Origin of the sequence: Saccharothrix sp. HUAS TT1 (assembly GCF_040744945.1) — a bacterium.
Taxonomy (GTDB): domain Bacteria; phylum Actinomycetota; class Actinomycetes; order Mycobacteriales; family Pseudonocardiaceae; genus Actinosynnema.
This window is the reverse complement of the sequence record NZ_CP160453.1, coordinates 3856369-3911724: the sequence shown is the minus strand read 5'-3', so window position 1 is coordinate 3911724 and position 55356 is coordinate 3856369. Positions and strand designations below refer to the sequence as shown.

Below are 55356 nucleotides of genomic sequence, written 5' to 3'. Positions count from 1 at the left end.
CGCCGACCAGCGACTGCCACGCCAGCGCGTTGAGCGACGGCTCGTCGATCGGGTGCGCGGCGGTCCACCGGCGCACCAGCTCGGCGAACTCGTCGGGCACCTCGGCCAGCACCGCGAGCCGCGCCCGCACGTCCTCGGACCGCTTGGTGTCGTGCGTGGACAGGGTCGTCATCGACGCCGGGGAGGACGCCTCGCGCAGCGCCGACCTGGTGTGGAACTCGGCCACCGGCACGCCGAAGCGGTCCGGCGCGCCGCCGACCTCGTTGAGCGCCACGAACCGGGTGTACCGGTAGAACGCGGTGTCCTCGGTGCCCTTGGCGACGACCATGCCGGACGTCTGCTGGAGCCGGGTGGCCAGCTCGCCGTCCGGGTCGGCGCGCACCTGCCGGTCCAGCTCCGGCACCGCGGGCGACGTCGCCGCCCGCACCGCCGCCGTCCAGGCGTCGAGCCCTTCGGGCAGGTAGGAGCGGTAGACCGGGAAGTTGACCATGACCTCGGCGACGGCCCGCTCGGCGTCCTCGCGGTCGACGTCGCGGACCAGGGCGGCGATCCGGCGCACCTCGGCGCGCAGGATCGTCCTGGTCACCAGCTCGCGGCACTCGTGCTCGACGGCGGCGAAGTCGACCGGCACGCCGAGCTCGTCGGCCAGCGCGGTGAACGCCGCCTCGCCGGCCGGGTCGACGAACAGCCCGCACACCTCGCGCAGCGCGTCGTAGCCGGTGGTGCCGTCGGCCGGCCAGCTCGCCGGCAGCCGCTCGTCCGCGCCGAGGATCTTCTCGACCACCAGCCACGCGCCCGAGCGCTCCTTGAGCCGCCGCACGTACCCGCCGGGGTCGGCCAGGCCGTCCGGGTGGTCGACCCGCAGGCCGGTCACCTCGCCGGCGGCCACCCAGCGCAGCACCTCGTCGTGGGTGGCGTCGAAGACCTCGGGGTCCTCGACCCGCACCGCGGCCAGCGTGGTGATGTCGAAGAACCGCCGGTAGTTCAACTCGGTGTTGCCGCGCCGCCAGAACGCCAGCCGGTAGTGCTCGTGCTCCTCCTCGGACGCCTCGTCGCCCGCGAACGGCAGCAGCAGCGAGCCGGACGCCCAGTCGATGTCGAAGTACTCGGCGTACCGCGACTCGCGGCCGTGCCGCAGCACGTCCCACCACCACTGGTTGACGTCGTCGGGGCCGACGGCCATGTGGTTGGGCACGATGTCGAGCACGAACCCGAGGCCCGCCCTCCTCACCGCCTTGTGCAGCGCCAACCGGCCCGCTTCGCCGCCCAGCTCCTCCCGGGCCCGGGTGGGGTCGACCACGTCGTAGCCGTGCGTGGAGCCGGGGACGGCCTCCAGCACGGGCGAGGCGTAGAGGGCGCCGACGCCGAGCCTGTCCAGGTAGTCGACCACGGCTTCGGCGTGGGCGAAGGTGAAGTCGGGGGTGAACTGGAGGCGGTAGGTCGACGCGGGCGGCGCGCCCGCGCCGGTGCCCGAAGGGCTTCGCAGGCGTCCCCCCTCAGGGACCCCTGGTTTGATTTTACCGGCGGGGTCCGACAATTCCGTCATTCCTGCTCCAGCCGTTGCAGCACCACGAGCGACCTCGCCACCAGCGTCAGCGTCCCGCCGGCCGGCACCGGCTCGCCCGCCTCGGGCGGGGTGATCTCGCCGGTCGCGGTGTCGATCACGACCGTCCACTGCGGACCGTAGCCCTCCTCCGGCAGGGTCAGCTCGATGTCCTCGTGGTGCGCGTTGAACGCGACCAGGAACGAGTCGTCCAGCACCCGCATCCCCCGCTGGTCCAGGTCCGGGATGCCTTCGCCGTTGAGGAACACCACGACGCAGCGGCCGAAGTCGTCGCCCCAGTTCTGCTCCGTCATTTCTTCACCCGAAGGTGTGAACCAGGCGATGTCGCGCAGTTCGTCGCCCTTGCGGATCGGCTTGCCCTGGAAGAACCGGCGCCGGCGCAGCACGGGGTGCTGCTTGCGGAATGCGGTCAGCGCCGACGTGAACTCCACCAGGTCGCGGTTCTTCTCCGCCAGCGACCAGTCCACCCACGACAGCTCGTTGTCCTGGCAGTAGGCGTTGTTGTTGCCGTCCTGCGTGCGGCCCAGCTCGTCGCCGTGCAGCAGCATCGGCACGCCCTGCGACAGCAGCGTCGTGGCCAGCAGGTTGCGCCGCTGCCTGGCCCGCAGCTCGTTGACCTCGGGGTCGTCGGTCGGACCCTCGACGCCGCAGTTCCACGACCGGTTGTCGTCCGCGCCGTCGCGGCCGTCCTCGCCGTTGGCCGAGTTGTGCTTGTCGTTGTACGACACCAGGTCGTTGAGCGTGAACCCGTCGTGCGCGGTGACGAAGTTGATCGACGCGTACGGTCGCCGGCCGTCATCCTGGTAGAGGTCCGACGAACCGGTGATGCGGGACGCGAACTCACCCAGCGTGGCGGGCTCGCCGCGCCAGAAGTCGCGCACCGTGTCGCGGTACTTGCCGTTCCACTCGGTCCACAGGGGCGGGAAGTTGCCCACCTGGTAGCCGCCGGGCCCGACGTCCCACGGCTCGGCGATCAGCTTCACCTGCGAGACCACCGGGTCCTGCTGCACCAGGTCGAAGAACGTCGACAGCCGGTCGACGTCGTAGAACTCGCGGGCCAGGGTGGCGGCCAGGTCGAACCGGAACCCGTCGACCCGCATCTCGGTCACCCAGTACCGCAGCGAGTCCATGATGAGCTGCAGCGTGTGCGGGCTGCGCACGTTCAGCGAGTTCCCGGTGCCGGTGTAGTCCATGTAGAACTGCGGCTCGTCGTCGACCAGCCGGTAGTACGCCTGGTTGTCGATGCCGCGCATGGACAGCGTCGGGCCCAGGTGGTTGCCCTCGGCGGTGTGGTTGTAGACCACGTCGAGGATGACCTCGATGCCCGCCTCGTGCAGGGCCCGCACCATGCCCTTGAACTCCTGCACCTGGTTCGCCGTCTCCGGCATCGCCGTGTAGCCGGCGTGCGGCGCGAAGAACCCGATGGTGTTGTAGCCCCAGTAGTTGCGCAGGCCCTTCTCCTGGAGCCCGTGGTCGGTGATGAAGTGGTGCACCGGCATCAGCTCGACCGCCGTGACGCCGAGGCCCTTGAGGTGGTCGATCACCGCCGGGTGCGCCAGGCCCGCGTACGTGCCGCGCAGGCTCTCCGGCACCTCGGGGTGGTTCATGGTCAGGCCGCGCACGTGGGTCTCGTAGATGACCGACTCGTTGTACGGCGTGTTCGGCGGCCGGTCGTTGGACCAGTCGAAGAACGGGTTGACCACGATCGACAGCGGCACGTGACCGGCCGAGTCCTGGTCGTTGCGGGAGTCCGGGTCGCCGAACCGGTAGCCGAACAGCGACTCGTCCCAATCGACGTCGCCCGCGATCGCCTTGGCGTACGGGTCGATCAGCAGCTTGTTGGGGTTGCAGCGCAGACCGCGGTCCGGGTCGTGGGGACCGTGCACGCGGTAGCCGTACTGCTGGCCGGGGCCGACGCCGAGCAGGTAGCCGTGGTGGACGAAGCCGTCCACCTCGGGCAGCCGCACGCGCGTTTCGACGCCGTCGTCGTCGAACAGGCACAGCTCGACGTAGTCCGCGACCTCCGAGAAGAGGGTGAAGTTCGTGCCGACGCCGTCATAGGTGGCGCCGAGCGGGTAGGGAGTTCCGGGCCAGGGCCGCACAGGGTTTTCCTCCGGACGAGCTGGGACGATCCGACCCTCACCGATCTAGTTCACGCGCTGCCGGCGTGCGACCTGGCGAGCCGGCCGCGGGCAGCGACCAGCAGCAGCCGCGCCTCCTGCAGCTCGCCGTAGCGCAGGTGCTCGCAGGCTGCCTCGGCACAGGCGACCGCCTGGGCCAGTGCCGGGTCGGAACCGGCGTCGACGCGCCGCAGGGCGTCCCGCAGGGACTCCTCGGCGTGCCGGGTTCCGGCCAGTGGATCGGCGAGGTTCGACGGTCGGACGGCCACGAGGACCCTCTCGACGGTGGTTTCCAGGGCGTCCGCCGGACTGCTCTGGGGGATCATCTGCTCGGGCACCAGCCCGGTGCGGGACACCAAGTTCGTGTTCACGGGTGATTGCCACCTCCAACCATGGCGCGGGTGACTCGTTGACGGTGCTGCGCGGCGGCGCGTGCCGTGACGTGCGCGTTCGACCTCACGACGACCCGATCCCGCCCGCGGGCGGCACGCGCCCGCCGGTCAGCTCGGCCGCCACCCGGCGCACCCGGGGGTCGTCGAACAGGTCGGCGAGCGCGACGGGGAGCGGGATGCGCCAGTTCGGGTACTGGTCGGTGGTGCCGGGCAGGTTGGGTTGGCGCAGCTCGCCCAACGCGTCCTGGGGCGAGGTCAGCACGAGCGCCGAACCGGCCTTCGCGAGCAGGGCGTGGAACGCGGTAACCAGGTCATCGGCAGCCACACCCTCCTGCTTGAGGAGTTCCAGCAACTCCCCGCGCTCGCGCTCGGCTGCCTCGTATTCCCCGGCGACGGGTCCTTCAAACTGACCGAGTTCGGCTCGCACCCGAACGTGCTCGGCGGCGAGGAAGCCGGCCACCGTCGGCAGGTCGTGGGTGGAGATGCTGGCCATCGCCGACGAGCGCCACTTCTCCGGCGGGATCAGCGGGTGGTCGGGCAGGTCGTACTCGCGCTGGAACCACAGCACGGCCGAGCTGAGCACGCCGTGCTCGTGCAGCGCCTCGGTGACCTTCGTCTCGACGGTGCCCAGGTCCTCGCCGACGACGACCGCGCCCGCGCGGTGCGCCTCCAGGGTCAGCACGGCGAGCATGGCGTCCGGGTCGTAGTGCACGTAGGTGCCGCGCTTGGCCGGCTCGCCCGGCGGGATCCACCACAGCCGCCACAGGCCGGCCACGTGGTCGATGCGGATGCCGTCGGCGTGCCGCAGCACGCTGCGCACCACGGCCCGGAACGGCTCGTAGCCCTGCTCGGCGAGCCGGTCCGGCCGCCACGGCGGCAGGGCCCAGTCCTGGCCGAGGCGGCTGAACGCGTCCGGTGGCGCGCCGACCGTGACGTCCGCGGCGAACACGTCGCGCACCGCCCAGGTGTCCGCGCCGCCGGGGTGCACGCCGACCGGCAGGTCGTGCACGACGCCGACCGGCATGCCCGCGTCGCGCGCGGCGCGGCGCGCGGCGTCCAACTGCTCCTCGCACAGCTCCTGCAGCCACGCGTGGAACGCCACCCGTTCGGGGTCGGCGGTGGCGGTGGCCGGGTCGCGCTGGGCCGGTGGCCACTCGCGCCAGTCGGGGCCGTGCACCTCGGCGAGGGCGCAGAACCGGGCGAAGTCCAGCAGGTCGCCCTCGGGCGCGCGGTGCTCCACGTGCCGCCAGAGCAGTTCGAGCGCCTTGGCCTTGGCGGCCCACACGGCGTCGTAGTCGATCAGCTCGGTGTCGTTGGGCGGGCGCAGCGCGTCGACCTCCGCGCGGGCCGCGTCATCCAGCTCGCGGTACGCCGGGACGTCGGAGACGCGCAGGTAGAGGGGGTTGGCGAAGCGGCGGCTCGACGGCGAGTACGGCGAGCGCTCCACCGGCGAGGTCGGGCTGATCGCCTGCACGGGGTTGACCAGCAGCACGCCCGCGCCCAGCTCGACGGCGCTGCGCTCGGCCAGGGTGGCCAGGTCGCCGTAGTCGCCCATGCCCCACGACTCCGCCGAGCGCATCGCGTAGAGCTGGAGCATCCAGCCCCACGACCGGGTGACCTCGGCGAGCTTGCGCGGCGCGACGATCACGGTGCGCTCACCGAGCCGGTGGTAGCCGAGCGGCAGCGCGGCGGGCAGCTCGACCCGGCCGCCGCCCTCCAGCTCGACCGCGCCGACCTCTCCGGTCAGCACGTCGCCCTCGCGGACGACGATCGTCCTCGGGGGCGGCTTCGGCGCGGCGAGCGCGCGGCGGACCGCCTCCGGTGTCGAGGCGTCGATGTCCAGCTGCGCGAGCACCGCCACGACGACGTCGGGGTCGACGTCCGCCCGGCGTTGTGCGGCGTCTTCGTAGTGGGTGGCCACACCGTGGGCCTCGGCCAGTGCCGCCAGCTCGTCGTCCACGTCGGACAGCTTCGCCTTCCCCGTCGTTCCGAATCCAGGCCGGTGACACGTGGTCACCCAAAGGTTGCAGGAAGTTCCCCGTGGTTAATAACCCGGTTGAGTGAGTTCTAACCTGTGATCGACGTCGCAGCGCCGGCCCTGGTCAGGGCAGGTCCCGGTCAGGGCGGGTCCCGATCAGGGCAGGTCCCGGTCAGGGCTGCCCACCGGCCCGGTCGAGTCGCGCACCACCAGCTGCACCGACGGCGGGCCGGCCGCGGCCTCCTCGCCGCGCAGGCCGCCCAGCAGCACGTCCACCGCGTGCTCGCCGCGCTCCCGCCACGCGCCCTCGACCGCGGTCATGCCGACGGCGCGGGCCAGGTCGGCGCCCTCCAGGCTGACGATCGACACGTCGCCGGGCACGTCGCGGCCGTCGCGGCGCAGCCGCAGGAACACGCCCAGCGCCACCTCGCCGCTCGTGCTGACCACGGCGGACGGCAGGCGCTCGCCGTCCAGCAGCGCGTCCACCACCTGCTCGCCGCCCGCCACCGTCGAGGACGACCACAGCGTCCACTCGGGACGGACCGGCAGACCGGCCGCGACCAGCACCTCGTCGTAGGACTCGTCGATGTCGCCGGCCAGCACCAGGGCGACGTCGCGGTGGCCCAGGTCGGTCAGGTGCGCGACGGCCAGCCGCAGCGCTTCGCGCAGGTCGTCGTCCCACACCGAGACCACCGGGACGTCCAGGCCCCCGAGCGCGGCCTCCTCGGCGTCGGTGAGGTCGACCGAGAGCGCCAGCACGCCGTCCACCCGGCGGCCGAGCGGCAGCTCCTCGAAGAACCGCTTGCGCGCGTCGGCGTCCCGGAGCACGTACAGCAGCACGTCGTAGCCCGCCTGCCGCAGCGCCCCCTCCGCCCCCGCGAGCAGGTCGCCCCGGCCGACGTCGGCGGTGAGCACGGCGATCGCGTACCGGCGCCCGCCCGCCAGGCTGGACGCGTCCCGGGCGATCGCGTACCGCATCCGCTTGGCGACCTCGGTGACGTACCGGCGGGTCGCCTCGGACACGCCCGGCTCGCCGCGCAGCGCCCGCGACACGGTCGCCGCGGACACCCCGGCGGCCCGCGCCACGTCGGACATGCTCGTCAACTCACACCTCCCGGCCTGGTACGAGATTAGCGAGGTCCGTACGGTTGTCCCGGCACGAGCACCCTGCGAGACGTGATCGACACCCTGCGGAGGACACCTGTGCGGCAAGGCGACCGGGCGCCCGACTTCACCCTGCCCGACCAGGACGGCACGCCGCGGGCGTTGTCGGCGCTGCTCGCCGGCGGGCCGGTGGTGCTGTTCTTCTACCCCGCCGCGATGACCTCCGGCTGCACCGCCGAGAGCTGCCACTTCCGGGACCTCGCGGCGGAGTTCACCGAGGTCGGGGCGCAGCGGGTCGGGGTGAGCCGGGACTCGGTGGACCGGCAGCGCGAGTTCGCGACCGCGCACGGCTTCGACTACCCGCTGCTGTCCGACGACGACGGCGCGGTGGCCGAGGCGTTCGGCGTGAAGCGGCGCTTCGGGCCGCTGCCGGTCAAGCGGCACACGTTCGTCATCGACACCGACCGGACCGTGATCGACGTCATCAGGTCCGAGTTCGCCATGAACGCGCACGCGGACAAGGCGCTGGCCGTCCTGCGCGCCCGGACGGCCTGAGGTCCGGGCCGCCTAGGGCCGGAGCCCGGCCAGGACGAAGTCGGCGATCTCGCCGCCGAGCTGCGCCGGCGACTTCGGACCGCCCGGCCGGTACCAGGTGGGCAGCTGGTTGACCACGCCGAGCGCGATCAGCACCGCCGTGTCGGCGGGCACGGCGTCGCCGAACTCGCCGGTCCGCTGCGCCTGCTCGACCACCGACCGGAACGTCTCGTGGTAGCGCCGCCGCTCGGACCGGAACGCCGCCATCCGCTCCGCGCCGAGCCGGTGCATCTCGCGCACGAACACGGCCGTCTCGTCCACGCTCCCGGCCGTCGTCGCGACCAGGCTGACCAGGATGCGGCGGACGGTGGTGGCCGCGTCCAGGCCCGCCGCCACGATCTCGTCCAGGTCGGCCATCTGCCGCCCGATCAGGGAGCGGTAGATCTCGTAGAGCAGGTCGTCCTTCGACCCGAAGTAGTGGTAGAGCGCGCCCTTGGTGACCGAGGCGGCGTCCACCACCTCCTGCACCGTCGTCGCGTCGAAGCCCTTCGCGGCGAACAACCGCACGGCCGCGCCCACGATCCGCTCGGGCGTCGCCCCGGCCCGCCGCGCCACGGTCAGGCCCCCGGCGCCAGCGCGCGGACCAGGTCCGACTGGTCGGCGCCGGTGGGCAGCAGGGCGATGACCGGGGTGTCCACGCCGTTGGCGGCGTACTCGGCGACGTGCGCGCGGCACGCGTCCGCGCTGCCGTGCACGATCAGCGCGTCCACCACCTCGTCCGGGATCAGCGCGCCCGCGCCGCGCCGGTCGCCGGCGGCCCAGGCGTCGTGCATCGGGCGCAGGGCGTCACCGCGCCCCAGCCAGTCGTGGAAGGCGGCGTAGGCCGGGACGGTCAGGTAGGTGCTGATCAGCACCCGGCCCAGCGCGCGGGCCGCGTCGGCGTCCTCGGTCGGGCAGACGAAGATCCGGGCGGCCAGCTCGCCGCCCGCCATCTCGGCGCGGACCTTGGGCACGTCGTCGGCGCCGAGCCAGTTGGTGATCGCGCCGTCCGCCTCGCGCCCGGCGAGCCGGAGCATGCCGGGGCGCAGGGCGGCGAGCATGATCGGCACCGGGTGCTCGGGCGCGCGCTCCAGCCGGAAGCCGCGCACCGAGAACGTCTCGTACTCCTCGGTCACCTTGTCGCCCGCGAGCGCCGCCTTGAGGAACCGCAGCGTGTCCCGCGTGCGCTTGAACGGCTCGGTGAACGGCACCCCGTTCCACCGCTGCACGATCGCGGGCGACGACGACCCGATGCCCAGCACGAACCGCCCGCCGGACACCTCGGCCAGGGTGGCGGCCGTCATGGCCAGCGTGGCCGGGCCGCGGGTGTAGACGGGCGCGATGGCCGTGCCGAGGCGCAGGCGGTCGGACCACTGCGCGGCCAGGGCCAGCGGCGTGAAGGCGTCGGCGCCCGAGGTCTCGGCCGACCACACGTCGGTGTAGCCGAGGTCGGCCAGCTCGGCCACCAGGGAGCGGTGGTCGAGCACCGGCACGCCGGTCAGCGGCAACGTGATACCCCAACGACCCACAACAGCCTCCCATGCCGTCCGACCCCGTCACCGTACCGCAGAAACCGACCAGTCGGTATGCGTCCCGGCACTCCGGGAACGGGCAACGGGTTTGGGGTGGGACCGGGCGGGTAACCCGGGTCAGAGGCCGATGCCCCGCTCGCCCAGCCAGCCGATCGGGTCGACCTTCTGCGAGCCGTTCAGCCACACCTCGAAGTGCAGGTGGGGGCCGGTGGACTGGCCGCGGTTGCCCATGGTGGCGATCTGCTGGCCGGCGAGGACCTGCTGGCCGGCGGCGACGAGGGTTTCGTTGACGTGGCCGTAGATGGTGATCGTGCCGTCCGCGTGCTGGACGCGCACCCACAGGCCGAAGCCGGAGGCCGGTCCCGCCTCGACCACGACGCCGTCCATCGCGGACAGGATCGGGGTGCCGATGGAGTTGGCGATGTCCACGCCGTAGTGGGTCGTGCCCCAGCGGGCGCCGAAGCCGGACGTGAACGAGCCCTCGGCGGGCTTGACGGCCTTCGGGCGCCTCGCGGCCTCCTCCGCCGCCTTCTGGGCGGCGACGCGGGCCTCCTCCTCGGCGATTCGCGCCTTCTCCGCGTCCTCGGCGTCCTTGAGGCGCTTCAGCTCGGCCTGCCGCGCGGTGTAGCCGTTGGCAGCGTGCCTGATCGCGTTGTCGACGTTCTGGCGGACCAGCAGGCCCTCCGAGCGCATCAGCTTCGCCGCTTCGAGACCGGGCTCGACCGCGTGCACCGTGCGGACCTCGGTCGCCCGGGGGGCGGCGCTGTGGGCCACCGCGACGGCCAGGTCGGCGCCGGCGCCGACCGGGAGGAACTGGGTCTCGCCGCTGTCCAGGCCGCTCGCCGCGCCGGCGCCGGTGACGAGCGTGCCCGCCGCGACGACGACGGCCGCGACCCGGCCGCTCACGGGCTTCCGGTCGCACACCACGCGGTGGGAGCCACCGTTGCCGGTGGTGGAGGGTGGCGCGGTGAACGCGCGTCGACCACTGGCTTTCGAGTGCCGTGCCAAGGTAGTGCCTTCCTGCATCGGGGAGCACGGCCCGGCCGAGGGGACGCCCGGCGGGGGATCCGGGGTGGCGGCGCTTTCGGGGAGCGCCGCCGTGTCCCTTTGGTGACCGAACCGTGACATGCGGCGGGGACCGTAACCCGATGTAACAAGAAAGGGCAAGCCTCTGCGCAACTGCTGCGCCTTTTTGGTGACATAAACCACTGATCGTCACTCAGCGTATTGACGTACTGATGAGTTCCGTATCAGGTCGTTATATAAGCGCAGGTCAGCAGCGTTCTGCGGGGTGGCGCGAGACCGACGGATCGCGGTTACCGGAACCGCGGGTCGACCGGCGGCAGGCCCTCCGGCGGCAGCCCCTCGTGGATCACCTTCATGGTGTTGAACCACGTCGGAGCGGCCACCTGACCACCGAAGACACCGCCGGCGTCGTTGTTGCCGCACAGCCTGGGCGGGGTGCCGCTGCAGATCACCTGGGGCGCCGACCCGTCGGTGAACGTCATGACCGCGCCGGCGAACTGCGGGGTGGCCCCGATGAACGCGACGGAGTGGTGGTTCTCGGTGGTGCCGGTCTTGCCGATCGTCGGCCGGGTCCAGCCCGCCGAGCCCGCCGCGCCGGCGGCCGTGCCACCCGGCTTGGTGTCCGCGCTCATGCCGGTGGCCAGCGCGGCGGCGACCTCGGGCGCGACGGCCTGGTCGCACGGCGCCTCGGTCAGCGGCACGGGCTTGCCGTTGCGGTCGACCACGCTCTCCACCGGCGTCGGCGGGCACCACTTGCCGCCGCCCACGATCGTCGCCGACACGTTCGCCAGCTCCAGGACGCTGGTCGGGCCCGCGCCGAGGGTGAACGAACCGCTGTTGTCCCGCTTGTACACGTCGCCCTGGGACGGGCCGTTGGAGCCGTCGGCCTTGAGCGGGTCGCCGGACGAGTCGACGCCCTGCATCGACTCGCGCAGGCCCAGCCGGTAGGCCATGTCCACCACGTTGTTCAGCCCGGCCTTCTCCTCCAGGATGATGAACGCGGTGTTCGGCGACTGCGCCAGCGCGTCGGTCAGCGTCATCTTCTCCGGGTACGGGCCCGCGTTCTTGACCGTGTACGGCTTGTTGCCGTTCTTGTACACCCTGGAGGTGTACTCCTTCGGCACGTCGATCTGCTTGTCGATGCCGGTGACACCGCGCTCCAGCGCCGACGCGGCGGTGAACACCTTGTAGATCGAGCCCGCGCCGAACTTGGTCACCTCGGCCGGGATGGAGTAGGCGCTCTGCCCGGCGTCGGCGTTGTTGCCGAAGTCGCGGTTGGCGGCCAGCGCCCGCACCCGGTGCTTGTCCGCGCCCGGCTGCACCACGGCCATCGCGTTGGCCACGCCCGGCTGGGTCTTCGGCACCTGGCCCTCGGCCGCCGCCTTGGCCGCCCGGGTGGCGACCGGGTCCATCGTGGTGGTGATCGTGTACCCGCCGCGCTTCAGCTCGTCCACCGACAGGCCGGCCTTGTCCAGGTAGTCGATCAGGTAGCGGCAGAAGAAGCCGTAGACCGGGCCGTCGCCCGCGCCGACGCAGCCGTTGGGCAGCAGCTTCAGGTCGGGCACGACGCCGATGTCGGCGGCCTTGTACTCGGCGGCCTTCTCCTCGGCGACCCGCGTGTCCGGCCCGAACGCGCCGTTGTCGCGCATCCGCTCGATCACGGTGTTGCGGCGGTTGATCGCGGCGTCCACGTCGGAGCCCGGGTTGAGCCTGCTCGGCTCGTTGACCAGGCCGGCCAGCATCGCGGCCTGCGGCACGGTCAGCTTGTCCGGGGTGGTGTCGAAGTAGGTGCGGGCCGCCGCGCCGACGCCGAACGCGCCGTTGCCGAACGGGACGACGTTCAGGTAGGCGGTGAGGATCTCGTCCTTGCTCATCTTCTGCTCTAGCTGGGTCGCGATCCGGGCCTCGCTGATCTTGCGGCCCAGCGTCACCTCGGTCGCCTTCTCGTACGCCTCCTCGGAACCCTTGCCGACCACGAAGGCGAGGTAGTTCTTGACGTACTGCTGGGTGAGCGTCGAGGCGCCCTGGCTCGCGCCGCCGTCGACGCCCGCCTTGGCCGCGGCGCGGGCGATGCCCTGCCAGTCGACGCCCTTGTGCTCGAAGAACCGCTTGTCCTCGATCGCGATGATCGCGGCCTTCATGGTGTCCGAGATGCCCTCGGACGGCACCGGGATGCGGTACTGGTCATAGAGGTAGGCGATCGGCTGGCCGTGCATGTCCAGCACGGTCGTCACGAGCGGCAGCTCGGCCTTGGTCAGCTCACCGGAGGTCTGGTCCACCGTGTCCGCGGCCCGGTTGGACGCCAGCCCGAGGCCGCCCACCACCGGGAACAGCACCGCCGCGACGAGCACACCCGCCATCAGGCACAACCCCACCAACTTGACCAGACCTGTCGCGCGCGCGGCGAACACTGAGCCAACAACCCCTTCCGGACCAACCCCGCTGGAACCCCCACTGACTAAGTCGCGCGAGGACCGCCGCGGGTTGCTCGGCGAGGAGCAGGAGTTCGCACCGCGATCTTCGACGACGGCTGTCGAAGTTACTCCTGCCCGCCGGAGCCGCTGGTCAAACCCCACTGGGCCGGACGGCGGAGCCCGCCAGGCACGAAAAGGTGATCAGCCTCACCCCTGCCGGGAGGGTTCGGGAGTGGTTGTGGCGAGTGCCGAGCGGGGCGGGGCGGGGCTGGGCGGGCGTGATCGCGGCGAGCGGCGGGCGGGGTGGGGCGGGGCGGGGTTCAGTCGTGGGCGCGCAGCCGGATGGTGGCGCTGGCCCGCCGCACCTCGGCCCCGGTCCGCGTCGGCAGCACGTCCTCCAGGAACCCGTACTCCCGCAGCTCCTCGTCCGGCCGCCGCGACACCGTCCGCCACCACGTCGCGATGTCCACCCACCCCGGCGCCGACAGCGACCCGCCGAAGTGCTGCACCGACAGCGCGGCGCACAGGTTCGCGAACCGCACCCGGTGCGCCAACGGCCACCCGGCCAGCGTCCCCAGCACGAACCCCGCCCCGAACACGTCGCCGGCGCCGGTCGAGTCCAGCGGCGCGACGTGCAGGCCCGGCACGTCCACCACCTCGCCGGTGGTCGAGTCGACCGCCACCGCTCCCCCACCGCCGCGCGTCACCACCACCACGGGCACGTGCTCGGCCAACGCCACCGCGGCGCGCTCCGGCGTGTCGCACCGCGTGTACCGCTGCGCTTCGGCGTCGTTGGGCAGGAACACGTCGTACTGCTCCAACCGGCGCAGCAGCTCGGGCGCCCACAGCTCGGTCCGGTCCCACCCGACGTCGGCGAACAGCAGCGCGCCCTGCGCCTTCGCCTGCGTCACCCACCGCTCGTCCTCCGGCCCGACGTGCACGAAGCACGCGCGCGTGCGCGGCGGCGGGTCCAGCATCTCGTCGGCCGACACCGGCGGCCGGTGGCCGTGCGTCACCATCGAGCGGTCGCGGTCCATCGCCATCGACACCGTCACCGGCGAGTGCCAGCCGTAGAACCGGCGGCAGTGGGTGAGGTCGACGCCCTCCTGCTCGGCCAGCACCTCCCAGCAGAAGTCGCCGTAGACGTCCTCGCCGAACGCGGCGGACAGCGCGGTCCGCAGCTGCAGCCTGGTCAGTGCCACGGCCAGGTTCGCGATGCCGCCCGGGCACGACCCCAGCCCCTCGGCCCACACCTCCGTGCCCGGCGCGGGCGACCGGGGCAGGCCGGTGAAGATGATGTCCAGGAACACCGTCCCGGACAGCAGCACGTCGAAGGCCGGCGACCCGGCGGGCGGTGACGGATCGAGCGGTGACGTGGCGGCCATGGCCACACGATGCCAGGCGGGATCAGCCGTCGACAGCCGCGAAGAGCTCGCGCATTCGGGCCAGCGCACGGTGCTGCGCGACGCGCACCGCGCCGGGGGTCGAGCCGACGGCCGCGGCCGTCTCCTCCGCCGACAGCCCCACCGCGACCCTGAGCACCAGGATCTCCCGCTGCCGGTCGGGGAGCTTGCGCAGCAGCTGGGTGACGTGCCCGATCATCTCGCCGGTCATCGCCCGCTGCTCCGGGCCGTCCTCCAGGGCGGGGGTGTCGGGCAGTTCGGGCACGACCTCGGCGCGGCTGCGCACGGCCCGTCTTCGCGCGTCGGCGACCTTGTGCGCGGCGATGCCGTAGACGAAGGCCAGGAACGAGCCGGGTTCGTACTGGTACTTGCCGAGCGCCGAGACCACGGCCAGGCAGACCTCCTGCGCGATGTCCTCGGCCGAGACGAGCGTGCGCTCGCGCGAGCCGACCCTGGCCCGGCAGTAGCGCAGCACCAGCGGCTGGATGCGGGCCAGCAGCGGGCCGACCGCGCGCGCGTCGCCCCGCAGCGCCTGGTCGACCAGTTCGGACAGCTCGGCCTCGGCCAGCCACCGGGAGGTCACCCGGTCCGGGCCGTCGCCGACGACCAACCTGACTTCGGGGCGTCCGGGCACGTCCTCGTCGTCGCGGGCCGCGCCGACCCCCACCTCGACGTCGGCTCGCACGGATGCGTGCTGCACCATCCGGCGACCTCCTCACGACTCGTCAACCTCCGGCCCACCCCGGCTCACTGATGAGGAGCGAGCAGTGGCGCTCCTGATACCGGCGGGGCCAAAGCTGACCACGTTCGGCGTCCGCATGGTGGGAACAGCACCCGACCGCGACTCCGGATGAGCCGTTCGGCCGAGTGCGGCGCCACCGCTGCCTCACCCCGGCGAACGGCGGGACACCCGGGTGGCCCATCCGGGGGACCGCTTCGGAGCAACCGGGCGCGGAACCCGGCCGGCAGCGCGCGAGAATGCGCACCGGACGCGTGGACCGGTCGAGGGATGGGACTGACGAGCACCGTGATCGAACAGCTGAGCGTGCGGACCGACGAGGGCGACTTCGACGCGATCGCGGCGGGGCCCGAGGACGGCAGGCCGGTGCTGCTGCTGCACGGCTTCCCGGAGGCCGCCGTCGAGTGGGAGCACCAGGTGGCGGTGCTCGGCCGGGAGGGCTTCCGAGCGGTGGCGTTCGACCAGCGCGGCTACTCCCCCGGCGTGCGGCCGGAGCGCGCCGCCGACTACGGGGTGGACGCGCTGGTCGGCGACGTGCTCGCGGTGGCGGACTCGTTCGGCTGGTCGGTGTTCGACCTGGTCGGCCACGACTGGGGCGGCGCGGTGGCCTGGTGGACGGCGTGCGACCACCCGGAGCGGCTGCGCAAGCTGGCCGTGGTGTCCACGCCGCACCCCGGCGCGTTCGGCGAGGCGCTGCGCACCGACGAGGACCAGCACCTGCGGTCCGGGTACATGACGGACTGGCGCAACAGCAACACCGAGCAGCGGATGCTCGCCGACGACGCGGCGGCGTTGCGGCAGATGTTCGAGTGGCGGGTGCCGCCGAGCCGGGTCGAGGAGTACGTGCGGCGGCTGACCGAGCCGGGCGCGCTGACCGCCGCGCTGAACTGGTACCGCGCCGGGCGGCCGGGCGGGAAGGCCGGGAAGGTGTCGGTGCCCACCCTGTACGTGTGGAGCACCGAGGACGTGGCGTTCGGCTCGACGGCGGCGTTGAGCACCGGCGACTGGGTCACCGGCCCGTACCGGTTCGAGATGCTGGAGGACGTGTCGCACTGGGTGCCGGAGGAGGCGCCGGAGGTGCTGGCGGCGCTGCTCCTGGAGCACCTCTCGCCGTGATTGAACCGTTGCCGCGGTGCGGCACGTGTTCTCGCTCATGACGGAGTTGACCTACTCGGAGCGCCGGGTCGCGACCCTCGCCGCGTGCGGCCACAGCAACCGGACGATCGCGCTGCGGCTGCACATCACCGTGAGCACGGTCGAGCAACACCTGACCAGGGTCTACCGGAAGCTGGCGGTGGCCGGCCGGGCGGAGCTGGAGGGGCACGAAGCCCTAGTGTGAGGGCGTGCGGGTCGCGGGGTTGCTGCTGGCGGCGGGCGCCGGGCGGCGGTTCGGCGGCCCCAAGGCGCTGGTGGCGCACGGCGGCGTGCCGTGGGTCGACCGGGCCGCCGCGGTGCTGCGCGACGGCGGCTGCTCGCCGGTCGTCGTGGTGCTCGGCGCGTCGGCGGCGGTGGTGCGCGCGCGGGCGTCGTTGACCGGCTGCGCCGTGGTGGACAACGCCGACTGGGCCACCGGCATGGGCTCGTCGCTGCGCGCCGGGCTGGCCGCGCTGGCCGGCGCGGACGTCGACGCGGTGGTCGTCCTGCCCGTGGACACGCCGGGCGTCACGGCGGCGGCGGTCGAGCGGTTCCGGGCGCTGGCCTCGCCCTCGGCGCTGGCGCGCGCCTCGTACCGCGGCGCGCCCGGCCACCCCGTGCTGATCGGCTCCGGGCACTGGGCGGACGTGTCGGCGGCGGCGGTCGGCGACGCCGGCGCGCGCGGCTACCTGCGCGAGCACGGCGCGCTCGACGTCCCGTGCGAGGACGTGGCCGACGGCGCCGACGTCGACCGCCCGGAGGACCTGGCGCCCTGACCCGGGCTCCGCGACGCCGACGGCTCCGGGCCGACCGCGGCGCCGCCGTCCCGACCCGCTCGCCGTCACGCCCGGCGGTCACGCCGTTGTCGGGCGCTGCTCCTCGGCCTCCGCCTGCACCACCGGCAGCGGGCCGGAGATGATCCGCTGGCCCGGCAGGTCCAGTCGCGGCTCGGGCTCGGGGGGCCGGCGGTCCGGGGCGTCGTCCTGGCCGGCCGTCAGGGCGCGCGCCTGCGCGGTCGCCACCCGCACGATCTCGCGGGCCCGCTGCTCGGCCTCGGCGAGCCGGCGCTGCGTCTCCTGCTCGGTCTCGTCCAGCAGCACGGCCTGCTGCCGCGCCACCTCCTCGGCCCGCTTGAGCATCTGCTCGCTGCGCTCGCGGGCGTCGGTCTCGAACGCGTCGGCCTTCTGCCTGGCCACGTGCATCAGGTAGCGGATGCACCCGGAGACGGCGTTGTCCTTGGCGTAGCCGGCGTGCAGCACCCGGTACTCCCCCAGCTCGCTGCGCGCCTCCTCCAGCTCGCGCATCAGGTCGTCGGCGGTGGCCACCGCGGCGTCCCGGTCCAGCCGGAGCACGTCCAGCTCCTCCCCCAGCCGGGTCGCCTCGTCGTGCAGCCGGGTGACCTCGCGCCACGCGCGGGCCAGCTCCGCGTCCACCTCTCGCCGGTCGTAGCCGCGCCACCGCACGGGGAAGGGGTTGCCCTGGGACTTGTCGTTGTGCATGGCTGCCGCCGTTCCGGACGACTCAGCCCCGGGCCAGCGCCACGAGGTCGTCCACAGTGCCGTTGAAGAGGTTCTGGTCGATCGGGGTGGACGAGTGCTGCCAGATCGCGTGGCCCGCCCACGGGTGCGGCAACTGGCCGATGCTCTCGGCGTACCGGGCCACCCACACCGGGTTCGTCGCGGTGAAGTCGCCGAGGCCGCCGGTGCACATGTCCCACCACGACGTCGACGTGTAGATCACCGGCCAGCGCCCGGTGCGGGCCTGGTAGGTCTCGCTGAACTGGCGGATCCAGGTCACCATCGCCTCGGGCGCGAGCCCGTAGCACTTGTCCTCGCCGTACGGGTTGTACTCGACGTCGAGGGCGCCGGGCAGCGTCGCGCCGTCCGCGGACCACGCGCCGCCGTGGTCCACGAAGTAGTTGGCCTGCGTCGCGCCGTCCGACACGTCGGGCAGCGCGAAGTGGTACGCGCCGCGGACCATGCCGACCTGGTAGGAGCCGTCGTACTGCTGGTCGTAGTAGGGGTTGACGTAGCCGGTGCCCTCGGTGGCCTTGACGTAGGAGAACCTCATGCCCTGGCCCCACCAGTGCGCCCAGTCCACGTCGCCCTGGTGGCTGCTGACGTCCATGCCGGGCACGGTGGGCCCGTCGACCTGGAGGTCCGCCGCGTCGACCGGCGTCACGCCCTCGTGCTTGGCGATCTGCGAACCGGCGGCGTGGTCGACGTGCTCCACGCGCGGCACGCCGGCGTCGGGCGGGGATGCGGTGGCGCCGACGTGCGGCGCGGCCAGGCAGGCCAGCGCCACCGCGGCCGCGGTCGTGCGGGTCAGCCACCTCTGGGATCGCGCCGACATCGGACTTCCTCCCCTCTCCGCCCGCGTCGGCGGAGCCGTGCCCTGGCTGCGACTGCCGGCCGCGGTCGGCGGCCGGGACTTGCGCTGATCGGCTACCACCACGGCGGCCGGGACAACCTGGAGAAGCTTTTTCCACCTGATCGAATGACAGAACACTTCTTTTCAGGCACGACACGTGACCAGCCGGCGCGCGTCCGTGACGATCAATTCGACGTCACCTGGTAAAGCCGGCATGAAGTGACACTGACGAGGGCATTCACCGGATGAGCGTGAACCACGGAAGGTGAGAATCATGATCTCGACGCCAGTGGATTGGGAGCCGTTCATCGAATCACTGCACGAGGCGGCCGGGCTGTGGGACCGCGGCCTGGCCTGCCGGGCCAGTCGGCAGGACCTGGACGAGGAGGTCGACACCGACCCGCCGCGGGTCGTGCCGATCACCGAGGCCGAGGCCGAGCGCCTGATGAGGGCGGTCGCGTTCCTCGCCAGGCGGCTGAGCGTGGCCGCCGAGTGCGTCGTCTACGTGACCGCCGAGTCGCGGCTGGAGTCGACCGGGGGCGACCCGGCGGCCCAGGCGGACGCGCTGTCGCTGACCGCGCTGCACGCCGCCGCGATGCGGCACGCAGCCGATCTCGCCAGCGCCGCCTTCAACCGGTCGGAAGCCGCCTGAAAACGTTCACGAAAGGGTGAACAACAGCGCGTCAAACGCCGAGGTGCGATTATCCCGACGTTGCAGTGAACCCCGATCACCCCGCGTTTCCCACTTCGGCACGAGCGGAACTCAACGACCATGCGCACCGCAGTCCTCGTCAAACTCATGGGCCTCTGCCTCGTCGCCGGGTTGCTGCTCGCCGGGGTCGCGCTGCCGGTGGTGGCCGCGGCCGGCCTGGTGTCCAACCGGGTGAGCGACCAGGTCGCCGCGACGTCGGTCAGCATGATGGAGACGCCGCCGCCGCTGATGACGACCATCACCGACAAGGACGGCGTCCCGTTCGCCTACCTCTACGACCAGTACCGCGTGCTCACGCCGCCGGACAAGCTGCCGCAGGTGATGAAGGACGCGCTGATCTCGGCCGAGGACCGCCGGTTCTACGAGCACGAGGGCGTCGACTGGCTGGCGACCGTGCGGGCGGCGCTGCGCAACCAGTCCGAGGGCAGCACCACCCAGGGCGCGTCCACGCTCACGCAGCAGTACGTGAAGAACCACCTCGTGCACGTGCTGGAGCGGGAGGACATCGGCGGGCAGAAGGAGGCCCAGGAGCAGACGATCGCCCGCAAGCTGCGCGAGGCGCGGATCGCCATGCACGTCGAGGCGCAGCTGGACAAGGACGAGATCCTGTCGCGCTACCTGGACGTGGTGCCGTTCGGCGGCACGATCTACGGCATCACGGCGGCGTCGCAGGCGTACTTCGCCACCACGCCGGACCAGCTGACCGTGCCGCAGGCCGCGATGCTCGCCGGCATGGTCAACAGCCCGACGTTCCTGGACCCGGAGTCCCGGCCGGACAAGGCGGTCGAGCGGCGCAACATGGTCATCGACCTGATGGCGGAGAACGACCGGCTCTCGCGCGAGCAGGCCGAGGCGCACAAGCGCGCGCCGCTGGGGCTGGCCTCGCCGGTGCGCCCGCTGCCCACCGGGTGCGTCGGCTCGGGCGTGGAGTTCGGGTTCTTCTGCTCGTACGTGATCAACCACCTGACCGCCAACGGCTACTCGCTCAACGAGCTGAAGATCGGCGGCTACACCATCCAGACGACCCTGGACCGGACGATCACGCAGCAGGCCAAGCAGGCCGCCGAGGCGCAGGTGCCGAAGACGACGGAGGGCATCGCGAACACGGCGGCGGTCGTGCGGCCGGGCAAGGAGCGGCACGAGGTCGCGGCGCTGGTGGCCAACCGCGACTACGGGCTGAAGAAGGAGGAGTTCCAGACGCAGTTCGACCTGCCGAGCGCGGTGGAGAACAAGTTCGGCGCGGGGTCGGTGTACAAGGTGTTCACCGCCGCGGCGGCGCTGGAGAAGGGGTACGGGATCGAGACCGTCATCGACTCGCCGACCTCGTACAGCTCGCGCGTGTTCCTCGGCGGCGCGCCGAGCTGTCCCGGCGCCGGCGAGCCGAACACGTACTGGTACTGCCTGAGCAACCACGACGGCAGCTACCCGCCCAGGATGACGATGACCGAGGCGCTGGCGACCTCGCCGAACACCGCGTTCGTGATCCTGGAGGAGAAGGTCGGGCTGGACGCGGTGGTCGACATGGCGTCCCGGCTGGGGATGCGCGAGACGATGACGACGAACATCGCGGGCATCGCGCCGGACCCGAAGTCGAAGCAGAAGGAACTGCGGGTGTCGCAGGCGGAGTTCTACAAGTCGGCGGGCAACGCGTCGTTCACCCTGGGCCCCGCGCCGACCAGCACGCTGGAGCTGGCGAACGTGGCCGCGACGCTGGCGTCGGGTGGCACGTGGTGCCGCCCGACGCCGATCGTGAAGGTCACCGACCGGCACGGCAAGGACGTCGGGTTCACCGAGCCGCCGTGCGAGCAGGTGGTCGAGGAGCCGCTGGCGAACGCGCTGGCGGTCGGCCTGAGCCACGACGACCAGGAGCGGGGCACGGCCGCCGCGGCGGCCAAGGAGTTCGGCTGGACGCGGCCGGCGCTGGGCAAGACCGGCACGACGGAGGAGTACAAGTCGGCGGCGTTCATCGGCGCGACGCCGGACCTCGCGGGCGCCGTGCAGGTGTTCAACGACGGCACGTCGCCGCGCGGCATCTGCGTGAACGCCGGGCCGCCGCGGCTGTGCGCGGAAGGCGACATCTACGGCGGCACCCTGCCCGCGAAGACGTGGTTCGACTTCATGTCGAAGGCGCACGCGAACCTGCCGGAGAAGCCACTGCCCGCCGTGGAGCCGCGCTACCGCAGGCCCTGACAACCCCCGGTGTTCGCCCGAACACAGCAATTTCCAGTGGTCGACTCCCTGGCGGCCGGTGGGACGATCCGGTAGGACTGTGGGTCACCCGCACCGTTTGGTATAGACCACTGGAGGATCGCATGACGACCGAGCCCGACTCCGACTACGGCGACGTCGTGCGCAACCACCTGGCCAGGGTGGAGCAGCAGAACGAGGCCGCGCTGGACGACGTGGCCGAGCTGGTGCTGGCGACCGTCCGCGCGGACGGCATGGTGCTCGCGGCGGGCGCGGGCCACTCCCTGGCCGCGGTGGCCGAGACGTTCTACCGGGCGGGCGGCCTGGCCTGCGTGCGCCCGGTCTACCACCCGGAGCTGCTGCCGATGCACGGCGCGGTGAGCAGCACGGCCGCCGAGCGCCGCTCCGGCCTGGCCGCCGAGGTGCTGCGCGAGGCGGGCCCGGCCGCGCACGACGTGCTGTTCGTCTTCTCCACCTCGGGCGTGAACCCGTACCCGGTGGAGCTGGCGATGCTCGCCGCGAACGCCGGGTGCCCCGTGGTCGCCGTGACGTCGGTGGCGGCGAGCGCGCTCGCGCCGCGCCGGGCGGGCACGACCCTCGCCGAGAACGCCACCGTGGTGCTGGACAACCTGGTCCCGCTCGGCGACGCGACCTACCCGGCGGAGAGCCCGGTCACCGCCGCGGTGTCCACGATCGCGACCGCGTTCCTGTGGAACCTGCTGATGGTCCGGCTGTTCGACAAGGCCGCCGAGGCTGGCGTGGCGCTGCCGCTGTGGCGCAGCGCGAACGTCGAGGGCGGCGACACGGCCAACGCCGACCTGCTGCGCAAGTACCAGACCAGGGTGCCCCAGCTCGGGTGAACCGTTTTCACAGATTCTCCACGCGGTCGGGTTAGCCTCCGGTCGCGAGGGGGTTTTCGTGAATCGGAGAACGAAGCGCTGGGTGCTGACCGGCGGTGGTGTGGTGGCGGTCGCGGTGGTCGTCGCGGGGGTGCTCGTGCTGTGGCCGGCCGACGACCCGGCCCGGAGCTCGCCCCAGCGGGACGCTCCGGGCGTCGTCGCGCAGCGGTTCGTCACCGCGATGACGTCCGGCCTGGCGGGACAGGCCGCCGCCACCACCGACGCGGCGGACGCCGCGGGCGCCGCCATCACCCGTGTCCGGCAGGGCCTGCCGGGGGCGGCGTTCAAGGCGCAGCTCGGCCGGCTGCCGCAGGTCGGCGAGGGTGTCACCACGGCGTCGGTGGACGCCGACGTGACCTGGACGCTGCCCGGCGGCGCGCCGGTCGGGTACCCGGTCGAGATCGAACTGCGGCTGGTGGACGACCAGTGGCGGGTGCGCTGGACGCCCGCCCTGCTCCACCCGCGACTGACTGAGGGCCAGAGCCTGGCCTACACGACGACGTCCGGCGACGGCGCGCTGCTCGACCGCGGCGGTCAGCCGGTGCCAGAGGGCTTCGCGCCGGTGGTGATGGACTCCGTGCGGCAGGCCGTCGGCACGGTGAGCGGCACGCCGGGGTGGCGGTTCTCGATCGTGGACGCCGCCGGCGCGCCGGTCACCGTGCTCCAGGAGCAGCAGGCGGAGGCCGCGCCGACGATGACGGTCACGCTCGACCCGGCGACGCAGGCCGCCGCGCAGGCCGCGGTCGACCAGGTCGGCCAGGCGGCCGTGCTGGTGGCGATCCAGCCCTCCAGCGGCGACATCCTCGCGGTGGCGCAGAACGCGACCGCCGGGCGCGACCCGCTCGCGCTCTACGGCCACTACGAGCCGGGGTCGACGTTCAAGGTCGTCACCGCCACGGCGGCGCTGACCAACGGCCTGGCGACCGCCGACACCCCGGTGGAGTGCCCGGGCAAGGCGACCATCGGCACCCGGCAGATCACCAACGAGGACTCGTTCGAGCTGGGCACGGTGCCGCTGCACCGGGCGTTCGCGGCGTCCTGCAACACCAGCTTCAGCCGGTTGGCGGCGTCGATGCCGGCGACCGCGCTGCCCGACGCCGCCTCGTACTTCGGGCTGACGTCGGACTTCACCGTCGCGGGCATCACCACGAACACCGGCAAGGTCCCGCCGGCCGACTCGGTGCCGGCCAGGGTGGAGGCGGGCATCGGCCAGGGCCGGGTGCAGGCGACGCCGTTCGGCATGGCGCTGGTGGCGGCCACCGTCGCCAACGGCCGCACGCCGGTGCCGCGGCTGATCCGGGAGGTCGAGACCGGGGGCGAGCAGCCGCCGCCGCTGCCCGGCGGGGTGGCGGGCGCGCTGCGCTCGATGATGGGCGAGGTCGTCACCGGCGGCACGGCGCGCGAACTCGCCCGCTACGGCGCGGTGCGCGGCAAGACCGGCACCGCGCAGTTCGGCGACGGCTCCCGGTCGCACGGGTGGTTCATCGGCTACCGGGGCGACCTGGCGTTCTCCGTGCTGGTGGTGGACGGCGGCTCGTCCAAGGTCGCGGTGGCCGCCACCGGCGCGTTCCTGGGCGGGCTCTAGGCGGCGGTCCCGGCGGGCGCGTCGTCGAACTGGGTCCGGTACAGCTCGGCGTAGCGCCCGTCGGCCGCCAGCAGCCCGGTGTGCGTGCCGCGCTCGACCACCCGCCCGTCCTCCACGACCAGGATCTGGTCGGCCGCCCGGATGGTGGACAGCCGGTGCGCGATCACCAGCGCGGTCCGGCCGCGCAACGCCTCGGTCAGCGCGACCTGCACCGCCGCCTCCGACTCGGAGTCCAGGTGGGCGGTCGCCTCGTCCAGGATCACCACCCGCGGCCGGGCCAGCAGCAGGCGGGCGATGGTGAGCCGCTGCCGCTCACCGCCGGACAGCCGGTAGCCGCGCTCGCCCACCACCGTGTCGAGGCCGTCGGGCAGCGCGGCGATCAGCTGGTCCAGGCGGGCGCGGCGCAGCGAGTCCCACAGGTCGTCCTCGGTGGCGTCGGGCCGCGGGTAGGTCAGGTTGGCGCGGATCGTGTCGTGGAACAGGTGGTCGTTACAGGTGGTTTTACAACACTGCTGACCAGCGTAAACGTGCTCGGGCCGCAGTGATCTGAGTCCGGACGTGCGCCGGTACGTCACCCTCCGGGGTCAGCCAGCTCCAACCCCCGGCGCACCCCAAGCACAGGGCTAACCAGGCTTCGATGTACCGGGCCTCTGCGTACTCGATGACGTGCCGATGTTCGCCCGCGCTCACGCTTCCATCCAATCGCTTCGCTAGCGGGGCCTAGGCCATCGCCCGCCCCAGGTTCTTGATCTCATCGCAGAGGAGCGGCCAGTCGTCGGCATGGACGAAGTCCACGTCAAGACACACGTCGAAGCCCACGTCAAAGCCTTCATGGGCAGGAGGGGCTATTAGAGCCCCGATGAGTGGAACCGCTTCTGGCTCGATCTCGATCAATTGCAAGATCAAACCGAACGACCGGAGGATGCTCAGGTCGTCATCACCCAAGATCACCTCGCCCTTGATCACCTGCTGTGCCAGTGTGCACAGCTCGTCACGACTACGCCGCCTGATGCACTCCACCGTCACCCGCATGACTAGAAGATTAGATCCATTCGTCGTAAATTCAAGAGATGACCAGTGACGGAGCGTGCATCACCCACTTGCAGCAGTACGCCACACGAGCAGAGGCACTGGCCGCCAGGGCAGCCGCAGGGCTGCATCCACGCCAACCGGCCGACCCGAACAGGCCACGCGAAGACGGCGTGGCCTGGTGCGATCTGTGCGGCCACTACCACGCAGCGATACCGCAGCCCAGGAAAGACGATCACCCATCCGAGTGACCTACTAGCGGACTACGGTCTGTCAGTGACAGACTGCCCAACGTGGCCGAGACCAAATCCGGCGAAACCGCAGAGATCACCAAGGGCAGGGTATGAGCTGTACGGGCTCTGGAACGACCTTAATTGCGACTCCAGGACGGGAAGGGCACCTAAGCCCAACCACATGCGGCGGCTGTTCGAGCTGTCAGAGCGAACAGACCACGACCACGACCGAACCAGCAAGGTAGGCCCGACTTACCGACATGGCTACCTGTGGTTTTTGCTTCGGAGTGAAAGGCGGCTGCGACAGGTGTGATCACACTGGCGAAGCCCCGAACATCGTGAACCCCGAGACGTTCAAACACAAGACGAACGGAACCCCTCCGCGACACACAGGCGACAACGACGAGAAGCTCAACGCCAAGCCAATCGATCCCCCGAAGGAAACATGAGCACCATCTACTGAGATGGCCTGCGACGGAATCGGTAAGTCCTTCTACAACGACCACGTCAACAATCCGAGGAACAGGTTAGTGGGAGCAGACGAGAACTGGACGCCTCAAGAGGCTGCGGGCCACGACCGCATGAAGCACGTCCTGGAAGTCATAACGAGTGATCCACAAAGCGGCGTCAAGCCCGAAAGCATCGCTCGGGCGAAAGAGGCGGTGCAGTGGAGCGATGATCACGGTGTAGGCGAAGGCGGACCTCGAACCACGAGGTAGCCTTTAGGGCGTTTCGCGGTCAGGTTGAGCGGGTATGGTGGCTGGGGAGATCCCAGTCCGGGAGCGTCGGATTGCGCTCCCCATCCGGACCGCAGCCCTCCGCAACGGGCGCGACGGATGTATCATGAAACAAACCGCTCCCAGGTCGTGAAACGCAGAAAGCCCCCCTCCGACTGAGACCGGGTCTCGGTTAGAGGGGGGCCTTCCGTTTGTTCAGAACATGCGGTTCATCCCGCGATTGATGCACCACACGATGTAGCCGGGCAGCCATGCGCCGGCCGTGCAAAGGACCAGCAACAGGTGTTGCTTGTGTCCCCACTTCTTCTTGCTCGATCTGCGCTTCCGGCCCATGTCTACCTCCCGATGTGCATGGTACGTCAGCGCGGTCTTAATAACACCCTATGCGGGCCTCTCACCGGGGTGACCTCCCCTCAACGGAGGGAAGTATTCTTAGCCCCTTGGAATGAGAAGGTCAAGGGCTTTTTGCCCGCCGGCGGGACAGGTTCAAACGAGGTACGCAGAGTAAGTGATCCACTACATTGGCAGGGGTCACTCCTTCGGCTCATTATCGTTGCAGGAGGACTACCCACAGTCGTTCCAGTCCTCGGGATGCCCGTAGCGCTCCTCAAGCCGGGATGACGACTCGGGCAACCCCTGCGGCTTCGATGAGCTTCCAACAGCCTTCGCAGGGCTTCCGCGTGAGGTAGAGCGTAGAGCCTGGAAGGTCCGCACGATCGCAGTACAGCAATGCGTTAGCTTCCGCATGGACCGCAACACAGTTGGAATAATCCGATCCCGGAGTACATCCACTAGTGCGGCGAGGGCAGGCATCACAGCCTGGTTGACCCGCTGGCGCTCCATTGAATCCACTTGCTCTGATCCTCCGATCCTGTACGACGACAGCCCCAACCTTGTCCCGCTCGCAGTCGGAGCGGGCGGCTACGGCCTGAGCGATACCGAGGAAATAGCTGTCCCAGTCAGGTCGCATCGGCCACCAGGTCAAGCACGTTCAGCAGTACCGCCGATCCCCGAAGCCCATCGCGGAAGCGCTTGACTCGGAACTTCAGAAGCAAGCTGAAGTCCGTGCCACGCAGGTACGACACGAGTTCGTACTTGCGCGTGAACACCTCAATGGCTCCCTTGTCACCGTTCTCCACGACGTAGACATAGCCTGTGCTACTCATCGGTGTCCTTGTCCCAGTTCTGCGGCGTCGGCTTGGTCAGCGCCTCGTAAAGCTCTTCGGCCTTCTCCCAGCCGACCACCGCGACGAGCTTCTTCAGCTCCTCCGGATGGTCGGTCTCCAAGACGATCTGCCAGTCTCTCGTGTCGATTTCCTGGATCGACATCACTTCCTTGCCGGACGAGATTGCGCGGTCCCAATCGATCCGAACCGAATCCCATTCGACGTAGTCACACATGACCTCGGGAACCCGCGGCCTACTCAACGGCTCCCGGGGAACCAAGGAGATCCGTTTGACGTACTCGTACTTACTCGTCACCATCCTCCTTCCTCCACCAGAAGACGCCTAGCGTGCTGCCTTCCAGCGCTTCGCAGTGATCCATCAGTTCGAGCATGTCCTTGAACGACCACTGGTGTAGATGAGCCTCGTAGGGATTGCCGAACACGGTCCCCTGCGGCGAATGCACGATGGGCAGAGAAACGAGGATGTTGCTGAACCGCTCCTTCAGGTAAGCGATCAGCTCTCGCGCGTCATTCTCGGTCAGGTGCTCGACAACGTCACCGAGGATGACCAGGTCCCGTGACCCTACGGGATCAAAACTGAAGTCCATGACATCCGAGACGAAGACCTGGTGATACTTCGCGTCCAGGTCGTACGCCTCAATGTAGGGCTCCCAGATTTCGACCGCGTAGAACCACGTGAACGGAAGGTAGGGGCGCAGAAGAGTGGAGTAGGTACCGGCCCCCGGACCCACGTCCCACAGTCGGAACGGAGCCAGCGCAAGGACGCGCTCCTTACTCCACTCTTTCCCCTCTGCGTCGGAGAACGGCACTAGTCGTCCAGATCGGCAGACTGCTCGTAGAGCGCTCGAAGGTGGTCTTGGTGCTCGGGGATGACATTCACCCACACCAGGTACTCACCTCCGTTGACCACGGCCCAATCGCCGTGTACGGCAGTGACCTCGCCTCGATCGATCACATAGACAAGATCGCCGGGCTTCAGCGCTCGGAACTCAGACAAGGGTCACCACCTTCAGGGGCTTTTCCCACTTGTGAGCGTCGTCGTCTTCCAGCAGGATCTTGTACTTCTGCTGGGACTCCCGATGCCACACGATGATTCCCTCTGCCCGCTTCCTTCGATCGGGCCAGAGATCGGGCATCGCCTCTGCGGCCCCTTCGACTCGCGACCCGCTGACCCAGAGGTCATCGATCAGATCGGGAATCGTGTAGTAATGGGCAGGCCCGTCACGCTGCTCGTCGTAGAGCACGGGGACATGCCCAAGGCCGTCCACCTGCTCAAGCTTCTCGGAGTTCTCAGGGCGTGCCCAGTGCCAGGTGTTGAAGAGGGCAAAGCGCTTGCCTTCGATCCCGAGAGGGTTCTTCTGGATGCCCTCACCGAACCACTCGCCGTAGTGGTATCCCCACCCGAGTGCATCGGTCAAAGCACCAGCGTTGTCGTACACCCATCGGGCGAAGCCGAAGTTGTCATCGTCCGGGGTGATGAGCCGCTTGCGCGACTGCGCTCGAACCACTCCGTCATAGATGATGACGCACCCGTTCGTGCCGTCGATCTTCTCGGTGACGTGCAGGCCCTTGTGGAAGCGCGGGGTGGAACCCCACTTCACGAAGTGGCCCATCGTGTTTTCCTTCTCGGTCGTGGTCACTTGACCTTCCCCTCACGCCGAAGCGCCGCAAGGGTGGAGTACAGGTGAGCAACCTCTTCCTTGACCCGAGGAAGCTTCTCCTCGGCCCGGTAGCCGTCCAGGAATTCGGAGCCAACCCGTTCGTTGATGAACGAGCCGAGCTTGACGCGGTCTCCGGTCTCCAGACTTTCGAGCGATCGGTAATCCTCGAAGGGAGAGGGGCACGAGCAGCCGGAATCGGTGGCCCAATAGAGCTTGCCTTCAGCGTCGTACCACACAACCATGAAGTCGAACTGGTACGAGTCGTCATCCCAGTGCACTTCGGCCACCGAGGTCAGCCCGAACTTCTCGGGCTGGTTGTACGGGTCTGGGTCATACCAACCCATCGGAAATCCACCTTCCGTTGTCGTCAACCTCGTAGAAGTTGTGGGGAGGCCCGCAGCATTCGCAGCCATCGGCGTAGGCCGATTCCCCGGTGATTGCCTCGAACTCAGCGATTGCCACGCCCACTGACGGGACGCCCCGCCGGGTTGCCCGATGGGCAAGTCCGCCAAGGAAGCGCTCGCCATCGGAATCGGAGTCCGTCCACCAGCCCTTCGGGCGGTCCTTTTCCCATTCCACTTCCCAGCCAGCGGCTTCAAGCGCCTTCCAGTTCTCATCGGTGAGCCACCAGTACCCACCGGAATTGTTCGAGCTGTAGTGCACATTGACCATTGGTTCCCCTTCTTTACGCGGCTGCTCCGTACAGGGAGCCCCATGACCGCATTCCAACTTCCGCGTCCGTGTCGATCAGGACCGGACCCATTTGTTCGCGCATGATTCGCGCGATGTTCCGTGCACCCCTCGCCGCGTGCTTCTCAGGAAGAGAGACAACGACTTCGTCATGAACCGGCAGGCGGATGTACGGCGTGTATCCGGCCTCGTGCAATCGAATGAGGGCACGGCAGGTGACGTCCCTACTGGTGCTCTGCACCATGTAGTTCAGGGCGCTGTACGCCCTATCCGAGTCCACCGGCAACCGACGACCCGAAGGCGTCGTGATGAACCCATCCCGTTGAGCCTGCTTCGCCAGGAAGCGCGAGTAGGCCGTGACGTTCGGATACCTGTGGTCGAACGCGTCAACCACTCGCTTGGCAGTGAGGTAGTCCAGGCCCGTCTGTTTCGAGACGGTTCCAGCACCACCGCCGTAGACCCGGCCGAAGTTCACGGTCTTCGCGTACTTCCGCTCAGGGCTGTCCTTGGTGATGTGTGCTCCGAAGGCGGCTTGCGCCGTCATCAAGTGCAAATCGGCACCATCAAGGAAAGCCTGGATCATCGTTGTGTCCTTGGACAGGGCGGCAAGAACCCGGAGTTCCTGTGCCTGGTAGTCAACGGACCCGATGAGATGTCCAGGGTCAGCGATGAAGCAACGCCGGATGATCCAGTCGTTCGCGGGGAGGGTCTGTGCCGGAATCCCCGTGATACTCATGCGGCCTGTGCGGGCTTGCAGGGTGTTGATGCTCGGGTGACAGCGCCCGTGCTCGTCCACCGTGTCAAGGAAGGTTTCGACCCAAGTGGTTCTCCACTTGCCTGCACGCTTGGCGTCGATAACCGCCCGCGCGAACTCGTCTCCTTCGGTCGCCAGGGATTCGAGTAGGTCTTTATCTACCTTCCGCTTGCCTGTTGGAGTTCGGCCGCGGATGCGCCGACCTCGGAACTCCAACACATCGGCTACTTGTTCGGTGCTATTGACATTCTCACAACCGAACGACTTCGCAATCTCCTTTGCTGCTGCCTCTTCGCCTTGGAGCTTGGCCGAGAGGTCTAGGGCATAGTCGATGTCGAGCAGGAAGCCTGTTCGTTCCATGTAGGAACAGATTTCGGCAACCTTGTGCTCGAACGCGATCAACGGCTTGGCCGATGTAGGAACCAAGGGAAGTTCCGCTCGGAGCACCCGGGCGGCTTCGATCGGGTCCATTCCCGCGTACAGGTTGTACTCAGGGTGGTCCAGGTCGATCTTCTCGAAGATGCGGGACTTGGTTGTCTTGTGCTCTTTGGCGAGCTTGGTCATCAGACCCTTGACGCTGTCGGCTAGGTCAACGTCGATGTAGTGCCGAATGAGGTCTTCCAGGCTTGCCCCGATCCCGCCCCGCTCAAAGGGCCGCGGATCGATGAGCTTTGCGATTAGCTGAGTGTCCGTGACCTTGGGCCACAATTCCTCTAGCTTCACGTCGTAGTGGCGGTCAAACGCCAAGAGGTCGTGCATTCCGTTCTGGAAGATCAAACGCTCAGCACCTCTGAGCGCCTTCACGGCATCCTCTACGTACGCACTTCCCCGCTCGACAGGCAGCACCCATGATTCGTTCGGCGTGCCGAACTGCACCAGGCGCATTCTGTGTTTGCCTGAGTAGATGTCCAGGCCGGTAGATTCGGAGTCGCAGGCGAGAGCCTTGAGGTTCGCCCGAATGAAATCACGGAACGCTGGTAGGTCGTCTTCCGTTTCAACTCGATTGATGGTGACTTCGTCACCCGCGACCCTGTACTTCAGGGTGCGCAATCAGACTCCGATCAGACTTCGCTCAAGGTTCGCAGCGTGGCCTTCAGCTCTTGCAGCTCGACTTCTGCGTCTCGCCATAGTTCGCGGAAGCCCTCGGCGCGGAAGTCGGTGATCTGTGCCGACGTGAAGGCCACGCCCGCCATGATCCACCAGATTGAGGGCTTGTCTCCGATGTACTTCGGGAACTTCTTCGGCTTGTTCCCGTGCTCTCGCATCCAGGCTTCGAACATCTCCTGGGCGAGGATTCCTTGAGCCGAACTCCTGTCAACTCGTTCCACTAAGCGCCTCCATCAGGTACTTGCCGATGTAATGCGTGTACGCCCTCGGGATTGCCTGAACGACGACCTCCTTCGGAAGCTTTACGCCCATCACCCTTTGCGCGTCGGACAGGGGGAACTTGACGCCCCGGTTCTTGTCGGGCCTGCCGTACTCCCGGAAGGCGCTCCGCTCGGGCGGAAGGTTCCCGTAGACGCCCGCGACCTTCCGGCCTGCGCAGGTGCACTTGGGCTGAGGCACCGCGAACCCCTCCAGCTCGAAGAGTCGGTGGCGCTTGAGCAGGTAGCCGCTTGACACGAGGTCGAAGTGAGACCCGCACAGCTTGAGGTCTGGTCTTACGGGAGACCCAACTACGTTCTCCATCACCCACGGACGGCCGGCCAGGAACAATGCCTCACGCGTCGGGCCTACCAGGTCAGGGTGTCTGTCGTGGTCTGCCGTGATGGAGCTGTACGCCTGGCACGGGGGCGAAGCGTGGACGGCGTCGTACTCGTGCCCGTGCTCCTGGACGTACTCCAGGGCGTTCCCTTGGACGAAGTTCCCTGGGTAGTACGCCGAGTGGTCCTTGAGGTCCACACCGGTCACTTCGAACCCGGCATCGATGTAACCTGCGGCGGCACCGCCCCCGCCGCAGTAGAGATCGAGCAGCCTCACGAGTAGGGCTCCTCTGGGATGTCCTGGACAGAGTGCGGCGCGATCTCGCGAAGGTGGTTGAGCACTTCGCCCGCGAACTGACGAATCTCAGCATCCGCGGCGGCATGGAAACGCTTCTTGATGACCCACCGCCAGGCCCGGATGTTTCCGGTTACAACGATTCGGGTCTCTGTGGCGTTGGGCATTACCGATCGAGCCGCTTCGCGGGCCTTCTTTCGGGTCATTCCCTTGCCGTGCAGATAACTCACCAGATCCGCGTAGACGTACCTGACGAACTGGTACAGCTCTTCCGTAGCGCCTCGGACACCACTGGCGCGTGTCTTGTCCTCGGTGAGGAATTCGTCCCAGTGTTCGGCTAGTGCCGGGGCCGTGACGAACTGTGCCCCTTCGACATTCACGAACCTCTGACTCAATTCGCTGAACGATAGGTGTCTGTGCCGGATGAGTTCGTGCGTCAACGCGCGAGATACACCGGTGACGTAGAAGGTGACACTCGCGTGCTCAAGGACGGACTCATGCTCTTGGTTCAGGATGTTCGCGAGGTAATCGCGGTTGGCCTCGGTAGCGGGATTGGGCTTGTGGAAGGACTGGTAGCAGGAACGCCCTGCGAACTCGGCCAGAGCATCGGCTTCGGTCGAGTCAAGGTCGTACTCCATCCACTCTTCGATGTCATAGTGCGCGAGCCCTCCCACAAGGCTTGTGTAAGCGATGGGGGTTACCTTCATTGATCTCCTTCTAGGCAAACGGAAAGCCGGGGTTCTGAGGCCCCGGCTCTTCCCGTCTATCTGTATTCAGTTATTACGCGGTGGTCCACTCGCGGTCACACACGTTCTGAGGGCAGTCGAAGGCGTGCCAGAGGCCCGATCCGTTCTTCTTCTGGCCGCTCTTGTAGACCCGCTCACCGTGCTCGCACTGGCTCGTCTTGCCCTTGGGGTGCCTGGAAGCGCCGGCAGGCTTGCCGCCCCCACCGGAGCCGCCGCCCTGGCGGGCCTGCCCCTGCCCCGAACCGGGGTCCTTGCTCTTGAGGTAGGCGTCCACCGCCGTGGCGGCGTCAACCAACCGCTTGACCTCGTCTCGGTCCTCCAGGAGTTCTGCCAGCCTTCCCAGGCTCGGAGCCCGGACGACGAGCCAGGAGGAGTCGAACCCGCCCTTGCCCTTGAAGGTGTAGGTAGCCGAACCGTCCCAGGCCGGTACGGCGTCGGCCGCCGGGCCCGGCGCAATCGCGGTCTGTGCCTCGTCTGCGTCGCCGTCGCTGAAGGGGTCGTTCTCGAAGGGGTCGCTGCTCATATGATCCTTTCTCAGCGAACCGGGCAGGCCCCGGTTGCGCACTCGTCGTCAACGCCGTCAGCCACGTCGCGTACGGTGGCGGATTTGTAGGCGTCCTTGGTGATTCGCTCGTAGGGTGCTTGAGCGAACGACTTTTCTGGGAACACGGTGGTCCCCTTCAGCTCGGTCCCGTACCGCAGAAGCACGTTCGCCAACTCCGGCAGGGTGTACTTCGCCGGATCGATGTTGGCGGTGTAGCTCACCGCATTGTCCGCCCAATAGCGTTGATACATCTCCTGAACCGATAGCATCTGCTCAAGCGTCAAATCGGCCGCGGACTCAACGATCTCCTCCGCGCGGGCCTCCCCGTAAAGGGTGGCAACCTCTTCCAAGAGACTGTCCTTGGTGGGGATGGACACGACCACGGTGTTGGGTGCCGAGAGGTCAGGTTCGACTTCGTAGCCCTGCGCCGCGTACCTCGTCGCCGTCTCGAACTGGTCAGGGTCGATCGTGCTTAGCCTGACTCGGCGGATGAAGTACTTGCCGAAGATCGGGTGAATCCCTTCCGATACTCCAGGCATCTTCGCAATCGTGCCCGTGGGGGCGACGGTGCGAATCTTCACCGGGATTGGGATGCGGAGCTGATGCGCGTAGTCCCGTACTGCGTCGTCAACGTCCTGGGCGAGGTCTTCGAGGATTCGGGATACCTCGTAGTTGCGTGATGCTTCCGAGTACTTGATCCCCAACCTCGCCAGGAACGAAGCAAAACCCAAATGCCCCAAGCCGATACGCCGGTTCCGGCTGAGGACTTCTGCCTGCTTCGGATCGTTTACGTCGCCGTAGGTGGCCCGCATGAGGAAGCGAGCCATGAGGACATGTGCCTCGTACAGCCCCATCCAGTCGATATCGTCCGGGCCTCGGTTGGCGAACTTGGCTAGGTTGACGTGCCCCAGGTTGCAGTTCTCCCAGCTTTCCAGCGCGATTTCCCCGCACGGGTTCGTCGCTACCACGGTGTTGGGCTCGCCCCGGTTCGAGAGCTGAGAGTTCCAGATCCCGGGTTCTCCGTTGTCCAGCATCCCTCCCGCGATCATCGCCAGGACGTGTGATGCGTCGGGCCTTCCCGCGTTGGCGCGGGCGAAGAACTCGTCATCAACTTCGACAGAGATGTTCGTCGTCCAGTGCGACGACCCATCCTTCTTGGAGTTGATGAACGATTTGATCTCTGGGTCATCCCACCGCATGATCGACATTCGGGCCGACCTGCGATTGCCACCACTGACTACACATTTGGCAATAGCATGGTCGATCTCCATCGCGGCCATACCATGAAGCCGTCCGTATGGAGCCGCGTTGAGAACCGTCGAGACCTCATGGAGCATCACCGCAAGCGGCGTGGGTCCGGAGGCCCTACCCCCGAAGGTCTTGAGACGGGTTCCCTCGCCTCGTACTCGGGACACGTCGTAGACCCTGTCCGTGTACTTCGCCGGGCGATAGTACGTAGAAACCAGATCAACCAGCGCACCCGCCCAACCTTCTCGGCTATCCTCCACTTCATATGCTCCCGGCCAGTCGGCGTCAAAAGCGTCAGAAAGTACTCCAGCATTGCGCAACCTTTCGTAGTCGGGGTGCTCTGGGTCGCAGACGACGTGTACGTTGAGCTTCTGACACATCGGGCCGTACTGGTTGAGGTACCGGTTGCTGTAGTTGGCTCCCACTCCACCTCCCTCCATCAGCCGCAGGAAGGTGAACTGGAAATGCTCGGTAACATCGGGAGACCATCCCGATACATGGCAGTTGAACAAGTACTGCCTGCCTGCGACACCCGATGCCCAGAGGTGTCTTCCACCGGGGATGATTTTGAATGCCGTCATGTGCTCGATCAGGCGTTCGCGCTCATTGGGAAGGAGATGGTCGGGACGCAACGCTAGGTTGCCGTCCACGACCCGCTGAACCGTCTCGGGCCAGGTCTCCTTTGTGCCGTCAGGCTTGGTGCGTGAATAGGTTCGCTCGTAGACGAGCTGGCCCGTAGGCCCCCACGCAACAGTCATTTACCTCCGATCAGTAGCGGCCGTCATCGCCGTCTCCGTTGTAGGAACGGGACGTGCGTGCTTGGGCAGCGGCGTTGGACGTGGCGCGGCGTGCGCCTGGTCCCTGGTGATCCGTGTACCTGCTCGACAGGTGGATCTGGTTCATGCACTCGGTGAGCGCATCGACGGCCCTCGTGATCTTCATGCGGTGCTCGGGGGCAACCCCGTGCACGTAGTAGTCCCAGAGGACCGAGTGGTACTCCTCGTGCCGTTCGGCCATGAGTTCGAGTCCTCCGCTGAGGTCGAAGCGCTCGACCTGGGCTAGGCCCTGCCTGTCCGTCAACGCACCGGAATCCAGCAGGCCGCGAACCTCCCTGGTGCCGTAGCGGTACTGCCCCGTCGCGACCTCGTGAGCCGAGCGCAGCTCGGCGGCTACCTGGTGTCCGATGTGGACCAGGGCCGAGACGCGCTCCTCGGCCAGGGCCAGGCGGCGATGCGTGTCCGGGGACTCGACCAGGCGCAGCCAGATTTCCTGTCCGATGTCTGCGGCCTCAATGGACGCCGGCCATGAGCGGGCGACGATGCCCGCGGCCTTATTCACGTCCGCTTCGAGGTCAACCAACGAACACCTCCCCGTTGTACGTGAACTGGCGTCCCCGAATGGGGATCAGCTCCACCCGGACTTCCGTGTTGTTGGCGTGCGCGATGGCGAAGCCCTTCTGCCAGTTCCCCGTAGCACCCTTGAGGTACTGAGCCGATTTCTGGTCCATCAGGTTGCCGACTTCGACGCCGTAAACGGTCTTCTCGATGTCACCGCCGTAGCCGGTGGTGTGGGCACCCTGGCCGAGTCGGTGAGTGTGGCCCATGATGACCGACTTGCCGAACCGCTTCGCGGCGTTGAGCGCGGTGTTTCCCGCGATCCTTGACAGTGCGATTCCACCGACGTGGCCGTGAGTCATCGTCCACTGCGGCGCGAAATCGTAGAACTCGGGCAAGAGTTCAATCCCGAATCCCTCGAAATCGAGCAACTTGTCAAGGTTGAAGGCGTTGGACTCGGCCAACGCCGGCGCGTACTTCGCGAGATACGTCCGCGGCCTGAGGTCGTGGTTTCCTTCGACTACCTTGATCGGGCCGCCGTAAACCTTGCGAAGCTCTGCGAGTACGTTCTTCTTCGCGTACTCACAATCTGCGAACACTGATCCCTGGAACTCCATTGCGGTGTCCTTGCTCCACCGCGAGGGTTGGGGGAAGTCCATCAGATCACCGATCTGCACCACTTCGTCGGGCTGGTACGAGCCGATGAAACCGATGATGGACTTGAGCGCCCTACGGTCGTGGTAGGGAATCTGAGTGTCCGAGATGATGACGATTCGCGTCACTCAACCACCTCGAACGGGCCATCATTCCGGAAGGCGGGCCAGGGCGCGGGGAACATTTCCTCTTCCCCGTAAACCTCGTTGCTGATGACTCGCCAGTCCCAGCCTCCGTCAACGCGTTCCAGGATGTCTCCTTCGTCATCCCGGAGCTTGGTCACGTACTCGGGCGGCTCAGGGCCGTCACCTTGATAGACAGTGCTCACTCTTCTTCTCCTTCTGTTACTGCCAGGGCTTGCCTGACCCGCTCCGTGATGATGTGGAGCATTGCGCAGTAGTTGCTGATGTCCATTAGCTCTTCCTGGAGGTAGCCAATCAGCTCCTCAATGGACATGCCCTCGAACTTCTGGTGGGTCTCCTGGCTGTACTGAGCGTTTCCGACTCCGCGAATGCGACCGACGCACTCAACGATGTATCCCTCAACGAACTCGGCCAACTGCTCGGAACTCATGCCGAAGCTGAGGATCTTCGACGCGATCGGAGGCGGGCTCTCCTCCTCTTCCTCTTGGCGCTCTTCGATCTCGAAGAACTCGGCCGCCTGGCTGATCGTCACGAGGGGTTCAAGCTCGTCCCTGTGCTTGAGGTAGTAAATGCCATCGGCGGTCACCTCCAGGAGGCCAAGAGAGTCGCCTCTGACCAGACCAACTCGGCCTGTACCGTTTCCCCCCGTAATGAGTACGGGGGCTCCCTGAACCAAGCTCAACGGCCCATCCTTTCCAGCAAGACCGAGGGGCCTTGCACTTGAACAGTGCTGCTCACGTCCTCTCGGTCATCCATCGGCACAATCAGCGCGTTAGGAAGTGAGGACTCGACTTTCCGGGCGAATTCCATACCAGGCTTGTCTCCGTCCGCCAGTACGAAGACCTTGCGGAACCCCAGGAACAGGCGGCGGAAGTACGGCCGCCAGGTCTGGACACCAGGAACGCCTACGGCCGGAATGCCGCAAAGTTCGGCGGTGATGGTGTCGGGCTCTCCCTCGCAAATCGCGATCTCGTCGTGCTCGCCGAGCATCGAAATCGTATTGAAGAGCCGAACCCCGCCACCCGTGTGGCTCATGAATTTCCCGCCGTGCTCGTCGTGATCGTGGTCCCGAAGGCATCGGAACCGCATCGTCACGACACTCCACTTCTGCCCAGGGCTCCACCTCAGGTACGGGATAGCCAGCCATCCCGCGTACATCTGGTGGCCCGGAAGCGGATCACTTACGTAGCCAAGGCGGAACCGTTCGAGCTTTCCGCTTGCGTTCAGGCTGAGGAATCCCCGACTCGCCAAATACTCTTCGGCGGGGCTTCCGATCAGAGCGTTGTGGTAGCGACTGGTCGCTTCCATCAAGTATTTTCTCTGCTCGTTCGACTGCATCCCGGTAGCCGCAGCCCTCCTTCCTTTTGATTAGCGCGATGATGTCGCCACGCATGTCACACGCCTTGCATGAGAAGGCGTTGTTCTCGTAGCTCACCGATGCGGACTTGTGCTCTTCCCCGTGGAACGGGCAAAGGCATGGGTTCCATTCGGCCCGATCAGGTGGTGGCTCCCAGTCCGGGAACCAAGCCACCAGCAAACGGGCAATCGGAGCGTCCGTCATTCTCGTAGGCTCAACTCCCACTCGAAGGTCTCGGTGTCCTCCGATTCAGGATGGATGAGTGTCACGCGAAACACTCCAACGCCGTTGGAGACCTCGAAGCGCCAATTCGTTTCGAAGTCACCGGCGTCCCAGTACACCGGGAACGGTGGATGGAAGATGTCTTCAAGGATCTTGAGCAGATCCGACCTGTTCGTATCGAGCTGGATCATGGATCTCCCTCTAGCCGGTCAATCGCCAGGATCAATCGAGCAGGCGGGTTCTCCACGTAGTCGGCACAGCGACGCATAGCCGCCGGGTCGTCGCGGAGGTGACCCAGAACGCCCTTATTGCACGGGCCGCACAAGAGGCCGCGGACGCACTTGCCGCAGCTCGTCTTCCCCGGACAGCACTTGTGGTCGTGGTCCACGCATCGCGCCCGGAGGCGACGACACGTCATGCACTTGCCTCCGCAGGCTTCCCAGAGCGCCTGATATTGCTTGGGCGTCAGGTTGTACTGCTTCGCCACGTAGGCGAGTCTGCGAGCCTCTGAGACGTTCGTACGGCGTGCCCTCTGGCAGGTCGCACAACGAGGACCGGGAGAGGTGACTTTCCTCGTGGTCGAACCACAGTCCTTGCACGCCTTTCGGGTTGCTACCACTCGTCGCCCCCGTAATGGAAGGCGAAGTCCGTGATAGCCATGTGGTCACCCTCGAAGCGGAGTTCGGCATAGGTTTGGCCGGATGGGTCGGCCTTTCCGCCACGATGCTTCACGGGCGATACGCACAGGACGCCTTCGCGTGGCTTGTGCAAGGTGAGGATCATTTCGGGTACGCGCCCGATCTGTCCCTTGACCCCCGACAACGGGATGGGCTTGTCGGAGTTGTTGAACTCACCTGTCACGTGGTGCAGGCCGATGACACACGCACCTGTTGCACGAGCCATTCCGTGTAGGTAGTCCATGAGGATTTCGAGAGCTTCAGAGCCCTCGGCATCCTCGGTCCGCACGTTGGTGATGTTGTCTACCGTGATGATGGTGGGGTATTCGCCGTAGAGTTCCCAGTACGCCTCAACGATCTCCTCAATGTCGTCGGTGCTGGGACTGGCGTCATAGTCGATTCTCAGTGGGATGTTGCCCAGGGCCGCTCGGACCTCCCCAGGGAGTTCGGGTGCCCGTGCGATGTCGGCCGCGGTGGACAGCGGAACGCCCGTTTCAATTGAGATCGACCGCTGTAGTTGGGTGAAAGCGTCGCTGTCGGCCGAGAAAAGCAGGCTCGGGAGCCTGCTCTTAAGTGACAGCGTGAGGGCCAAGCCGGACTTACCGCAACCGGGGCCAGCGGCAATGAGAACCAACTGGCCCCGGAGGAAGCGCACGCCCATTCGTTCGAGCGCTTCCCACACGGTAGGGATGGGGTCGCCGGCCGTGCCCCTGATTCGTTGGCTCTGAACCAGGGAGTACATTGCCCCCCTAAAGAGCTACGGGCTTGAGGTCGTATGCTTCGGTCATCTGGTCGAGTGGACGACCACCGCCCGAACCGACCTCGCGTAGCTCGTCCAGGGACAGCAAGGTGTGAATGACCACCTTGCCGTTGCTCACCCACAGGTCGCCGTCTCGGTCCACGAGAAGTTCAAGCCCTTCGGGCCGACTCATTTCCCTCACTTCCCAACGATGATCGGGGAACCCTGCGGCACCGGGAGGACCTGAACCTTGCCCTGCTTGATCGCCTCGTTGATTGCTTGCTGCTGCTGGTAAGCCTGATACCCGGCGATGCCACCCGGGAAATCCGCAGCGGCTTTCTGGTCGATCGTGGCCGCCTCGTTCCGAAGGATTGCGGCCTGCTTCTCGGTCAGTCCCGCGACAAGCTGAGGCTGGATTCCCGGCTTCTGGAGGAGGACTGCCTTCACGTCGAATACCTTGACGCCCTGGGTCAGCGTGTTGACGATCTCCTGGATTTGCTGGAGAACGTCCCGTTCCCAGTTCGCCTTGGCTTCCGTGTCGGTGTAGAGCTGTTGCCAGTCGTAGGCAAGTGCCGCGTTGTCTGCTGCGCGGTCAATGGCCGCTCCCAGGTACGACGAGAGAACCTTTGACCACTCAGCGGGCATCGCGGTACCACCTTCGGTGGCGTAGGCGCTGCGCTGTGCGGTGATCGTCTCGTGCATCATCTGAAGGACACCACCGGGCCACTTCTTTCCGGAAGAGTCGGTGTACTCCTTGCACGAGGTGTCCAGCTCGAACTTCACGAGCCCTTGAACCTTGAGTTCCTGACCATCCTTGGTGGTCGAAGTCAAGGCCGCGGAGTCCTTGCCGTCCCCGTCGCCGAAATCGAAGTCACGCTGCCCCGAGGGGTAGTAAAAATGGTTGTCGCTGACATCGTCGTACCGCTTGGTGGTGTTACCGACACAGTCAACGAATTGCTTCGAGTCGAACGCACCCGCCTTGTAGTGGAGGGCAACGTCCGTTGCCGTGGTGTTCGCGACCGAGCACGCCGACAGAATCAGTACGGCCATGCCCATGAGCGCGATGACGAAGCGCTTCATGCTTTGTTCTCCTTCTTGCGAAACTCCAGGATCTTGGCCTTGATGTTGTTGAGGAACACGTCATCGCCGCCAAGCTCGCACTCGGCTTCGATGTCCAGGATCAGAAGGTTCCGATCCTTGATCGCCTTGTTGAGCACCTTGATGATGCCGACCTTCGCCACCGCGACGGCATACCACCAGAACGCGATGATTCCGATTACGGCGAGACTCCCGATGATCAGCAGGACCGCGACGAATGGGTTCACGACTGCCACGGCCTGAACATCAGGAGGGCGAACCAGATAGCCGCCGCGAAGACGTAGAGCCATCCGCTCACGACATCACCCGCAGCGAACTCCTCGGCGGCCCACCACGCATCCGCGACGAGTAGCACGAGACAGAGAAAGACCATCACCTAGAAGTTCCCTTCAGCGACTTGAAGAACGGTCAGGCCGATGGAGCGCCATGCGCGCACCACTCGGTTGCGGTCGTCCAGGACGAAGGCGACGTTGAACCTGTCCCGAACGTTTTTGTCGAACAGTTCGAGCTTCACTATGTCGTCGCGCCGGGTATCGCCCTCCGGGCGCATGTGGAGTTCGTCGGACAGATAACCGACGTTGTTCCTGATCCACTCGGCGGTGACATCGCGGTATCGCTCGTCACGACCGGAGCAGTAGACGATCTGGTAACCCGCGTGGAACAGCTCCACCACAAGATCGACCACCGCAGTGTTCGGCTTGTCCAGGTGGTACCTGCTGGTGTCGTACGGGTCGCGTACGCCCTCGCACAGGGCAACCGTCCCGTCCACGTCCACCAGGACCGCGTCAGGCAGCTCGTCATCCGGGTCGTACTGCGCAGAAACCGCCGGGGCCTGAACGGAGGGCACAGACGCGGACGAGCCCTTGAGGGGCCGGACGTACCGCTCCCACATGTCGTGGACGTAGACCCGCCCTACGGGCCTCTCCCGGCCCGCGTCGCGGTCCTGGCAGGTCTTCAGCGGTACGTCCGTGAAGTCCACCTGGTTGTAGGTCGCACCGAGATTCGCAGCCAGCTCCGCCCACGTGCGCCGGTACCGGGCGCGAAGGTTCATGTCGTGGACGATCACGAGCTTCCCGCGCCGTAGACCCATCTCGACCACGGCCCGCTGAACCTCGGTCACCTGATCCTCGGTGGCCTTCGAGTAGGTAGCCGACCGGTGGAGCATCCGCCGGATATCGTCCCGGCCCGCCAGGACCACTTCGCCCGGTTCCGCGACCGCAGCAACGTCTTCGGCGTAGCTCGTCTTACCCGATCCGGGAATACCGACCGTAACAATCAAGCTGCCCTGCAATGTGCTCACCCTCCTTCCGGAATTTGCCGACGCTTAAGCGTTTGCTTTTGCTACGGCTTGAGATTTGCCCAGATGATTCCCGCGTAGTTCTTGCCGTCTAGCGCAAGGAACAGACATGCCTTCAACCACGCCGGCTCGTCGGTGATCTCTACGGCGAAAGCCTTCCGGTCCTCAACGAGATGTGCCAGCCCCGCAAGGCGTGTTTCCACCTGCGTGTCCATGTCGAACCACTCGGCGAAGAGGCGATCCGCAACCTCGGTGACCCAGTCGCGGAACTCGTCAGGGATTCCCGCGTAGATAGCGGCGTCGGACGAGGCCGAACGCATTCTTTCCCAGATGACCCGCTCGTTCAGGCCGGTGACGACCTTGTGCAGTTCGACGTAATCGACCTGCTTCAACTTGACACGGTGGTCCGTGAGTGCGGCTCGCACCACTAGGCCCTCCGCGTTCGGCCTCGGGGGCGATGTGAGCACATCTCGGAAGGAACCGAACTCGAAGGTTTTGGCCCTCGGTCCCGGCCACGTCGGGGAACTGTTAAATCGATCGGCACACGAAAGGCCGCTGGAAATCGAAAGGATGTCCAGCAACACCAGGTCATCGTGATCACCATAATCCACGACGATTCTGTTCTCCGGGTATACGATCTCGAACAATGCCGTTGTGCCGGCGGGTGGTGCCCAGTCGTAGTAGCGTTGTCTGTAAACCTCGGTCGCGTGTAGTGCTTGCTCGCTTTCGAAGCTTCCCCGAGTCGCCACGGCGTAGCCGTCCGGGGTGGGGTAGAGGATGCCCAAACTTCCGTCGATCTTGTCGGTGACCTCTACCGGCTCCCACATGTCGATTTCGGCTGCGCCGGCCTCGCCATAGTTGAAGAACTTTTCGAACGGTCTTGCGAGGACTTCCGATGTGTTCTCATCTACAATGAGCCCGCGGCACCTCGCGGTGACATTGTTCCATTGCCGGCCGAACTGCGCCTTCTCCGTGTAGTTGAAGATGACGTAGTCGTATTTCGGGTGGTGACGCTGGCGGACATAGCCCTGGGCGATTTCCTCAGCCAGGTCTTCCGGCCGGAACAGATCGTCAAGGTAGGTAGTCACCGGATCGGCTCGTAGACTGTGACCACCTTCGCCTTTTGGGCACACTCCTGAAAGTCGCCGTCCCAGTCGGAGCCGTCGTATGAAGAGTAGTAGCCGTGCTTGCGGAAGAAACGGCTACGGCCTTCCTCGTCGGTGACCTTGAACGTGAGGTAGCGGGTACCACCGCCGTCCTCGTAGCCGCCGATGTCCTCCACGATCTCAACCGTTCCGAAGTCCGGAACGGCCACGGGGGTGGTGCCAACTTCGGCCCACTCGTGCCAACCCTGCTCCTCGTACTCCCCACTGTCGTTCCAGTAGGTGTGCACGAAAACGTGGTTCTCCAGGATCTCCTGAACCTGATTGACGCTCAGCGTCACTTTTCCTCCAACGGAATCAGCTTGTCGTGGTTCGCCAGGTGGCGGGCCACATAATCGACATCCGGTTTCCGGAACGTGTCGTAGTTCTCCACCAGGAATTGAGCCGACCAGCCTTTAGTCAAGCTCGTGATGGTGCGCCGCAGTGCCCAGTCATAGGCGGTCCGCAGCGAGTGCCTGTAATCGCTCGGGATCACAAGGCGCTCAAGCGCGGTCGCGTAGACTTCCTCTCGGAAGAGCTGCACCTTGTCCTCGAACGACAGGGCCTTAAGCTTGAGCATGTCCACCGCCACTGAATGACCCTCCTTGAGGATGCGGACATACATGGGCTCCTTTCCGTACGCCACACTCGCGTGGATGCTGTCGTGGTCGTACTTCCGGTTGACCGCGTCGGCAAAGAACTCGTCCGACTCCTGCGAGAGATCGACCTGTTTCTTCCCGTGCCGCTCCTCCCATACCGAGTACAGGAGATCGTGAAGTGGCTGGACCACGGCGGCCCCTGCCTTTTTGAGCTGTACGGCGTCGAAGACGTGTTTCGCCCACGAACCGTTTTTCAGCTCCCAATACGAGTGACTGACCTTGAGCGTGTAAAGCTCGTCCAGATCCGCCGCGCGGTCGGTCCCAGGCTCGATCCACTCCTCAAGCCGGGGATGCCAGTACGTATCCGCCCCCGCCTCCTGGCGGGGCGTGAGCACGTCCAGGTCCCGCGCCTGGCGGTGGGCCAGGCCGAGACCGTTCATCGCGGTACTGCCCACCACCAGGCGCTGTGCGGGCATTAGCACTCCGCGTACTGGTCGAAGACCTCCAGCGCCCGACCCCAGCTCTCCCCACGGTCTTGGGCGCGCTGGGACTCCTGGGCCGCTTCACGAAGTACGTCGTCGCCGCGCACCCCCAGCACGGACAGGAGGGTTCGAATGGGCGTGTACTCGTGGGTGCTGTCCAGCTCGTAGCCCAGGACCGCCAGGGCGAAGCCGTGCAGACACCCCGGCGTCGTCGTACCAAGCTCCTCGTCGTGGTGGACGTACAGGCACGTACCGTCGGGGGACTGGTAGGTGAAGTCAGCCCCACGGGCGTCCACGGCCGCCTGAAGCGCCGCCCGGTAGGTCTGCCTGGTGATCGTCACGGGGCTCACGCGAACACCAGCTCTCGGACCTCGGTGGAAACCGGGGCTTCGGCCGCGGCCTCTTCCTCGGGCTTGAGGTAGGTCGCCTCCAGGAGGTCAGCGATCATCGGGAACGAGTAGCCCCAGAGGTCGTTCAGGGTGGAGACCGGCACCGCGCCCCCCGTGTCGTTCACGACCACGAGCGGGTTGCCGGACTGCGGCATCTGGTCCAAGGGGATGCCGAAGTACTCGTTCATGAACTGGGCGGACGGGAGGAACGTCTTCCGATCGGGGCCGAACTCCGTGGCGTCGTTCCAGCGGTGCGGAGCGACCACGTCGCACGCCACACCGAGGCAGCAGTACGTCATCCCGGTGATGTTGTAGTCCAGGTCCAGGACAGGGATGCGGAGCTGCCCGCGCCCCTGGCTGTAGGTACCGCTGCGCAGGGCGGACATCCACTTGACGAAGTTCGCGCGCTGGGTCTTGTTCATTGCTTTGTCTCCTTCAGACTTCGAACCGAATTGTCGGGACGTTCCGGTACTCGGCATATTCCGCGCACTGGGAGGCACCCGAAGACTTGTTGACGATGAAAGCCAGGCACAGGTCAACGCCCGACTCGACCATGCGAATGTTGCGGACTACTCCGGCCTTCGGTCCCATGACTTTCCACTCAGGTACGTGGAACTCAACGACACCGCCGGCGTGCTGCCACATTGCGGCGCACAGGCAATCGGCTCCGTAAGCCTTTCCGTTCACCATCACGGCATCGGGGGAGTGGATGTGCACCGCCCTGAGGGCGTCCCGGATAGTTTGCCAATCCACCCAACCCCGCGACCCCGTGACAAGAAAACGGCTAAGCCTTCTCGGACCGATTATCTTGATCAAGGCTTGCAGTTCATTCATGTCTTCCTGTTGTGGGGAACTGTTAAATCGCTAGGCCGAAAAAAAGCGGCACGAGGCCGCAACCGAGCAGCGCCGACAAGTGTCCGGCGATGGGCGGGGTGGGAAGTCCCCCGCCTTGATCCGCTCATCTGCTTGCTGGAAGACCTGCCCAAGGCTTTCCAGTGTCCAATTGTGGAGCCTGTATGGCACGGTCGGTCGCCCAAGCCTTGCCATCCAGTAATCGCCAGTGGTCATGGGCACTCCGTACATCAGCAGGAGAGCAGCGGCATACACCGCCAACTGGAAATCATCACCGGGGTTCACGCCGGTCTTGATGTCTCTGGGTTTGCCATCGATAGCTTGATCGATGAACCCTTTTACCTGCACGCCACCGAGTTCGATGTTGAACTCCAACTCAATGACCTTGGCCCCGTCCGGGGCGGCCCAAATCTCTTCGTCGGGATGTTCCTCGGTGTAGTACCGAACGTACCCTTCGACCTGCTCCAGGCCGATCGAGAACCGTCGAGCAATATCCTCCGGACCTCGGTATCGGCCACTGCTGAACCAAAACTCAGCGTTTGGGGTGTCTTCGAGCTGGGCATCAGTATGCCGACGATAGCTTTCCGCGTAAACCGCTTGGGCCTCGTCCAGGCTCATGGCACGGTCGCTGCGCTCCCAGGCTTCTGCGGCCTCGTGCACGGCTAGCCCTTGTGGCAACCACGCCGCCGGCCTCTGCCATTTCTTCTCGACCCGCTTTAGGTAGTAGGAGTACGGACACCCGGTATCGGGATCGAGAATCCCCAGGTCTTTCACCTGGCTCACTGAACGGTAATCTGGCAAGCATCACCCTTCCGGCGATTCGGCTCACACCCCGTGTGCGCAATGGTGGCCCACCGCAGGGCATGAATCGTACACCTCGTAGATTGTTTCGGTGGCTCGGTACCCCATCATCAGGGAATCCTGAACCAATTCTTCCGCGACCACTCGGAAGCACGCTTCTCGCAACCTTTCCCACACGGGTTCAAGCCACGGGTCAGAAGCATCCAATCGCATACTCACGTACGTTCGGATGAACCATCCCTGGTAGCTCGCTCGAATGTGGGCCTCTACGAAACACGGCCGGTCGATCAGGACCGTATGCGGCGCTTTCATCAGCATTGAGGCCCCCGCCTTTTATCAGAAGGCGTACAGCCAGGCGGCACGCCTTCTGATCAATACTTCACCTTGGGAAGTTCCCCAGGCATACTGAAGATCCTTCGGCCCTCGTCGGTGATCTTCGAGATTTCGTTGACCCGCACAATAAGATCGCCGTCTTCCGGTCTGCGAGGCACCAGCCGGAAGCCCCCCATACCCGAGTCGGGGTTCGGTTCAACGTCGGGGCTATATTCCACCACGGCGTTTCGGGACTTCAACTTACCGTAGAATGAGAGCAGGCGCTTTAGCTTGTCCTCACTCATTCCCTCGCCATTGGTCGCGTAGTACTCGGCATGATCTGACAATCGCTTGTGTAGCGCCGAGGACTTGAACCTCTGGTCAATCTCCCAAGGGAACTCTTCCCGGACGACTTGCTTTGGGGGCTTTGGCAGGCCCGCTTCCGTCCACACCTGATTAATGCGCGCTCGGGTGTAGCCGAAAAGACGTGCAATCTGAGCCTGAGTCTTTCCCTTTCTGGCCCAGAAAGCGACACTTTCTTTCGAAAGCTTCAGCATCTCGGGATCGACTTTGTCGATCTCGTCCTCAGGCGCTTCGAACACGGTGAACCTCCTGCTTTGTAGCAGAAGGGTAAGGCTAGCCTCACCGAGTGGCAACGGAGGGCCTAAGAGCTGTCCAGCCACGTGAGGTACCCCCTCCCAGGTCGTCTATCCACAGTGGACAACCCCTCCCTCGTCACTGTGAGTCAAGTCTCACTAGGCTAATCGGGGCAGGGATGGTTCCGGTTTCACATAGTCCATGAATGTGACCTAGGTCACATATATCACTCAGAGCACCCGCCTGACCACTGAGATTTTGCCAGGTCAGGCGGGTTACCCGAAACCTACTCGCGAATCTAGTTCGCGTTCGACCTCTGCTTCGTGCTGCCCGGGGCCCGGCGTCCGCCCTTCGGAGCGGCGCTGCTCCGCGTGGTCGAACGCACGCGGGGCGTCTCCTCTGCGGTCGCCTCGGTGAACTCGGGCTGGGAGACCGGAACCCTCTTCGCCCGCGTGCGCCTGGCGGGCTTCTTCTCGCCCTCCGGGGCCTGCTCGGGCTGTGGGGCGTGGAACAGCTCCCCGGTAGCTCCCGGGCTCCCTTCCGGAACCTCGGGCGTTTCGGTCGAAACCTCGGGGGCCTGCGGCGTGGCCGGCTCCTCCTGCGCCACCCCGCCGGGGGCCTGGCCGTCGATCTCCTTCTGCTGCTGGTAGGCCACCATCACCGCGCCGGGGATACGGCCGCGGTCCTTGAGGTCCGGCCACCCGTGGCTACGAGCCCACTCCCGGATGTTCGCCAGCTCGTTCTTCCTCATGAACTCCGCGTGGCTCTTCTCTCCCGTGCGCACCACGGGAGCGCTCGGGGCCGTGTACTTGCGTCCGCCAGTCCTACGGCCCTTCGAGACGAACTCGGCCAGGGCATCCCGCAACTTGGTCTGGTTGGTCCCGGACAAGTCGATCTCGTACGTGACGCCGTCCAGGCCGAACTGAACCGTGCTCACGCCCTCCTCGGAACCGTCGATGTCGTCAACGAACTGAACGATCACCTTGCGAGCCATGACTTATTCAACCCTCGTTCGTGTCAAGTACTGCGGTTTCATGGTTGGGCAGGGTAGGGCACCGCGTGTTCTGTCGCCCCAGGACACGCGAGAGCCCCCGCCCGGCCTGTGCCGAACGGGGGCTCAAATCTGTTTGCGCCGTCAGTGGCGCTTGTACCACCAGTGGAAGAACCAGACGACCGGGGGCCTGTTGCTGATCTCGTCCCAAAAGAACGTGATCAGGAATCCGACCGCCAGGGCGATCATCGCGGCTGTCATTGCTCTATCTCTCGGGGCCTAGGCCCGGTGGGCAGATCCCGAAGAGCATCGCCCACCTCGGTCGTAGGCTCGTTCCTCGCCATGTCTTCGAAGGCGTCCGTCCGTCCCCTCTCGTACGAGGCCCGCTCAACCGGGTGCCCCTCTTGCACGAGCGCGTACGCCTTCGCCAAGGCTACCGGCGTGATGGACCGGAAGATCAGATCCGCAAGCTTGGTGAACTCCTCGGACCACTTCGTCGTGTACTCCGTGGAGGTGCCCATGCTGGGCACTGCCTCTGCGAGTTGCCGCCTTCTGAGAAGGGCCAGCTCGTCGGCGATCAATTGCACAGCGCCGAAAGCTTCGATCATCGGGCGGTCCATCACACGGCCTTCCGCTGGTACGGGGTAGAGCTGACGAGAACGGTGATTTCAACGAACTTGCATCCGCACTCGCACTGGCATTCCTTGTGATGAAGAGCGGCGTGTTTCACGCCCTCCACGTACGTTTCGAATTCCCAAAAGGCATGTTGGTGCCCCCGGCAGAAGTGGCAGCTCGAACCATCCTGAGCGACTTCCGGGCCTTCGGAAATTGCTCGGATGACCTGGGTGTCATCCGGGCCAACCCTCCGGGGGACCACAGGAGGTGGATTACGAAGAGCCGGCACATCAAGTACACCACCAGGCCGAGAATCAGAATCCAGTCCCATACCGTCATCCCTTCATGTCCAGACCAAAGCCCGGATAATCCGACGGGAGGGGCGCAGGAATGCCCTGTTTCCGATCCACTCGTTCCGACCCTCGCCGAAGATCGCAAACAGCGTGAGGTAGGCTGCCCACCTCAACACACCCGCGAACGTGGCAAGGAACGTCCACGCCCACGGATCGCTGAGCAGGACCCATGGCTTTGACAGCAAGAACGCGATCACAACGCGCACCTCCAAGTACGAGTCAAGCGAGCGGAGGGGGTTGTTGCCCTGGTAAGCATCGGGGCCTCACCAGGCCCGAACCTCCGCCCGCCGACAACCTGAGGCTAGCATCTGTCACTGACAGATGCAGGGCCAAATGGGTGATATCGTCCGCAGTACTGCGGACCTGCGCACTCGCTACGCTGTGCACATGTCTGAGGGCTACACCGCCGCGAAGGCCGAGCTGGGCGACTGGATCAGGTCCCGTATGACTGGACGCACGGTTGAAGACGTGGCGCAGGCGTGCGGTTGGTCCGTTCGATCGATGCACCGGGCACTGAACGGGCACGTGCGGCCTCAGGAACTTCGCATGAAGGCTCTCGTCCGTACGCTCACCTCCGACCCTGCTGAGCAGGCACGGGGCATGAGCTTGTGGAAGGCCGCGGAAGCAAGCGACATCGAAGAGGCAGCAGACCTCAGCGCGACCTACCGGCGGTTGCGCGAGTGCGAAGCCGTGGCCGTGCACACCTGCGTGGTTGAGACCAAGTACTTCCCCGGCCTGACGCAGCACCCCAAGTACACGCGCCTCCTGGCAGCGGGCACGCCGTTCGGCAAGGACCCCGGTTGGATCGCCCGTGCTGTCCGGGAACGAGAGGACAGGCGGAAGGTGTTCGACCGGCCTGGCTACCGCTACTCGGTCCTGTTGGATGAGTCGGTGGTGTGGCGAACCCTCGGGGATCTCGAAGTCTGGGGCGAACAGCTCAGCCAGGCTGAGACCATGTTCGCGGGCAATCCGCTCTTCACCCTTCGGATCATTCCTCGCACGGTCCCAGCGAGCGGGTTGCTTGGCGCGACCACAACCACGATTTTCCGGATGCCCAGGAACAAAGCGCCTCGGGTTTTCATGGACGGATATCCAGGAATCCAAGAGCTGACCAAGCCTCGGGATCTTGACTGGGTCACGCGTGAATGGGCGAACCTGACCGCCTTCGCGCTCACCGAGGAAGACTCGCTGAAGTACATCCGAAACGCATACGACGAGGTGAGTTGAAAGTGTGGCAGGCACAAAACGCAGGGGTGCCCGATGGCGTCGTGATGCGCGTCAGTTCGAGAACCCAGCCCAATCAATCATGCGTCGCGGCTGGTGTGACGCCAGAGACCACGTTCGTCCAAGACACCAAGGACCCGACTTACCAAACCTTGACGTTCTCGTCTCGAAGCTTCCGGGCCTTCCTGGACCAACTGAGGTAGCAGTACCCGAGGGCCGACCCTGCTGAGGGTCGGCTCCCAACCCTTAGGGTTTCCCGCGATACAGACTCGGCCTGTACCGCAGGAGACGCCAAGGCTTGCCTAGGGCGTCATCCCCGTGTTTCTGGGGATGATGGTCAGCCTGGGGACTCCGTCGAGCTTCGCAAGATCCTTGATGACCCCCTCAGCCTCCTCCCGCGCCGACTCCATGTCTTGACCCTTCACGTAGAACTCGGTGACTTCCGAGTCCGTCACGGGCACGAACACCCGCCACAGGAACAGCGGCCCATCGGTCATACGACCTCTACCCTTCTTCCGGAAGTCGGACACGTCCACGCCCAACGCGTCGAGCGCGTTAGACAGACTAGACAGGGCCTCGTCAAGGCTTCCGTAGTGCTCCTCCCGTGCGTCTCCGTTCTCGGCCTCCAGGAGGCTGTCAGCCTCCTTCTCCCCGTCGTCCGCCGCCTCGTCTGCGGCGTCCAGGAGCCCGCGAAGCTCTTCGAGCCACGTGCGCACCGGTTCCACCACGTCGTCCTTGGCGAACGTAGCCACGTCTTCGGCCTTCTGCCTCTTCTGTACGGCTTCCGGCTTGAACTTCCGCCCGCTGGAAGGGCTACGGCCGTGGACAAGGTCCACCAAGGCTTTAACGTCCAGGTCTTCCACTTGCTTCCAATCTGCCGATGGTTCAGGCATCAAGTGATTCGAGCCTAGTCGAATCACAAGAAACGCAAACCTTCGAGCAATGCGCCGCGGAGCGCCGTCAGCGCTCCTTGCAAGCGTCGCAGCAAGGCACTTCACCCAGGATTACGTGTGTGCGGGTACCTGTAGCGGGGTTGGCGCACAGGAGAAACCACTCGCAGCACCCCGAATCCTGCTCCCGTTCGGCCCGAAGCTGATCGAGCATCATTACCATTCTGCAATCACCATCTCTCAGCCGATCGTTTCGGCACCCCGAGATACGGGGGCCGGCTCGGAGGCCGGTCCCATACCTCAGAGAATCGAGACGATCAGGGGGTGTACTCCCCACAGCACAGGTACCGCTGCCCCGCAGCCCTGCCGGCCTTGCGACGCCAGCGGTGCTGCTTGATCTTCAAGCGGTCCGGATCGGGGTTCACCGCGTCCTCGTCCGTGCACCCCGCCGGGCACCGCTCCATGCCTTCGGGGGCCTCGTGCTGCCAGTGCAGGCACAGTTCCCCCGCGTCGTTGTGGTGGTAGTCCCACACGGGCAGTTGCCGGCCGAACATGCCATAGTCACCCGGCACGTACCGGTAGCCCTCGGGCTGCCACCACGAACGTCCCGTGTGGTCGCCGTGGTGCTCCCCGTCGCAGTCGCTCAGGATGCAGTACCCGTTCCAACAATCCTGCGTGCTCATGCCTTGCCTTCCGATGCCAGGTACATTGCTTCGATTCCGTCCAAGTACATGCGCATCTGAGAAATCTTGAGATCCAGAGATTCCAAATCTCCGGTCCCAATCCTCACGGCCACATGGGCGAGCTGCGAAGCCTCTCCCATGATCCGTTCCGCGAGTTCCTTCATGGCGCTCACGCTGCCTCCCGGTGCTTCGACAGCGCGGATGAAATCTCGTCCTTGCTCATCCTGAGAACCTTCGTCCACTGGTCAGCGACCAGAAGGTATTCGACCCCATCGCTTGCCGGGAGTTTCACTTCATCGATTGCGGCTCGACACCAATCACACCGGGCCTTGCCGCTCGATTCCTTGGCTTCCATCGTGGAGGTAAGGGGAGGCCACTTGGCCGTGTCATCACAACCCGGCGTGAAGCACACCCCGCCCCTCTCGCCCTTCCTCATGGCTTCCAGCTCGTTAGCCTGAGCAGCCAAACGAGCCGAAAGTTCTCGGGCCTCCGCCACGGTCAACGGCAAGAGCAAACGCCGATTGTCCACCGTACGAACTTCCAACTCGGCGAACCGGGGACCTTCGCCCCGTTCAACCCTCTTTGACTTGTCCCGAAGGTAGTGAGCCCACGAGACAAGAGGGTTCTTGATTAACCAGACGTGCTTTCGCCGTCCCATCGGCACCATTCCTTTCCGTGTACCGATGACCGGCACCCGGGGAACCCGGGCACGATCACCACCTACACGGCGGGGTGGTCGGGGAGCCAAGCCTTCGGCACCCCGGGCAAAACGTTGTGCTGGCAAGCCGGCCCGATGCTCGAAACGCAGCAGGCCCAGTACGTCAGGCCGTTCGCGTCCTTCATGGGGTAGTTCGGGTAACCAGGGTGCGAACGCGTCGCAGCCTGGTAAGCCAGCTCGCAGGCCACGTCAACACGGCGCACGCGGCCGGCCTCGCCGACGCGGTATGCGACGATCGGCCAAAACTCCTGCCAGTGATCCGCGCCAGCCCTCCAGCCCTCGGGGGTCAGCTCGTCCGCGTAGTCGTGCGGGACGAACTCCCGACGAACCAACGCCGCCCACGTCTGCGGCGCGATGCTCCACGCTTGCCCCCTGGCGATGCCCAACAAAGCATCCTGCATCGCTTCGGAAACTCTCAGCGTTGAACCCACTGTCAAACCTCCCACTAGTCCTGAGCGGACACCCCCGCAAAAGGCACTGAAGCCTTTCACGAGAGAACCAGCTCAGTCCTCACCCCACCAGATTCGACCTGATGCCTTCCCAATCGATTCGGGGGTAGTCGTTCGGGGCCAGCTCTTGAGCCGTCTGCCAGGCTGCGGAGAATCGCCTAGCATTCTTCATCACTCGAATCAGGTGGTCCCCCAACGACGACCAACTACCCTCGTGCGCCAATTTCACCGCGTCGGGGTTGTGGTCGCTGTCGTTCTCGATCCACACCGAAACGAGGTCCGTTACGAAGCGCGCTCTTTCGCTGTGCACTGCGCCCACTTGTTCAAACCTCCTGCGACTCTGAGCGGGGATGCCAAGAGACGGACCGCCGCGGCCCATCCCTCAGCAAGGACGTTCAGCGCCTACGCGCACTCGTCGGCCCGGCCGACGATGAAACCTCTCGAACCGTCCTCCGGGAAGCACAGGAGGACCCAGACGTTCACGTGCGGGATGTGCGCGCCGCACACGCGGTTGCCGTCCGTCCGGCAGTCGTTCAACCCTTCCGGATCGGTCACCGCCGGAGCCGGCGTGGTGGTGGTGGTGACTTCGGTCGGCGTGGTCGTGCTCGTTTCCTCCTGGGTCGCCTGGACCCCCGATGTGGTCGGAACCTCCGTAGTGGTCGAAACCTCCACGGCCGTGCTGGGAGTGCTCACCGCGTACGCGATGCGGGGGAACACGGGGGCCGGTGAGCCACCGGGGAGACCGATGATCACCAGGCCCAGCGCAGCCGCCACAGCGCACGCTAAAGACATCAACACTCTCATTGCTTCCCCTTTTGGGTGTGTTTCCGGGCGCGACAAAGACACCATGCCTTTGCGGCCTTAATCGGAAATGTCGCCTGAGCAGGCGCGGCAACGCACGGACGGACGCCCGTGCATCACCGGTGGTGCTCAGTGCCCCGGCGCGCGGAGGTCTTCCACGAGGGAAGCCCACTCCTCATCGGTGAAGCCTTCGACCCGATGGGCCGTCAGCTCCTCCGTGTGCCCCGTGTAGTTGCCATCCCAGGTGGGCCGGCTACCGTCCAAGAGGCTGAGCCACGTCGTTGGCCCGGCCCCCGGCGACTGCGAAGGTGAGTTCAACCCTTCGCCGTCCAGGTGCGCCCGGACTTCCTCCAAGGTGTCGAACTCGTGCGTCTCCTCATCGGGCTCCCCGATGCGGGGTGGTTCGTCGGCACCTTCCTCCCAGGGGCCGTACTCCGTGAGGAAGGTTCGGATCACGTACTTGCCCATTGCTCCCCTATCAGGTTGAGAACTCCCCGAACGGCACAGGGGACCTGTGCAGAACGGGCAACACTCAAGCCTCTAGCCGAATGGTGGCCGTATAGGGCAGTGGGCCGCACTCGTGATTCCGCCAGTGGCGGGCCGGCCAGTCCCGTTCGTACGCCTGTCCCAAGAGGAACAGGCAAGCGTCCCGGCGTGACTTGAAACCTCCGATGATGCGAATGCTGTCCGCATCCCCGGTTTCGGCAGTAGCCATCCACTCATCCGGGTACCCGTGCAACTTGAACACGTCCCCGATGTTCACGCCGTTGTACGCCATGTGGTAGCGCGTCCCGTTGTCGAACCTCGTGACCGAATCCACGGCGAAACCTCTGCCGATGACTCGACCCACGCGGTTCCACAGCTCAAACCTCATTTACCCATGCCTTTCCCTAGCTGAATGGGCATGGCGCATCACACCCCCAAGCCTTTCAGGAGTGTGATTCACCAAGCCTTCTCAGACAGGCTCAAGCCTTTTGAACCGAACAATCACCCCCCGTACACATACCAGGGAACTGTTAAATCGGTTCGCACAAAAAATGGCACACGTACCCGCACGGGTGGGAGCGGACCTAGGGTGAACTCACCTAGGGACCACACAGACATGATCGGGGGTGGCCGGATTCGGCCTAGAAACGGTCGGGCCTGAATGCCCAACGGTCGAGAGTCGCCAGGTGCGCCGCGCGCCCCCTGGCCCCCCGCGCCGGCCCCGGGGCCGTGCGCCTGACCTTGACGTCTGATTGGGTGTCTGAGTACCCACCCCCGGACCCCCGCAGGGGTCCGAGAGAAGAGACTCAGCTCATTCGGTCGAAACCTTCTCGTCGTAGCACCGGACGATGGTCCCCAACTCCGGATCTTCCGTGGTGTCCAGCCCTTCCGG

General features: G+C 66.3%; 67 protein-coding genes and 2 pseudogenes (2 of these 69 cut by a window edge). 10 read left to right on the top strand and 59 right to left on the bottom strand.

Features of this window, described 5'->3' with window-relative positions; all coding sequences use genetic code 11:
* The 5 genes from treY to AB0F89_RS19185 all read right to left on the bottom strand — a co-directional run.
* Positions 1 to 1546: the 5' portion of a malto-oligosyltrehalose synthase gene (treY, locus tag AB0F89_RS19205; RefSeq protein WP_367138047.1), read on the bottom strand. It extends 701 nt beyond the left edge of the window; only the first 1546 of its 2247 coding nucleotides appear in the window; it begins with the start codon at positions 1544 to 1546; its stop codon lies beyond the left edge, outside the window.
* A complete protein-coding gene (gene glgX / locus AB0F89_RS19200) occupies positions 1543 to 3666 on the bottom strand; it encodes a glycogen debranching protein GlgX (RefSeq protein WP_367138045.1) in 2124 nt (707 codons plus the stop codon). The genes treY and glgX overlap by 4 nt, the downstream gene beginning before the upstream one ends.
* A gap of 50 nt (positions 3667 to 3716) precedes the next feature.
* Positions 3717 to 4055 carry a hypothetical protein gene (locus AB0F89_RS19195; RefSeq protein ID WP_367138043.1) on the bottom strand — a complete coding sequence of 113 codons (339 nt, stop codon included), beginning with the start codon at positions 4053 to 4055 and terminating at the stop codon, positions 3717 to 3719.
* A gap of 85 nt (positions 4056 to 4140) precedes the next feature.
* The gene (gene malQ, locus AB0F89_RS19190; protein ID WP_367138041.1) at positions 4141 to 6036 is read right to left on the bottom strand and encodes a 4-alpha-glucanotransferase; all 1896 of its coding nucleotides are present in this window, start codon (positions 6034 to 6036) and stop codon (positions 4141 to 4143) included.
* Between the two features lie 174 nt (positions 6037 to 6210).
* Positions 6211 to 7149, bottom strand: a complete 939-nt coding sequence (locus AB0F89_RS19185; RefSeq protein WP_367138928.1) for a LacI family DNA-binding transcriptional regulator — start codon at positions 7147 to 7149, stop codon at positions 6211 to 6213.
* 108 nt (positions 7150 to 7257) lie between these two features.
* On the opposite strand from AB0F89_RS19185, the gene AB0F89_RS19180 reads away from it, so the two are divergent.
* A complete protein-coding gene (locus AB0F89_RS19180; protein WP_367138926.1) occupies positions 7258 to 7713 on the top strand; it encodes a peroxiredoxin in 456 nt (151 codons plus the stop codon).
* 12 nt (positions 7714 to 7725) lie between these two features.
* Here AB0F89_RS19180 and AB0F89_RS19175 read toward each other — a convergent pair whose 3' ends face one another.
* The 6 genes from AB0F89_RS19175 to shbA form a co-directional block, all read right to left on the bottom strand.
* A complete protein-coding gene (locus AB0F89_RS19175; RefSeq protein WP_367138039.1) occupies positions 7726 to 8307 on the bottom strand; it encodes a TetR/AcrR family transcriptional regulator in 582 nt (193 codons plus the stop codon).
* 2 nt (positions 8308 to 8309) lie between these two features.
* Positions 8310 to 9260 (bottom strand): LLM class F420-dependent oxidoreductase, encoded by a 951-nt coding sequence (locus AB0F89_RS19170; RefSeq protein WP_367138037.1) that lies wholly within the window; start codon positions 9258 to 9260, stop codon positions 8310 to 8312.
* Positions 9261 to 9380: 120 nt separating this feature from the next.
* Positions 9381 to 10169 carry a M23 family metallopeptidase gene (locus tag AB0F89_RS19165; RefSeq protein WP_367138035.1) on the bottom strand — a complete coding sequence of 263 codons (789 nt, stop codon included), beginning with the start codon at positions 10167 to 10169 and terminating at the stop codon, positions 9381 to 9383.
* 410 nt (positions 10170 to 10579) lie between these two features.
* Entirely contained in the window at positions 10580 to 12649 is a 2070-nt protein-coding gene (locus AB0F89_RS19160; RefSeq protein WP_367138033.1) for a transglycosylase domain-containing protein, read from the bottom strand.
* Positions 12650 to 13023: 374 nt separating this feature from the next.
* Positions 13024 to 14088: a PfkB family carbohydrate kinase gene (locus tag AB0F89_RS19155; RefSeq protein WP_367138031.1), complete on the bottom strand. Its 1065-nt coding sequence runs from the start codon at positions 14086 to 14088 to the stop codon at positions 13024 to 13026.
* A 22-nt stretch (positions 14089 to 14110) separates the two neighbouring features.
* Positions 14111 to 14809: an RNA polymerase sigma factor ShbA gene (shbA, locus tag AB0F89_RS19150; protein WP_367138029.1), complete on the bottom strand. Its 699-nt coding sequence runs from the start codon at positions 14807 to 14809 to the stop codon at positions 14111 to 14113.
* 324 nt (positions 14810 to 15133) lie between these two features.
* On the opposite strand from shbA, the gene AB0F89_RS19145 reads away from it, so the two are divergent.
* The 3 genes from AB0F89_RS19145 to AB0F89_RS19135 are packed head-to-tail and all read left to right on the top strand — an operon-like array spanning position 15134 to position 16755.
* A complete protein-coding gene (locus AB0F89_RS19145) occupies positions 15134 to 15961 on the top strand; it encodes an alpha/beta fold hydrolase (RefSeq protein ID WP_367138027.1) in 828 nt (275 codons plus the stop codon).
* Positions 15962 to 15977: 16 nt separating this feature from the next.
* Positions 15978 to 16184 (top strand): helix-turn-helix transcriptional regulator, encoded by a 207-nt coding sequence (locus AB0F89_RS19140; RefSeq protein ID WP_367138025.1) that lies wholly within the window; start codon positions 15978 to 15980, stop codon positions 16182 to 16184.
* Between the two features lie 4 nt (positions 16185 to 16188).
* A complete protein-coding gene (locus AB0F89_RS19135) occupies positions 16189 to 16755 on the top strand; it encodes an NTP transferase domain-containing protein (RefSeq protein ID WP_367138023.1) in 567 nt (188 codons plus the stop codon).
* Between the two features lie 78 nt (positions 16756 to 16833).
* Here AB0F89_RS19135 and AB0F89_RS19130 read toward each other — a convergent pair whose 3' ends face one another.
* Together AB0F89_RS19130 and AB0F89_RS19125 are read right to left on the bottom strand one after the other, a co-directional pair.
* Positions 16834 to 17478, bottom strand: coding sequence for a hypothetical protein (locus AB0F89_RS19130; RefSeq protein WP_367138021.1), 645 nt, complete (start codon positions 17476 to 17478; stop codon positions 16834 to 16836).
* Between the two features lie 22 nt (positions 17479 to 17500).
* Positions 17501 to 18331: a lysozyme gene (locus AB0F89_RS19125; protein ID WP_367138020.1), complete on the bottom strand. Its 831-nt coding sequence runs from the start codon at positions 18329 to 18331 to the stop codon at positions 17501 to 17503.
* 292 nt (positions 18332 to 18623) lie between these two features.
* Between AB0F89_RS19125 and AB0F89_RS19120 the strand changes: the two genes are divergently transcribed.
* The 4 genes from AB0F89_RS19120 to AB0F89_RS19105 all read left to right on the top strand — a co-directional run bounded on the left by AB0F89_RS19120 (position 18624) and on the right by AB0F89_RS19105 (position 23732).
* A complete protein-coding gene (locus tag AB0F89_RS19120) occupies positions 18624 to 19001 on the top strand; it encodes a hypothetical protein (protein WP_367138018.1) in 378 nt (125 codons plus the stop codon).
* Positions 19002 to 19121: 120 nt separating this feature from the next.
* A complete protein-coding gene (locus AB0F89_RS19115) occupies positions 19122 to 21251 on the top strand; it encodes a transglycosylase domain-containing protein (RefSeq protein ID WP_367138016.1) in 2130 nt (709 codons plus the stop codon).
* 122 nt (positions 21252 to 21373) lie between these two features.
* The gene (locus AB0F89_RS19110; RefSeq protein ID WP_367138014.1) at positions 21374 to 22108 is read left to right on the top strand and encodes an SIS domain-containing protein; all 735 of its coding nucleotides are present in this window, start codon (positions 21374 to 21376) and stop codon (positions 22106 to 22108) included.
* Between the two features lie 58 nt (positions 22109 to 22166).
* Positions 22167 to 23732: a penicillin-binding transpeptidase domain-containing protein gene (locus tag AB0F89_RS19105; RefSeq protein WP_367138012.1), complete on the top strand. Its 1566-nt coding sequence runs from the start codon at positions 22167 to 22169 to the stop codon at positions 23730 to 23732.
* Here AB0F89_RS19105 and AB0F89_RS19100 read toward each other — a convergent pair.
* The 38 genes and pseudogenes from AB0F89_RS19100 to AB0F89_RS18915 form a co-directional block, all read right to left on the bottom strand.
* A pseudogene (locus AB0F89_RS19100) lies at positions 23729 to 24223 on the bottom strand (ATP-binding cassette domain-containing protein); the annotation flags it as partial. The gene AB0F89_RS19105 and the pseudogene AB0F89_RS19100 sit on opposite strands and share 4 nt — an antisense overlap.
* 229 nt (positions 24224 to 24452) lie before the next feature.
* Positions 24453 to 24764, bottom strand: coding sequence for a hypothetical protein (locus AB0F89_RS19095; RefSeq protein WP_367138010.1), 312 nt, complete (start codon positions 24762 to 24764; stop codon positions 24453 to 24455).
* A 1574-nt stretch (positions 24765 to 26338) separates the two neighbouring features.
* The gene (locus tag AB0F89_RS19090; protein ID WP_367138008.1) at positions 26339 to 26701 is read right to left on the bottom strand and encodes a cytidine/deoxycytidylate deaminase family protein; all 363 of its coding nucleotides are present in this window, start codon (positions 26699 to 26701) and stop codon (positions 26339 to 26341) included.
* The gene (locus AB0F89_RS19085; protein WP_367138006.1) at positions 26691 to 26870 is read right to left on the bottom strand and encodes a hypothetical protein; all 180 of its coding nucleotides are present in this window, start codon (positions 26868 to 26870) and stop codon (positions 26691 to 26693) included. Before AB0F89_RS19085 ends, AB0F89_RS19090 begins: the two co-directional genes overlap by 11 nt.
* 19 nt (positions 26871 to 26889) lie before the next feature.
* On the bottom strand, positions 26890 to 27216 hold the full coding sequence (locus tag AB0F89_RS19080) for a hypothetical protein (protein WP_367138004.1): 327 nt from the start codon (positions 27214 to 27216) through the stop codon (positions 26890 to 26892).
* Positions 27203 to 27727 carry a class I SAM-dependent methyltransferase gene (locus AB0F89_RS19075; protein WP_367138001.1) on the bottom strand — a complete coding sequence of 175 codons (525 nt, stop codon included), beginning with the start codon at positions 27725 to 27727 and terminating at the stop codon, positions 27203 to 27205. Before AB0F89_RS19075 ends, AB0F89_RS19080 begins: the two co-directional genes overlap by 14 nt.
* Complete coding sequence (locus AB0F89_RS19070; RefSeq protein WP_367137999.1) at positions 27727 to 27915, bottom strand: hypothetical protein; 189 nt, start codon at positions 27913 to 27915, stop codon at positions 27727 to 27729. Before AB0F89_RS19070 ends, AB0F89_RS19075 begins: the two co-directional genes overlap by 1 nt.
* A complete protein-coding gene (locus AB0F89_RS19065) occupies positions 27908 to 28558 on the bottom strand; it encodes an RNA ligase family protein (RefSeq protein WP_367137997.1) in 651 nt (216 codons plus the stop codon). The genes AB0F89_RS19070 and AB0F89_RS19065 overlap by 8 nt, the downstream gene beginning before the upstream one ends.
* The gene (locus AB0F89_RS19060) at positions 28555 to 28923 is read right to left on the bottom strand and encodes a hypothetical protein (protein ID WP_367137995.1); all 369 of its coding nucleotides are present in this window, start codon (positions 28921 to 28923) and stop codon (positions 28555 to 28557) included. Before AB0F89_RS19060 ends, AB0F89_RS19065 begins: the two co-directional genes overlap by 4 nt.
* The gene (locus AB0F89_RS19055; RefSeq protein ID WP_367137993.1) at positions 28910 to 29251 is read right to left on the bottom strand and encodes a hypothetical protein; all 342 of its coding nucleotides are present in this window, start codon (positions 29249 to 29251) and stop codon (positions 28910 to 28912) included. Before AB0F89_RS19055 ends, AB0F89_RS19060 begins: the two co-directional genes overlap by 14 nt.
* 13 nt (positions 29252 to 29264) lie before the next feature.
* A complete protein-coding gene (locus AB0F89_RS19050; protein ID WP_367137991.1) occupies positions 29265 to 31073 on the bottom strand; it encodes a DNA polymerase in 1809 nt (602 codons plus the stop codon).
* Between the two features lie 11 nt (positions 31074 to 31084).
* Positions 31085 to 31351 carry a hypothetical protein gene (locus AB0F89_RS19045; protein ID WP_367137990.1) on the bottom strand — a complete coding sequence of 89 codons (267 nt, stop codon included), beginning with the start codon at positions 31349 to 31351 and terminating at the stop codon, positions 31085 to 31087.
* Positions 31338 to 32003 (bottom strand): DNA methylase, encoded by a 666-nt coding sequence (locus AB0F89_RS19040; RefSeq protein WP_367137989.1) that lies wholly within the window; start codon positions 32001 to 32003, stop codon positions 31338 to 31340. The genes AB0F89_RS19045 and AB0F89_RS19040 overlap by 14 nt, the downstream gene beginning before the upstream one ends.
* A complete protein-coding gene (gene thyX, locus AB0F89_RS19035; RefSeq protein WP_367137987.1) occupies positions 32000 to 32728 on the bottom strand; it encodes an FAD-dependent thymidylate synthase in 729 nt (242 codons plus the stop codon). Before thyX ends, AB0F89_RS19040 begins: the two co-directional genes overlap by 4 nt.
* A 73-nt stretch (positions 32729 to 32801) precedes the next feature.
* Positions 32802 to 33290, bottom strand: coding sequence for a hypothetical protein (locus AB0F89_RS19030; protein WP_367137985.1), 489 nt, complete (start codon positions 33288 to 33290; stop codon positions 32802 to 32804).
* Between the two features lie 11 nt (positions 33291 to 33301).
* Positions 33302 to 35317 carry a ribonucleoside-triphosphate reductase, adenosylcobalamin-dependent gene (gene nrdJ, locus AB0F89_RS19025; protein WP_367137983.1) on the bottom strand — a complete coding sequence of 672 codons (2016 nt, stop codon included), beginning with the start codon at positions 35315 to 35317 and terminating at the stop codon, positions 33302 to 33304.
* A gap of 10 nt (positions 35318 to 35327) precedes the next feature.
* On the bottom strand, positions 35328 to 35918 hold the full coding sequence (locus AB0F89_RS19020) for a hypothetical protein (RefSeq protein WP_367137981.1): 591 nt from the start codon (positions 35916 to 35918) through the stop codon (positions 35328 to 35330).
* Positions 35911 to 36675 (bottom strand): metallophosphoesterase, encoded by a 765-nt coding sequence (locus AB0F89_RS19015; RefSeq protein ID WP_367137979.1) that lies wholly within the window; start codon positions 36673 to 36675, stop codon positions 35911 to 35913. The genes AB0F89_RS19020 and AB0F89_RS19015 overlap by 8 nt, the downstream gene beginning before the upstream one ends.
* Complete coding sequence (locus AB0F89_RS19010) at positions 36672 to 36875, bottom strand: hypothetical protein (RefSeq protein WP_367137977.1); 204 nt, start codon at positions 36873 to 36875, stop codon at positions 36672 to 36674. The genes AB0F89_RS19015 and AB0F89_RS19010 overlap by 4 nt, the downstream gene beginning before the upstream one ends.
* On the bottom strand, positions 36872 to 37372 hold the full coding sequence (locus AB0F89_RS19005) for a hypothetical protein (RefSeq protein WP_367137975.1): 501 nt from the start codon (positions 37370 to 37372) through the stop codon (positions 36872 to 36874). Before AB0F89_RS19005 ends, AB0F89_RS19010 begins: the two co-directional genes overlap by 4 nt.
* Positions 37369 to 37968 carry a toprim domain-containing protein gene (locus AB0F89_RS19000; protein ID WP_367138924.1) on the bottom strand — a complete coding sequence of 200 codons (600 nt, stop codon included), beginning with the start codon at positions 37966 to 37968 and terminating at the stop codon, positions 37369 to 37371. The genes AB0F89_RS19005 and AB0F89_RS19000 overlap by 4 nt, the downstream gene beginning before the upstream one ends.
* Positions 37868 to 38251, bottom strand: a complete 384-nt coding sequence (locus AB0F89_RS18995) for a CHC2 zinc finger domain-containing protein (RefSeq protein ID WP_367137973.1) — start codon at positions 38249 to 38251, stop codon at positions 37868 to 37870. Before AB0F89_RS18995 ends, AB0F89_RS19000 begins: the two co-directional genes overlap by 101 nt.
* The gene (locus AB0F89_RS18990; RefSeq protein ID WP_367137971.1) at positions 38248 to 38460 is read right to left on the bottom strand and encodes a hypothetical protein; all 213 of its coding nucleotides are present in this window, start codon (positions 38458 to 38460) and stop codon (positions 38248 to 38250) included. The genes AB0F89_RS18995 and AB0F89_RS18990 overlap by 4 nt, the downstream gene beginning before the upstream one ends.
* On the bottom strand, positions 38457 to 38756 hold the full coding sequence (locus tag AB0F89_RS18985) for an endonuclease VII domain-containing protein (protein ID WP_367137970.1): 300 nt from the start codon (positions 38754 to 38756) through the stop codon (positions 38457 to 38459). Before AB0F89_RS18985 ends, AB0F89_RS18990 begins: the two co-directional genes overlap by 4 nt.
* Before the next feature lie 125 nt (positions 38757 to 38881).
* Positions 38882 to 39628: an AAA family ATPase gene (locus tag AB0F89_RS18980; protein ID WP_367137969.1), complete on the bottom strand. Its 747-nt coding sequence runs from the start codon at positions 39626 to 39628 to the stop codon at positions 38882 to 38884.
* A gap of 255 nt (positions 39629 to 39883) precedes the next feature.
* Positions 39884 to 40765, bottom strand: a complete 882-nt coding sequence (locus AB0F89_RS18975) for an SPFH domain-containing protein (RefSeq protein WP_367137968.1) — start codon at positions 40763 to 40765, stop codon at positions 39884 to 39886.
* The gene (locus tag AB0F89_RS18970) at positions 40762 to 41073 is read right to left on the bottom strand and encodes a hypothetical protein (RefSeq protein ID WP_367137966.1); all 312 of its coding nucleotides are present in this window, start codon (positions 41071 to 41073) and stop codon (positions 40762 to 40764) included. The genes AB0F89_RS18975 and AB0F89_RS18970 overlap by 4 nt, the downstream gene beginning before the upstream one ends.
* Before the next feature lie 86 nt (positions 41074 to 41159).
* Positions 41160 to 42083, bottom strand: coding sequence for an AAA family ATPase (locus tag AB0F89_RS18965; RefSeq protein ID WP_367137964.1), 924 nt, complete (start codon positions 42081 to 42083; stop codon positions 41160 to 41162).
* A 41-nt stretch (positions 42084 to 42124) separates the two neighbouring features.
* Positions 42125 to 43168: an RNA ligase gene (locus AB0F89_RS18960; protein ID WP_367137962.1), complete on the bottom strand. Its 1044-nt coding sequence runs from the start codon at positions 43166 to 43168 to the stop codon at positions 42125 to 42127.
* Positions 43165 to 43524, bottom strand: a complete 360-nt coding sequence (locus AB0F89_RS18955) for a hypothetical protein (protein ID WP_367137961.1) — start codon at positions 43522 to 43524, stop codon at positions 43165 to 43167. The genes AB0F89_RS18960 and AB0F89_RS18955 overlap by 4 nt, the downstream gene beginning before the upstream one ends.
* Entirely contained in the window at positions 43521 to 44297 is a 777-nt protein-coding gene (locus AB0F89_RS18950; RefSeq protein ID WP_367137959.1) for a hypothetical protein, read from the bottom strand. The genes AB0F89_RS18955 and AB0F89_RS18950 overlap by 4 nt, the downstream gene beginning before the upstream one ends.
* Positions 44297 to 44653, bottom strand: a complete 357-nt coding sequence (locus AB0F89_RS18945; protein WP_367137957.1) for a hypothetical protein — start codon at positions 44651 to 44653, stop codon at positions 44297 to 44299. Before AB0F89_RS18945 ends, AB0F89_RS18950 begins: the two co-directional genes overlap by 1 nt.
* Positions 44650 to 45114: a hypothetical protein gene (locus tag AB0F89_RS18940; RefSeq protein WP_367137955.1), complete on the bottom strand. Its 465-nt coding sequence runs from the start codon at positions 45112 to 45114 to the stop codon at positions 44650 to 44652. Before AB0F89_RS18940 ends, AB0F89_RS18945 begins: the two co-directional genes overlap by 4 nt.
* A gap of 13 nt (positions 45115 to 45127) precedes the next feature.
* Entirely contained in the window at positions 45128 to 45526 is a 399-nt protein-coding gene (locus AB0F89_RS18935; protein WP_367137953.1) for an SLOG family protein, read from the bottom strand.
* A 30-nt stretch (positions 45527 to 45556) separates the two neighbouring features.
* Positions 45557 to 46327 (bottom strand): RecB family exonuclease, encoded by a 771-nt coding sequence (locus AB0F89_RS18930; protein ID WP_367137951.1) that lies wholly within the window; start codon positions 46325 to 46327, stop codon positions 45557 to 45559.
* Positions 46328 to 46716: 389 nt separating this feature from the next.
* Positions 46717 to 47259 (bottom strand): hypothetical protein, encoded by a 543-nt coding sequence (locus tag AB0F89_RS18925; RefSeq protein ID WP_367137949.1) that lies wholly within the window; start codon positions 47257 to 47259, stop codon positions 46717 to 46719.
* 632 nt (positions 47260 to 47891) lie between these two features.
* A pseudogene (locus AB0F89_RS18920) lies at positions 47892 to 48248 on the bottom strand (Lsr2 family protein); the annotation flags it as partial.
* 254 nt (positions 48249 to 48502) lie between these two features.
* Complete coding sequence (locus AB0F89_RS18915) at positions 48503 to 48853, bottom strand: hypothetical protein (RefSeq protein ID WP_367137947.1); 351 nt, start codon at positions 48851 to 48853, stop codon at positions 48503 to 48505.
* Positions 48854 to 49600: 747 nt separating this feature from the next.
* Here AB0F89_RS18915 and AB0F89_RS18910 point away from each other — a divergent pair.
* Complete coding sequence (locus tag AB0F89_RS18910) at positions 49601 to 50440, top strand: DUF5753 domain-containing protein (protein WP_367137945.1); 840 nt, start codon at positions 49601 to 49603, stop codon at positions 50438 to 50440.
* Entirely contained in the window at positions 50359 to 50640 is a 282-nt protein-coding gene (locus AB0F89_RS18905) for a DUF397 domain-containing protein (RefSeq protein WP_367137943.1), read from the top strand. Before AB0F89_RS18910 ends, AB0F89_RS18905 begins: the two co-directional genes overlap by 82 nt.
* A 99-nt stretch (positions 50641 to 50739) precedes the next feature.
* Here AB0F89_RS18905 and AB0F89_RS18900 read toward each other — a convergent pair whose 3' ends face one another.
* From AB0F89_RS18900 to AB0F89_RS18865, 8 genes are all read right to left on the bottom strand, one after another.
* The gene (locus AB0F89_RS18900) at positions 50740 to 51300 is read right to left on the bottom strand and encodes a hypothetical protein (RefSeq protein WP_367137941.1); all 561 of its coding nucleotides are present in this window, start codon (positions 51298 to 51300) and stop codon (positions 50740 to 50742) included.
* Positions 51301 to 51644: 344 nt separating this feature from the next.
* On the bottom strand, positions 51645 to 52010 hold the full coding sequence (locus AB0F89_RS18895; RefSeq protein WP_367137939.1) for a hypothetical protein: 366 nt from the start codon (positions 52008 to 52010) through the stop codon (positions 51645 to 51647).
* On the bottom strand, positions 52007 to 52183 hold the full coding sequence (locus AB0F89_RS18890; RefSeq protein ID WP_367137937.1) for a hypothetical protein: 177 nt from the start codon (positions 52181 to 52183) through the stop codon (positions 52007 to 52009). Before AB0F89_RS18890 ends, AB0F89_RS18895 begins: the two co-directional genes overlap by 4 nt.
* Positions 52180 to 52512: a hypothetical protein gene (locus AB0F89_RS18885; RefSeq protein ID WP_367137935.1), complete on the bottom strand. Its 333-nt coding sequence runs from the start codon at positions 52510 to 52512 to the stop codon at positions 52180 to 52182. The genes AB0F89_RS18890 and AB0F89_RS18885 overlap by 4 nt, the downstream gene beginning before the upstream one ends.
* Before the next feature lie 218 nt (positions 52513 to 52730).
* Entirely contained in the window at positions 52731 to 53159 is a 429-nt protein-coding gene (locus AB0F89_RS18880; protein WP_367137933.1) for a hypothetical protein, read from the bottom strand.
* A gap of 420 nt (positions 53160 to 53579) precedes the next feature.
* Positions 53580 to 53732, bottom strand: coding sequence for a hypothetical protein (locus AB0F89_RS18875; RefSeq protein ID WP_367137931.1), 153 nt, complete (start codon positions 53730 to 53732; stop codon positions 53580 to 53582).
* A gap of 375 nt (positions 53733 to 54107) precedes the next feature.
* Complete coding sequence (locus tag AB0F89_RS18870; protein WP_367137929.1) at positions 54108 to 54446, bottom strand: hypothetical protein; 339 nt, start codon at positions 54444 to 54446, stop codon at positions 54108 to 54110.
* 829 nt (positions 54447 to 55275) lie between these two features.
* Positions 55276 to 55356 carry the 3' portion of a hypothetical protein gene (locus AB0F89_RS18865; protein ID WP_367137927.1) on the bottom strand. 279 nt of this gene lie beyond the right edge of the window, so only the last 81 of its 360 coding nucleotides appear in the window; its start codon lies off the right edge, out of view; it ends in the stop codon at positions 55276 to 55278.

Coding starts and splice junctions, on each gene's coding strand:
- AB0F89_RS19185 (WP_367138928.1), bottom strand. CDS start 7,149: ATGTCCGACGTGGCGCGGGCCGCCGGGGTGTCCGCGGCGACCGTGTCG.
- AB0F89_RS19160 (WP_367138033.1), bottom strand. CDS start 12,649: ATGGCGGGTGTGCTCGTCGCGGCGGTGCTGTTCCCGGTGGTGGGCGGC.
- AB0F89_RS19155 (WP_367138031.1), bottom strand. CDS start 14,088: ATGGCCGCCACGTCACCGCTCGATCCGTCACCGCCCGCCGGGTCGCCG.
- shbA (WP_367138029.1), bottom strand. CDS start 14,809: ATGGTGCAGCACGCATCCGTGCGAGCCGACGTCGAGGTGGGGGTCGGC.
- AB0F89_RS19130 (WP_367138021.1), bottom strand. CDS start 17,478: ATGCACAACGACAAGTCCCAGGGCAACCCCTTCCCCGTGCGGTGGCGC.
- AB0F89_RS19125 (WP_367138020.1), bottom strand. CDS start 18,331: ATGTCGGCGCGATCCCAGAGGTGGCTGACCCGCACGACCGCGGCCGCG.
- AB0F89_RS19120 (WP_367138018.1), top strand. CDS start 18,624: ATGATCTCGACGCCAGTGGATTGGGAGCCGTTCATCGAATCACTGCAC.
- AB0F89_RS19115 (WP_367138016.1), top strand. CDS start 19,122: ATGCGCACCGCAGTCCTCGTCAAACTCATGGGCCTCTGCCTCGTCGCC.
- AB0F89_RS19110 (WP_367138014.1), top strand. CDS start 21,374: ATGACGACCGAGCCCGACTCCGACTACGGCGACGTCGTGCGCAACCAC.
- AB0F89_RS19095 (WP_367138010.1), bottom strand. CDS start 24,764: ATGCGGGTGACGGTGGAGTGCATCAGGCGGCGTAGTCGTGACGAGCTG.
- AB0F89_RS19090 (WP_367138008.1), bottom strand. CDS start 26,701: ATGCGACCTGACTGGGACAGCTATTTCCTCGGTATCGCTCAGGCCGTA.
- AB0F89_RS19080 (WP_367138004.1), bottom strand. CDS start 27,216: ATGGTGACGAGTAAGTACGAGTACGTCAAACGGATCTCCTTGGTTCCC.
- AB0F89_RS19060 (WP_367137995.1), bottom strand. CDS start 28,923: ATGGGTTGGTATGACCCAGACCCGTACAACCAGCCCGAGAAGTTCGGG.
- AB0F89_RS19055 (WP_367137993.1), bottom strand. CDS start 29,251: ATGGTCAATGTGCACTACAGCTCGAACAATTCCGGTGGGTACTGGTGG.
- thyX (WP_367137987.1), bottom strand. CDS start 32,728: ATGAAGGTAACCCCCATCGCTTACACAAGCCTTGTGGGAGGGCTCGCG.
- AB0F89_RS19030 (WP_367137985.1), bottom strand. CDS start 33,290: ATGAGCAGCGACCCCTTCGAGAACGACCCCTTCAGCGACGGCGACGCA.
- nrdJ (WP_367137983.1), bottom strand. CDS start 35,317: ATGACTGTTGCGTGGGGGCCTACGGGCCAGCTCGTCTACGAGCGAACC.
- AB0F89_RS18995 (WP_367137973.1), bottom strand. CDS start 38,251: ATGACGGACGCTCCGATTGCCCGTTTGCTGGTGGCTTGGTTCCCGGAC.
- AB0F89_RS18990 (WP_367137971.1), bottom strand. CDS start 38,460: ATGATCCAGCTCGATACGAACAGGTCGGATCTGCTCAAGATCCTTGAA.
- AB0F89_RS18975 (WP_367137968.1), bottom strand. CDS start 40,765: ATGAAGCGCTTCGTCATCGCGCTCATGGGCATGGCCGTACTGATTCTG.
- AB0F89_RS18970 (WP_367137966.1), bottom strand. CDS start 41,073: ATGGCTCTACGTCTTCGCGGCGGCTATCTGGTTCGCCCTCCTGATGTT.
- AB0F89_RS18950 (WP_367137959.1), bottom strand. CDS start 44,297: ATGCCCGCACAGCGCCTGGTGGTGGGCAGTACCGCGATGAACGGTCTC.
- AB0F89_RS18940 (WP_367137955.1), bottom strand. CDS start 45,114: ATGAACAAGACCCAGCGCGCGAACTTCGTCAAGTGGATGTCCGCCCTG.
- AB0F89_RS18935 (WP_367137953.1), bottom strand. CDS start 45,526: ATGAATGAACTGCAAGCCTTGATCAAGATAATCGGTCCGAGAAGGCTT.
- AB0F89_RS18915 (WP_367137947.1), bottom strand. CDS start 48,853: ATGATCGAAGCTTTCGGCGCTGTGCAATTGATCGCCGACGAGCTGGCC.
- AB0F89_RS18910 (WP_367137945.1), top strand. CDS start 49,601: ATGTCTGAGGGCTACACCGCCGCGAAGGCCGAGCTGGGCGACTGGATC.
- AB0F89_RS18905 (WP_367137943.1), top strand. CDS start 50,359: ATGGGCGAACCTGACCGCCTTCGCGCTCACCGAGGAAGACTCGCTGAA.
- AB0F89_RS18895 (WP_367137939.1), bottom strand. CDS start 52,010: ATGAGCACGCAGGATTGTTGGAACGGGTACTGCATCCTGAGCGACTGC.
- AB0F89_RS18870 (WP_367137929.1), bottom strand. CDS start 54,446: ATGGGCAAGTACGTGATCCGAACCTTCCTCACGGAGTACGGCCCCTGG.